Origin of the sequence: Antrihabitans auranticaus (assembly GCF_016481275.1) — a bacterium.
In the GTDB taxonomy this organism is placed as follows: Bacteria; Actinomycetota; Actinomycetes; order Mycobacteriales; family Mycobacteriaceae; genus Antrihabitans.
Window position 1 is genome coordinate 1,547,450 of the sequence record NZ_JAEMNW010000001.1, and the last position, 57,671, is coordinate 1,605,120.

General features: G+C 62.0%; 48 protein-coding genes and 13 pseudogenes (2 of these 61 running past the window's edge). 32 read left to right on the plus strand and 29 right to left on the minus strand.

Annotated features, from left to right (window positions below; all coding sequences use genetic code 11):
• From JGU72_RS07190 to JGU72_RS07205, 4 genes are all read left to right on the plus strand, one after another.
• Positions 1-1,005, plus strand: the 3' portion of a protein-coding gene (locus tag JGU72_RS07190; RefSeq protein WP_199682971.1) for a flavin-containing monooxygenase. Its footprint begins 573 nt before the window's first position; only the last 1,005 of its 1,578 coding nucleotides appear in the window; its start codon lies off the left edge, out of view; the stop codon is at positions 1,003-1,005.
• Complete coding sequence (locus JGU72_RS07195) at positions 1,002-1,862, plus strand: SDR family NAD(P)-dependent oxidoreductase (RefSeq protein ID WP_199682972.1); 861 nt, start codon at positions 1,002-1,004, stop codon at positions 1,860-1,862. The genes JGU72_RS07190 and JGU72_RS07195 overlap by 4 nt, the downstream gene beginning before the upstream one ends.
• A gap of 61 nt (positions 1,863-1,923) precedes the next feature.
• On the plus strand, positions 1,924-2,964 hold the full coding sequence (locus JGU72_RS07200) for a ferredoxin--NADP reductase (RefSeq protein WP_233530274.1): 1,041 nt from the start codon (positions 1,924-1,926) through the stop codon (positions 2,962-2,964).
• A 150-nt stretch (positions 2,965-3,114) separates the two neighbouring features.
• Positions 3,115-3,849 carry a TetR/AcrR family transcriptional regulator gene (locus tag JGU72_RS07205; RefSeq protein WP_307828333.1) on the plus strand — a complete coding sequence of 245 codons (735 nt, stop codon included), beginning with the start codon at positions 3,115-3,117 and terminating at the stop codon, positions 3,847-3,849.
• A gap of 463 nt (positions 3,850-4,312) precedes the next feature.
• Here the strand turns inward: JGU72_RS07205 and JGU72_RS07210 are convergent.
• A pseudogene (locus tag JGU72_RS07210) lies at positions 4,313-4,561 on the minus strand (transposase); the annotation flags it as partial.
• A 126-nt stretch (positions 4,562-4,687) separates the two neighbouring features.
• On the opposite strand from JGU72_RS07210, the pseudogene JGU72_RS07215 reads away from it, so the two are divergent.
• Together JGU72_RS07215 and JGU72_RS07220 are read left to right on the plus strand one after the other, a co-directional pair.
• Positions 4,688-6,002 (plus strand): annotated as a pseudogene (locus JGU72_RS07215) (IS256 family transposase).
• A gap of 693 nt (positions 6,003-6,695) precedes the next feature.
• A complete protein-coding gene (locus JGU72_RS07220; protein ID WP_169590521.1) occupies positions 6,696-7,562 on the plus strand; it encodes a metal-dependent hydrolase in 867 nt (288 codons plus the stop codon).
• Between the two features lie 101 nt (positions 7,563-7,663).
• On the opposite strand, the pseudogene JGU72_RS30605 reads toward JGU72_RS07220, so the two are convergent.
• From JGU72_RS30605 to JGU72_RS07240, 5 genes and pseudogenes are all read right to left on the minus strand, one after another.
• A pseudogene (locus JGU72_RS30605) lies at positions 7,664-7,858 on the minus strand (universal stress protein); the annotation flags it as partial.
• Between the two features lie 110 nt (positions 7,859-7,968).
• On the minus strand, positions 7,969-9,015 hold the full coding sequence (locus JGU72_RS07230) for an IS3 family transposase (protein ID WP_307828353.1): 1,047 nt from the start codon (positions 9,013-9,015) through the stop codon (positions 7,969-7,971).
• Positions 8,967-9,101, minus strand: coding sequence for a hypothetical protein (locus JGU72_RS31005; protein ID WP_267908496.1), 135 nt, complete (start codon positions 9,099-9,101; stop codon positions 8,967-8,969). Before JGU72_RS31005 ends, JGU72_RS07230 begins: the two co-directional genes overlap by 49 nt.
• 49 nt (positions 9,102-9,150) lie before the next feature.
• Positions 9,151-9,342 carry a hypothetical protein gene (locus JGU72_RS07235; RefSeq protein ID WP_199682974.1) on the minus strand — a complete coding sequence of 64 codons (192 nt, stop codon included), beginning with the start codon at positions 9,340-9,342 and terminating at the stop codon, positions 9,151-9,153.
• Positions 9,343-9,424: 82 nt separating this feature from the next.
• Positions 9,425-10,095 (minus strand): annotated as a pseudogene (locus JGU72_RS07240) (transposase); the annotation flags it as partial.
• A 131-nt stretch (positions 10,096-10,226) separates the two neighbouring features.
• Here JGU72_RS07240 and istA (JGU72_RS07245) point away from each other — a divergent pair.
• The 5 genes and pseudogenes from istA (JGU72_RS07245) to JGU72_RS07265 all read left to right on the plus strand — a co-directional run bounded on the left by istA (JGU72_RS07245) (position 10,227) and on the right by JGU72_RS07265 (position 13,753).
• Entirely contained in the window at positions 10,227-11,468 is a 1,242-nt protein-coding gene (istA, locus tag JGU72_RS07245) for an IS21 family transposase (protein WP_199682975.1), read from the plus strand.
• Complete coding sequence (gene istB, locus JGU72_RS07250) at positions 11,468-12,253, plus strand: IS21-like element helper ATPase IstB (RefSeq protein WP_199682976.1); 786 nt, start codon at positions 11,468-11,470, stop codon at positions 12,251-12,253. The genes istA (JGU72_RS07245) and istB (JGU72_RS07250) overlap by 1 nt, the downstream gene beginning before the upstream one ends.
• Before the next feature lie 198 nt (positions 12,254-12,451).
• On the plus strand, positions 12,452-12,763 hold the full coding sequence (locus JGU72_RS07255; RefSeq protein WP_199682977.1) for a transposase family protein: 312 nt from the start codon (positions 12,452-12,454) through the stop codon (positions 12,761-12,763).
• Positions 12,667-13,320, plus strand: a pseudogene (locus JGU72_RS31405) (transposase); the annotation flags it as partial. The gene JGU72_RS07255 and the pseudogene JGU72_RS31405, both read left to right, overlap by 97 nt.
• A gap of 46 nt (positions 13,321-13,366) precedes the next feature.
• Entirely contained in the window at positions 13,367-13,753 is a 387-nt protein-coding gene (locus JGU72_RS07265) for a transposase (RefSeq protein ID WP_169594514.1), read from the plus strand.
• A gap of 331 nt (positions 13,754-14,084) precedes the next feature.
• Here the strand turns inward: JGU72_RS07265 and JGU72_RS07270 are convergent, their stop codons facing one another.
• Both JGU72_RS07270 and JGU72_RS30615 read right to left on the minus strand, forming a co-directional pair.
• A complete protein-coding gene (locus tag JGU72_RS07270) occupies positions 14,085-15,224 on the minus strand; it encodes an alpha/beta hydrolase (protein WP_307828334.1) in 1,140 nt (379 codons plus the stop codon).
• A gap of 265 nt (positions 15,225-15,489) precedes the next feature.
• Positions 15,490-16,005 (minus strand): transposase, encoded by a 516-nt coding sequence (locus JGU72_RS30615; RefSeq protein ID WP_374101094.1) that lies wholly within the window; start codon positions 16,003-16,005, stop codon positions 15,490-15,492.
• Between the two features lie 481 nt (positions 16,006-16,486).
• Here JGU72_RS30615 and JGU72_RS07280 point away from each other — a divergent pair, with 481 nt between their 5' ends.
• On the plus strand, positions 16,487-16,657 hold the full coding sequence (locus JGU72_RS07280) for a hypothetical protein (protein ID WP_169594508.1): 171 nt from the start codon (positions 16,487-16,489) through the stop codon (positions 16,655-16,657).
• A gap of 330 nt (positions 16,658-16,987) precedes the next feature.
• Here the strand turns inward: JGU72_RS07280 and JGU72_RS07285 are convergent, their stop codons facing one another.
• Positions 16,988-17,620, minus strand: a complete 633-nt coding sequence (locus tag JGU72_RS07285) for a TetR/AcrR family transcriptional regulator (protein WP_199682979.1) — start codon at positions 17,618-17,620, stop codon at positions 16,988-16,990.
• Positions 17,621-17,681: 61 nt separating this feature from the next.
• On the minus strand, positions 17,682-17,906 hold the full coding sequence (locus JGU72_RS07290) for a hypothetical protein (RefSeq protein ID WP_199682980.1): 225 nt from the start codon (positions 17,904-17,906) through the stop codon (positions 17,682-17,684).
• Between the two features lie 118 nt (positions 17,907-18,024).
• Between JGU72_RS07290 and JGU72_RS07295 the strand changes: the two genes are divergently transcribed.
• From JGU72_RS07295 to JGU72_RS07325, 7 genes and pseudogenes are all read left to right on the plus strand, one after another.
• Entirely contained in the window at positions 18,025-18,861 is an 837-nt protein-coding gene (locus JGU72_RS07295) for an SDR family NAD(P)-dependent oxidoreductase (RefSeq protein WP_199682981.1), read from the plus strand.
• 22 nt (positions 18,862-18,883) lie between these two features.
• The gene (locus JGU72_RS07300) at positions 18,884-19,807 is read left to right on the plus strand and encodes a ferritin family protein (protein WP_169594499.1); all 924 of its coding nucleotides are present in this window, start codon (positions 18,884-18,886) and stop codon (positions 19,805-19,807) included.
• Positions 19,804-21,357, plus strand: a complete 1,554-nt coding sequence (locus JGU72_RS07305) for a flavin-containing monooxygenase (RefSeq protein ID WP_199683270.1) — start codon at positions 19,804-19,806, stop codon at positions 21,355-21,357. The genes JGU72_RS07300 and JGU72_RS07305 overlap by 4 nt, the downstream gene beginning before the upstream one ends.
• Positions 21,358-21,847: 490 nt before the next feature.
• Complete coding sequence (locus tag JGU72_RS07310; protein ID WP_199682982.1) at positions 21,848-23,401, plus strand: acyl-CoA synthetase; 1,554 nt, start codon at positions 21,848-21,850, stop codon at positions 23,399-23,401.
• A gap of 161 nt (positions 23,402-23,562) precedes the next feature.
• Positions 23,563-24,915, plus strand: a complete 1,353-nt coding sequence (locus JGU72_RS07315; protein WP_199682983.1) for a Mu transposase domain-containing protein — start codon at positions 23,563-23,565, stop codon at positions 24,913-24,915.
• A pseudogene (locus JGU72_RS07320) lies at positions 24,912-25,313 on the plus strand (ATP-binding protein); the annotation flags it as partial. The gene JGU72_RS07315 and the pseudogene JGU72_RS07320, both read left to right, overlap by 4 nt.
• A gap of 108 nt (positions 25,314-25,421) precedes the next feature.
• A pseudogene (locus tag JGU72_RS07325) lies at positions 25,422-25,607 on the plus strand (tyrosine-type recombinase/integrase); the annotation flags it as partial.
• 148 nt (positions 25,608-25,755) lie between these two features.
• Here the strand turns inward: JGU72_RS07325 and JGU72_RS07330 are convergent.
• The 4 genes and pseudogenes from JGU72_RS07330 to JGU72_RS07345 all read right to left on the minus strand — a co-directional run bounded on the left by JGU72_RS07330 (position 25,756) and on the right by JGU72_RS07345 (position 28,527).
• Positions 25,756-26,484 carry a DDE-type integrase/transposase/recombinase gene (locus tag JGU72_RS07330; RefSeq protein WP_199682984.1) on the minus strand — a complete coding sequence of 243 codons (729 nt, stop codon included), beginning with the start codon at positions 26,482-26,484 and terminating at the stop codon, positions 25,756-25,758.
• Positions 26,485-26,521: 37 nt separating this feature from the next.
• Positions 26,522-27,796, minus strand: a pseudogene (locus JGU72_RS07335) (IS3 family transposase).
• Between the two features lie 33 nt (positions 27,797-27,829).
• Complete coding sequence (locus JGU72_RS07340; protein ID WP_199682985.1) at positions 27,830-28,096, minus strand: hypothetical protein; 267 nt, start codon at positions 28,094-28,096, stop codon at positions 27,830-27,832.
• A gap of 17 nt (positions 28,097-28,113) precedes the next feature.
• A complete protein-coding gene (locus JGU72_RS07345) occupies positions 28,114-28,527 on the minus strand; it encodes a transposase (protein ID WP_199682986.1) in 414 nt (137 codons plus the stop codon).
• A 187-nt stretch (positions 28,528-28,714) separates the two neighbouring features.
• On the opposite strand from JGU72_RS07345, the gene istA (JGU72_RS07350) reads away from it, so the two are divergent.
• Positions 28,715-30,217, plus strand: coding sequence for an IS21 family transposase (gene istA / locus JGU72_RS07350; protein ID WP_374101095.1), 1,503 nt, complete (start codon positions 28,715-28,717; stop codon positions 30,215-30,217).
• Positions 30,214-30,988: pseudogene (istB, locus tag JGU72_RS07355) on the plus strand (IS21-like element helper ATPase IstB). Before istA (JGU72_RS07350) ends, istB (JGU72_RS07355) begins: the two are co-directional and overlap by 4 nt.
• Positions 30,989-31,051: 63 nt before the next feature.
• On the opposite strand, the gene JGU72_RS07360 reads toward istB (JGU72_RS07355), so the two are convergent.
• Positions 31,052-31,558 (minus strand): alpha/beta fold hydrolase, encoded by a 507-nt coding sequence (locus JGU72_RS07360; RefSeq protein ID WP_199682988.1) that lies wholly within the window; start codon positions 31,556-31,558, stop codon positions 31,052-31,054.
• A gap of 97 nt (positions 31,559-31,655) precedes the next feature.
• Here JGU72_RS07360 and JGU72_RS31220 point away from each other — a divergent pair, with 97 nt between their 5' ends.
• Positions 31,656-31,976, plus strand: a complete 321-nt coding sequence (locus tag JGU72_RS31220) for a hypothetical protein (RefSeq protein ID WP_307828335.1) — start codon at positions 31,656-31,658, stop codon at positions 31,974-31,976.
• Complete coding sequence (locus JGU72_RS07365; RefSeq protein WP_199682989.1) at positions 31,964-32,209, plus strand: hypothetical protein; 246 nt, start codon at positions 31,964-31,966, stop codon at positions 32,207-32,209. The genes JGU72_RS31220 and JGU72_RS07365 overlap by 13 nt, the downstream gene beginning before the upstream one ends.
• 103 nt (positions 32,210-32,312) lie before the next feature.
• On the opposite strand, the gene JGU72_RS07370 is transcribed toward JGU72_RS07365, so the two are convergent.
• Both JGU72_RS07370 and JGU72_RS07375 read right to left on the minus strand, forming a co-directional pair.
• On the minus strand, positions 32,313-32,546 hold the full coding sequence (locus JGU72_RS07370; protein ID WP_307828354.1) for an STAS domain-containing protein: 234 nt from the start codon (positions 32,544-32,546) through the stop codon (positions 32,313-32,315).
• Positions 32,547-32,767: 221 nt separating this feature from the next.
• Positions 32,768-33,265 (minus strand): ATP-binding protein, encoded by a 498-nt coding sequence (locus JGU72_RS07375; RefSeq protein WP_233530281.1) that lies wholly within the window; start codon positions 33,263-33,265, stop codon positions 32,768-32,770.
• Between the two features lie 179 nt (positions 33,266-33,444).
• Between JGU72_RS07375 and JGU72_RS07380 the strand changes: the two genes are divergently transcribed.
• Positions 33,445-33,585 carry a hypothetical protein gene (locus tag JGU72_RS07380; RefSeq protein WP_199682992.1) on the plus strand — a complete coding sequence of 47 codons (141 nt, stop codon included), beginning with the start codon at positions 33,445-33,447 and terminating at the stop codon, positions 33,583-33,585.
• A gap of 132 nt (positions 33,586-33,717) precedes the next feature.
• Here the strand turns inward: JGU72_RS07380 and JGU72_RS07385 are convergent.
• The 6 genes and pseudogenes from JGU72_RS07385 to JGU72_RS07410 all read right to left on the minus strand — a co-directional run.
• Positions 33,718-33,984: pseudogene (locus tag JGU72_RS07385) on the minus strand (IS256 family transposase); the annotation flags it as partial.
• 401 nt (positions 33,985-34,385) lie between these two features.
• Positions 34,386-35,111 (minus strand): transglutaminase-like domain-containing protein, encoded by a 726-nt coding sequence (locus JGU72_RS07390; RefSeq protein WP_199682993.1) that lies wholly within the window; start codon positions 35,109-35,111, stop codon positions 34,386-34,388.
• Positions 35,108-36,568 (minus strand): cytochrome P450, encoded by a 1,461-nt coding sequence (locus JGU72_RS07395; RefSeq protein ID WP_199682994.1) that lies wholly within the window; start codon positions 36,566-36,568, stop codon positions 35,108-35,110. Before JGU72_RS07395 ends, JGU72_RS07390 begins: the two co-directional genes overlap by 4 nt.
• Before the next feature lie 65 nt (positions 36,569-36,633).
• Entirely contained in the window at positions 36,634-37,836 is a 1,203-nt protein-coding gene (locus JGU72_RS07400; protein WP_169594485.1) for an NAD(P)/FAD-dependent oxidoreductase, read from the minus strand.
• Positions 37,833-39,221 (minus strand): cytochrome P450, encoded by a 1,389-nt coding sequence (locus JGU72_RS07405; RefSeq protein WP_199683271.1) that lies wholly within the window; start codon positions 39,219-39,221, stop codon positions 37,833-37,835. Before JGU72_RS07405 ends, JGU72_RS07400 begins: the two co-directional genes overlap by 4 nt.
• Before the next feature lie 25 nt (positions 39,222-39,246).
• Positions 39,247-39,567: a 2Fe-2S iron-sulfur cluster-binding protein gene (locus JGU72_RS07410; protein WP_169594483.1), complete on the minus strand. Its 321-nt coding sequence runs from the start codon at positions 39,565-39,567 to the stop codon at positions 39,247-39,249.
• A gap of 125 nt (positions 39,568-39,692) precedes the next feature.
• Between JGU72_RS07410 and JGU72_RS07415 the strand changes: the two genes are divergently transcribed.
• A complete protein-coding gene (locus JGU72_RS07415; RefSeq protein WP_199683272.1) occupies positions 39,693-40,709 on the plus strand; it encodes a helix-turn-helix transcriptional regulator in 1,017 nt (338 codons plus the stop codon).
• A 243-nt stretch (positions 40,710-40,952) separates the two neighbouring features.
• Here the strand turns inward: JGU72_RS07415 and JGU72_RS07420 are convergent.
• A pseudogene (locus tag JGU72_RS07420) lies at positions 40,953-41,586 on the minus strand (TetR/AcrR family transcriptional regulator).
• 122 nt (positions 41,587-41,708) lie between these two features.
• Here JGU72_RS07420 and JGU72_RS07425 point away from each other — a divergent pair.
• The 4 genes and pseudogenes from JGU72_RS07425 to JGU72_RS30630 all read left to right on the plus strand — a co-directional run bounded on the left by JGU72_RS07425 (position 41,709) and on the right by JGU72_RS30630 (position 44,666).
• Complete coding sequence (locus JGU72_RS07425; protein ID WP_199682995.1) at positions 41,709-43,292, plus strand: MFS transporter; 1,584 nt, start codon at positions 41,709-41,711, stop codon at positions 43,290-43,292.
• Between the two features lie 263 nt (positions 43,293-43,555).
• Positions 43,556-43,792, plus strand: a pseudogene (gene nrdH / locus JGU72_RS07430) (glutaredoxin-like protein NrdH).
• A gap of 108 nt (positions 43,793-43,900) precedes the next feature.
• A pseudogene (locus JGU72_RS31410) lies at positions 43,901-44,251 on the plus strand (DnaB-like helicase N-terminal domain-containing protein); the annotation flags it as partial.
• Positions 44,252-44,477: 226 nt separating this feature from the next.
• On the plus strand, positions 44,478-44,666 hold the full coding sequence (locus tag JGU72_RS30630) for a hypothetical protein (RefSeq protein ID WP_199708670.1): 189 nt from the start codon (positions 44,478-44,480) through the stop codon (positions 44,664-44,666).
• A gap of 27 nt (positions 44,667-44,693) precedes the next feature.
• Here the strand turns inward: JGU72_RS30630 and JGU72_RS07440 are convergent, their stop codons facing one another.
• Positions 44,694-45,194: a hypothetical protein gene (locus JGU72_RS07440; RefSeq protein ID WP_199682997.1), complete on the minus strand. Its 501-nt coding sequence runs from the start codon at positions 45,192-45,194 to the stop codon at positions 44,694-44,696.
• 584 nt (positions 45,195-45,778) lie between these two features.
• On the opposite strand from JGU72_RS07440, the gene mobF reads away from it, so the two are divergent.
• From mobF to JGU72_RS07460, 3 genes are all read left to right on the plus strand, one after another.
• Positions 45,779-51,706, plus strand: coding sequence for a MobF family relaxase (mobF, locus tag JGU72_RS07445; protein ID WP_199682998.1), 5,928 nt, complete (start codon positions 45,779-45,781; stop codon positions 51,704-51,706).
• Between the two features lie 845 nt (positions 51,707-52,551).
• A complete protein-coding gene (locus JGU72_RS07455) occupies positions 52,552-54,603 on the plus strand; it encodes a DEAD/DEAH box helicase (protein ID WP_199683000.1) in 2,052 nt (683 codons plus the stop codon).
• A gap of 39 nt (positions 54,604-54,642) precedes the next feature.
• Complete coding sequence (locus tag JGU72_RS07460; protein ID WP_199683001.1) at positions 54,643-54,897, plus strand: hypothetical protein; 255 nt, start codon at positions 54,643-54,645, stop codon at positions 54,895-54,897.
• Positions 54,898-55,014: 117 nt separating this feature from the next.
• Here JGU72_RS07460 and JGU72_RS07465 read toward each other — a convergent pair whose 3' ends face one another.
• The 4 genes from JGU72_RS07465 to JGU72_RS07480 form a co-directional block, all read right to left on the minus strand.
• On the minus strand, positions 55,015-55,812 hold the full coding sequence (locus tag JGU72_RS07465) for an RES domain-containing protein (RefSeq protein WP_199683002.1): 798 nt from the start codon (positions 55,810-55,812) through the stop codon (positions 55,015-55,017).
• Between the two features lie 72 nt (positions 55,813-55,884).
• Positions 55,885-56,271 (minus strand): antitoxin Xre/MbcA/ParS toxin-binding domain-containing protein, encoded by a 387-nt coding sequence (locus JGU72_RS07470; RefSeq protein WP_199683003.1) that lies wholly within the window; start codon positions 56,269-56,271, stop codon positions 55,885-55,887.
• A gap of 197 nt (positions 56,272-56,468) precedes the next feature.
• Positions 56,469-56,927, minus strand: a complete 459-nt coding sequence (locus JGU72_RS07475; protein ID WP_199683004.1) for a hypothetical protein — start codon at positions 56,925-56,927, stop codon at positions 56,469-56,471.
• 289 nt (positions 56,928-57,216) lie between these two features.
• A protein-coding gene (locus JGU72_RS07480; RefSeq protein ID WP_199683005.1) for a helicase-related protein crosses the window boundary here: on the minus strand, positions 57,217-57,671 show its final stretch. Its footprint extends 5,263 nt past the window's final position; the window shows 455 of its 5,718 coding nt (coding positions 5,264-5,718); its start codon lies off the right edge, out of view; the stop codon is at positions 57,217-57,219.

Consider the following 57,671-nt stretch of genomic DNA (forward strand, 5'->3'; position numbering starts at 1 on the left):
ATCGGCACCGGCGCAAGTGCCATTCAATTTGTGCCCAAGATAGCGCCGCTAGTCGCCGAATTGCAGCTATATCAGCGGACACCAGCATGGGTGCTTCCGCGCAGGAACTTCTCCGTCCCGGGTTCCCTCCAAAAGATGTTCGCCCGCACACCCCTGCTGCCGAGAATCCTGCGCTCCGCGATCTACTGGTCCGCGGAATCTCTGGCGATCGGGCTCAACGGGCACTCCAACCTGATGCGGCCAATCGAATATATAGCGAGGCGGAACATCGCCCGTTCCATCGATGATCCTGCGCTACGAGAGCGTCTGACTCCCGACTATCGAATTGGCTGCAAACGAATCCTCGGATCGAACGACTACTATCCGGCTCTGAACTTGCCGTCGACAACCGTGATCACCGATGGAATCGCAGAAATCAACGAAGATCGTATCGTTTCTACGGACGGCCAGGAGCGCAAGGTCGACGTAATCATCTATGCAACCGGATTCCACGTCACCGACGGATTCGACAGCCTTAAGTTGAAAGGTTCTACCGGTCTCGAGTTGGCAGCACATTGGAATAACAGCGGAATTAACACCCATCTGGGAATTACGGCAGCCGGATTTCCGAACCTCTTCTTCCTACTCGGGCCGAATACGGGGCTGGGTCACAACTCAGTAGTTTTCATGATTGAATGCCAAATCAAATATGTGCTCCAAGCGATTCGGTTGACTTCCGAACGCCAAGCAGACGCACTCACCGTGCGAGAGTCTGTTCAAAATGCCTTCAACAGCACAATCCAGCGCAAACTGGCCAACGGAGTCTGGACCAACGGCGGCTGTACAAGTTGGTACCTCGATTCGAACGGTGTCAACCGGACAGTGTGGCCCGGCTTCACCTGGCAGTACTGGTTACAGACTCGCAAGGTGTCCGAGTCCGACTTCGAATTTACCGGACGTCCAGAATCGAATACGACAAAGCGGGATACAGCAGGCGCCGACATGGCAGAAAAGGCGAAGTCATGAGGACATTTTCGAATAAAGTCGTTGCGATCACGGGAGCGGGATCAGGAATTGGGCGCGCACTCGCGCTGCAGCTTGCCGCAGAGGGCTCCCGATTGGCGTTGTCCGACGTCAACATCGACGGGGTTTCCGAAACGGCCGCGCAGTGCCAATCACTGGGCTCTCTTGCTCGAGCCTATAAGCTCGACGTCGCCGACAGAGAAGCGTTCAAGGACCATTGCTCGGCGGTAATCGAGGACTTCGGCTCCGTCAACATGTTGGTCAACAACGCCGGCGTGGCTCTGGGCGCCGACGTCCTCGACATGAATTGGGAAGACTTCGACTGGTTGATGGGAGTCAACTTCTGGGGTGTCGCGAACGGGACGAAACTGTTCCTCCCCAAACTCATCGAGTCGGGCGACGGGCACGTTGTGAATGTTTCCAGTGTATTCGGGCTGATGGCGATTCCTAGTCAAAGTGCCTATAACGCCGCCAAGTTTGCGGTCCGAGGGTTCACCGAAGCCCTTCGACAAGAAATGAAAATTGAACGCCACCCGGTTGGCGTGACATGTGTGCATCCAGGTGGCATAAAAACAAACATAGCGCGTAATGCTCGCGGCGTTGAGGCCATTGGCGACCTTGGGAAGATGGTCGAGCACTTCGACCGAATAGCCTTGACAACACCGGAGCGAGCAGCGAGCGCGATCCTGAAGGGAGTGCGTCACAATAAGCCTCGCGTGCTGATTGGACCAGACGCTCGGGGATTCGATGTGATCACTCGGGTGGTTGGGCCACGCTATCAGGATATAAATGCGCCTTTGGCCCGCCTGGGCTACGCGATCGGGCGGAAGTCGGGTTTGCTGCGTAGCGAGACGCCGTAGCTTTTTCGCTCGCAGCCTGAGTTATTGAACTATTTGTCATAAATCACGAAGGATCTGTACCTTGACTTCATTGAGCCCTGGGCTGGAACTCCGCGTTGCTGAAGTTTTCCAGGAGAGCCCACAGGCGATATCCATCGTCTTCGACGTCCCGGATTCGGGCGTCGAGCATTTCCAGTATCTACCTGGCCAGTTTCTAACGCTCCGTGTTCCGAGCGAGAGGGATGGATCTGTTGCACGTTGCTATTCGTTGTCGAGTTCTCCGCACACCGAAGATACCCTTGCGGTCACGGTTAAACGGACCGAAGGAGGATACGCCTCCAACTGGTTGTGCGACAACATCGAATCGGGAATGATTTTAGCAGTACTTCCCCCTGCCGGCCACTTCACTCCAAGGGACCTCGATCGAGACATGGTGTTGTTCGCTGCCGGCAGCGGTATCACTCCTATCATGTCCATTATCAAATCCGCACTGGCCGAGGGCTCGGGCCATATCACGCTGTTCTATGCGAATCAGGACTCCGAGAATGTGATCTTCGGTCCAGACCTAGCCCACTACGCAAAGCAATATTCGGAACGCCTCGACATTCAGAGCTGGCTTGAGAGCGAGCAAGGTTTGCCGACCGCAGATGTCGTGAAATACCTGTGTTCGGCGCACCGAAATTCTGAATTCTTCGTCTGTGGCCCTCCGCCATTCATGGATCTAGTCGTTAGATCTGCGGAAAGCGTGAACGTCACCCACGACAGAATACACCGCGAGGTTTTTCAATCGCTGCATGGTAATCCCTTCGAGGTGAAGGAACGCGCCAAATCCGCCTCGGCCGAAGACAGCGCACAAGCGATCGTCTATCTGAACGGCGAGAAGATCGAGATCGCGTGGCCGAGAGATCTCGGGCTGCTGGACGCGCTATTGAACGAGGACTACTCACCACCGTACTCATGCAAAGAGGGGAGTTGCGGCGCGTGCGTGTGCAGACTGCTGCAGGGGGATGTGGCCATGTTGGCGAACGATATCCTCGTCGCTGCCGACATCGCGGAAGGCGAGCGCCTAGCATGTCAGGCACTCCCTTTGACCGATGAGGTTACCGTCACCTTCGACATCTGACCACAACCTCGAAATCGCTTCGCTCGTGGTCGCTGTCCCTTTTCGACAACTAGCGGGGGGAGACATCCGTGCGCGCCTCCGCGAGAAATCGGAGTGTCATGTAGTCTCGGCACGTTAGACGCGGGCGTAGCATCAACAGTCGGAGACGGTGTGGTCAAAAGGGTTGACGCACGTTCATCTCGTTGGTTCGATCACCGCGCGGCGGTACGTGCGGACATAGTCGAGGCGGCTTTTCGCGCTTTCGACAAGAATGGCCCAGACGCACACATGGATGACATCGCCAAAGAAGCTGGTGCTACAAAAACCAAGTTATACAGACACTTCAACGATAAGCGCGATCTGCATGATGCTGTCGCTCGCCGTGTCAAGGCCTTGCTCTGGGAGGGCGTTCTTGGAAGCATCAATTTCGAGTCGGACTCTATCGACGACATTATTCACACGGCGGTTAGTCAGTACGCGCATTTGGTAGATCTCCATCCGAACGTATTTCGCTACCTGATGCGTAGCCATTTCTCCGACCGTTCTGGAGGTCCCGACCCTGCTCTGGATGACACCCAGCAACTTGCGACGCTCATCTCCGATCACTTCGCATCGGCACTGCAAAGTTCGGGAGTGAGCACCAAAGGGATCGACATGACTGTTCGTTCGATTGTCGGCGCCGGTCTCTCGGCCACCGACTGGTGGATCGAGTCTCAGTTCAGTCGCAGCCGAGCCTTGTCTTTAGACGATTTCATCGGTCAGCTCAGCGTAATTATTTGGGGTATCATCGACGCCACCAGCCGTTCGCGAAACGTCGAGTTCAGGCGCCATTTGCCCCTAGATTCGTCTAATGTTCGCGTCATAGACGAAACTCGATCCAGTGCGGAACAGCCGGTGATCAAATGATTGCATCAAATGCTTTCCCTCGGGCACCGGCAAGGTCATTAGGTTCGTTCTATGTCGAGACGGCGCCCTTAGTCGGTGCGGCGTCGTAACTATTGCCTCCGGCGTTTTCACCAGTTGCATGGTGCACCAGTTGCCTGCGGCGTTGCACCCGTGCGGTTCGTCGCGGTCCGGCACCGACGAGCACGTCTCCGCTTCCGGACCGGGCGCAGAATTGTTCTTCACAAGAGGTTTTCGGGTACGAACCGGTTACCAACGTGGCAGGTCGCAGTAGAGGTGTTGTTCGGCTTCGACCCTTTCGAAGGCTCCCCGAGGGTGGTCAACTCGCGTCACTAGCCAGGTATCGGAAGTTCGGCACGCGGTTCAGTTTCTATCTGAGTCTGCGGCGCGTTGCGCAGCCTCTCCCCCGTCCACGCCTATGTCGATCCACGCCAAAACAGACCGGCCGCAAACTGGCTCTTCAGATTTAGCAGGGGCGTAAGTGCCTGGCCCTGGATGGCGCTCGCCGTGATAGGCGGGTGCAGGCCCACCGTACCCGGCGACGTTGATTGTCCGGTGTTCTGAACCCGAACGCGATTCGACCGACGTGTTTGACGATGCGGTTGTAGCCCTCGCTGCGTGCGTTGGACAGTCCAGTCTCGATCGCGAGGATCATCGGTTCCTGCCACGTTTCGATGGTTTCGGCGAGTTTGTGAATCTCGGGCACCGAGCAGGCGGGAGCAATGATCAATACCTGTGGATGAGGGTTTTGGGAGTGGCGCACCTTCCCGGAGGATGATCTTCACGGAATCAGGTATTCGATCAAGACCAGCGTTGGCGCGCTGGTTGGGAAGGTACGCCCTTGCTCAAGGTAGTTCACGACACCGATTCGTCCAATGGGGACGGCGATGTGCCCGTGCGGTCGTTGCTCGACGAGATCGTTCGCGACGGCACCCGGCAGATGCTCGCGGCGGCGTTGCAGGCCGAGGTCGCCGCTTACATCGACCAGTTCGCTGATCAGGTCGACGAGAACGGCCACCGTCTGGTGGTTCGAAACGGCTCCCACCACCAACGCGACGTACTGACCGCGGCCGGTGCCGTGACGGTGCAGGCGCCGCGAGTCAACGACAAGCGTGTCGATCCGGATTCCGGTGCGCGGCAACGCTTTGCGTCGGCGATCCTGCCGGCGTGGACACGGAAGTCACCGCAGATGAACGAGGTGCTCCCATTGCTGTACTTGCATGGGCTGTCCACCAGCGATTTCGGGCCCGCGTTGGAGCAGTTCCTCGGCTCGGGTGCCGGGCTGTCGGCAGCCTCGATTACCCGGCTGACCGCCCAGTGGCAGGACGAAGCGAAGGCATTCGGGGAGCGCGACCTGTCCGGCACCGACTTCGTGTACCTGTGGGTCGACGGCGTCCACCTCAAGGTTCGGCTCGAGCAAGAAAAGCTCTGCCTGCTGGTGATGATCGGCGTCCGGGCGGACGGTCGCAAAGAGTTGGTCGCGTTGACCGACGGGTACCGGGAGTCGACCGAGTCGTGGGCGGATCTGCTGCGCAGCTGCCGGCGCCGCGGCATGGCTGCGCCGGTGTTGGCGGCCGGTGACGGTGCTCTCGGGTTCTGGAAGGCTGTGCGGGAGGTGTTCTCGACGACCCGGGAGCAGCGGTGCTGGTTCCACAAACAAGCCAATGTACTTGCAGCGCTGCCGAAGTCGGCGCATCCCGGTGCGTTGGCGGCGATGAAGGAGATCTACAACGCCGAGGACATCAACAAGGCCCCAGCTTGCGGTCAAGGCGTTCGCCCTCGACTACGGCGCGAAGTATCCGAAGGCGGTCGCGAAAATCGTCGACGACGCCGATGTGCTGGAGTTCTATCGGTATCCGGCCGAGCATTGGGTGCATTTGCGCACGACGAACCCGATCGAATCGACTTTTGCGACCGTACGATTGCGGACCAAGGTCACCAAGAGTCCCGGGTCTCGTGCGGCGGGAATTGCCATGTCTTACAAGCTGATCGATGCCGCGCAACTTCGCTGGCGGGCGGTCAACGCACCCCACCTGGTTGCGCTGGTCCGTACCGGCGCGGTGTTCCACAAGGGCAAGCTGCTCGAACGCCCTTCCGATATCACGCCCGAAGCGTCAACAACCGAGCCGGTAGCGGCCGGATCGGAGGTTGCTTGAAAGTTCCCGATCCACAGGTATTGACAATATCTCGCGGGGCTTGGGCGTATTCGTCGATGATCTTGTTTCGGTACTCGTTGGTGAACGTCCGGCGGGTCGGTTTCGCGGCGGGATCAACCGCCTGGACAGACGAGGTCGTTGTGGTCGGGCTGCTCATGGGATGTCGCTCCAGTCATGCCCTCAAAGACAGGTTCTCGGGAAGGTCCGAGTGTCTCACCTAAGCCTGCCAGAGAGGGCACCGAGATGGGCCGAGTGCTTCCCTGGGCTGTGCCACGTCGTTATTAGGTCCTATCGGTACTGTTACTGCATCCGTTCTGGATCCGGTTCGTATCGCGGTCAGCACGCGATCAGTTAAGTCGAATAGTGTTGTTCTACACTTTATTTCGCATGAATTTGGTCAGAATAAAGAGGCGAGAAGGGCGGCTCGTGGGGTTGTGCACGCTCAGGTTTACCGAGATGTGATCGCGCAAATTGCGATACATGTAGTAGCGTATACTGGCAGGCTATACCTGCATGAATCGCAGAGGGTGACCTGCCCTCTGCTGCGCAAAGTACAAGCACGGAGCATGGGTGCTCGAAGGGCGGATTCCAGCGATCGTTGCAACACCTGCCCCATTTGGGTCGGATGTTCGATCTCCGCAAGGTCCGTACTCAGAGGGTCCAGCGCATTAACACCACCCAAAGGAGGACGGCATGACCGCAAATCAGGAACAGGTACGGACCGCGCCGATCGACCGTGTCAAGCCGCGACGGATCAAGTTCGAATTCGGTGAACCGACGCCGATGGTGCGGCACTTCGCGAACAACGACCTGGTGTTCAGTCATCTCATCGCCACGCTGTCGATGTCGTTTCCTGTCGGTGAAGAGTTGTTCATCCGGTCGGTTCGCCGGTACAGCGACCAGATCGCTGATCCCGTGCTGCGGCAGCAGATTCGAGGCTTCATCGGTCAGGAAATGTCGCACGGGCAAGAACACCGTCGACTCAACGACAAGCTCGTGGAAATCGGGTACAGCACCAGGACGGTGGACACAATCCTCAAGGGCGTAGAGCGCTTAGAAGGATGGTTGCCAAAGCGTGGACCGTTGGCGATGACCGCGGCGGCGGAGCACTTCACGGCAGTCCTCGCGGAGCGAATCCTGTCCAGTCAGGAGGTGCAGGACATGGCCCACGATCCGGAGGTCAAGAACCTGCTGATGTGGCATGCGCTCGAGGAGGTCGAGCACAAGGCTGTGGCGTTCGACGTGTACAAAGCCGTCGGCGGCCGCGAATGGTCGCGAATCATGACGATGGTGACGATGTTCGGCGTCGCGTTCCCGCTCATCGCTGCAGCAACGCTGGTTTCGGTGGTTCAGGATCCGAAGGGGCGCAATCCGGTGCGAATTGCTCGTGGAACTGTGGCGACGCTGCGGGGGCCGCTCTTCAAGGGGATGACGCCACTCCTGTTGCGCTATATGAAGCCGGGCTTCCACCCCTCCGACATCGACAACGAGGCGCTTCTCGAGTACTGGCGCGCTGAATTGTTCGGTACCGAGGGCACCCTCGTCGACCATCTCACATAGAGGGGATGGGCTTTGGATTCGATTAGCCGCCTGCGGAATGGAATCGGCCTAAAGTCGAAATGATCGGTTCGGCCGCATGGCAGACGCGCGTCAACGCCCTCTCCGCGAACTTGGTACACTTCGTCTTTCAAAACGTTCTCCGCCGCTGCAGCGACCGTGGCATCGTTCGGGAAATAGGCGCACGCCACAACCAGCTCGGCGTCGGCATCACCTGCAATCGCACCAGCCTTGTCCACGGCCTTCAGCGATGATTCAGATCCGTCGGTCCCGACGATAATCGTGCGATAGGCAGTCATGCTTCCTTCATAGGGTGTTGGTCGCAGGTTCGGTACACCCAACGGGTCGGGTGGGGCGAGCCGCCGTAGTCCGAGGCCGGAATTAGTCAAGTCAAGTGAGACAGTGAAGGTCAGTTCATCTGTGGTTGGGTAACGGGTTCGTTGATGAAGAAGACGGCTGGCATTTTCGGTGGTGTCGGTCGGCGAGAGAACCGTGCCGGGTTCGCCTGGTAGGCGGCGGTCAAAGTGATCTGACGGGCCTCGTCGACCGCGTCCGAGGTGCCGAAGTGGACCGAAGCTGGTGTGTGCCAGCCAATGCCGGAATGACGGTGAATGTGGTTGTATTCGTTGAAGAATCCTTCCAAGAATTGGCGCGCATCAGCCAGTGAGGCAAAGGCTTTCGGGAAATCGTGCAGATACTTGAGAGTCTTGAATTGCGACTCCGAGAAGGGATTATCATTCGAAACTCGTGGTCGCGAGTGCGACCTCGTGATCCCGAGGTTGTTCAGCAACGCCGACACCGGACCCGAGGTCATGGACGTGCCGCGATCGGCGTGCACCGTATGCGGGACAGCACCATTGCAGGTGATCGCTTCGTCGATGAAATCCTTTGCCAGATCAGCGCTTTCGTGAGCTGCCACGATCCACGCCGGGTTGTAACGGGAGTAGATGTCGATCAACGCGTACAGGTGAAACCAGACGCCTTTGCTGGGGCCGCGGAGTTTGGTGATGTCCCACGTCCAAACCTGCGAGGGCCCGTCGGCGAGAAGTTCGGGTTTGACCTTCGCCGGATGAGTTGCCAACCGGCGCCGTTCCCGGCTCTGACCTGCGGCGGACGCGATGCGGTACATGCTCGACATCGAGCACCAGTAGTTCCCTTCATCGAGTTCGCGGGCCCAGATCTGGCAGATCGCCAGGTCCGCGTACGCAGCGGTGTTGATGACGGTGAGCACGTGCGCTCGTTCGGCGGCGGTGAGTGCCTGACCGTTGTCCGGGACGGTCCTGGGCCTCTTCGGGCCGAGAACGGGTGGCTGCTGGTGGCGGTAGTGGGTGGCTCGTGATCGCCCGATCAGCTGACACGACCGGCGGATCGGGATCGATGCCTCCTGCAACTCGGCGAACGTGCTGCTCAGGGCTTCTTCGGTGACGTCGATGTGCCCGTGCTCTCGGAGACCGATTCCAAGAGCACGTGCAGTTTTCCCATGATCTCGAGCACCAGACGAACCGCCTTCTCACGAACCTCGGCTGAATAAATCTTCGACATGAGCAGTCACCTTTCCAATTGGGAAGGTGTGCATCAAAGCCGGGATGGTTCACTCCATCACATCCGTCGTCGATACCCGTGCCGGCTCCTTGCCGACGACCGAGAAGAACACCTTCAGGTCGTACGCCGTCGCCAGCACCGTGTTCGGTCGCGAGCGTGCCGCGACAAACCGCAGGTAGTCGTCGAGCAGCGGGTCACCCAGGCTGGCCCGGACCTGACCGTCCGGACCAGACGAACGCACCAAGCACGGTGTCCACAACATCGGCGCTTCCCGTCGCGGGTTGCGCCTATTCTCACGCCGTCTCGGCTCAAACCGTGGTATCGACACCCACATAACCACCGAAGAATTCCCATGCCGCCTCGCAGCCGGCGATCACCGCCGCCAACGTCTGCGAATAGGACAGCCAGACGAACATGTGCCGGCTGTAGACGGCGGTGAAGATCAACGCGTGCACCTTCCGAGCCCGCCCATCCTCCGGGTCGGTGAGCATCCCAAGTACCCGAAGTCGATCTGGCATTCGATGCCCGGGTCACCGTCGGCGACCCGCACGGTGAGGTTCCTGCTGCCGAAACCGCAACGCTCCGTGGCGAATCGGTGCAACGTCCGATACGGCACGACACATCCCTGCCGGGTGAGGAGCACCTCGATCTTGGTGATCGTCAACGGTGGGTGCTCCCCGTTACCGGCGACCCAGTCGGTGATCTGCTGCTCATGAGCCAGCAGTTGATCCCACGCCGCACCGTGCCCGTGCGGACGATCCGGCCGGACCGCTTCGACCACCGCCCCGACCAGGTCGTCGTCGATCGCCGAGGCATCTGCCGTTCGTTCCAATCCGGCAGTTTGGGCTGCCTCGACATACCGCCGGGCTGTGTTGCGGTCCACCCCGGCATGCTCGGCGATCGTGCGCAGACCGGGCGCCGGCAAACCGGCCGTGCCGAGCCACAACCGCAGTACTTCTCTGATCTCGTTCACACTGACCTCCCGAAAAGCCATGCCCGCCGCCCTCCATGATCACTGACCTGTCACGAACGATCGAACGAGCAAACGGGCTCTTGCTGACGACGGTCCAAAAGTAGACCAATAACGACGGTCGAAAAGCAGACCACCCAACCACGATCGGATGGGTGATCTCTTTGGAAGACTGGGCGTTGATCCGGCACTTGCATCACGGCGAGAAGTTGTCGCAGCGGGCTATCGCAACGAAGCTCGGGGTCGCGCGTGTCACGGTGGCTGCCGCGTTGGCGAGTGAGTCGCCGCCGAAGTATCACCGGCCGCCGGTCGATTCGGCGATCAATGCAGCGGAGCCGAAGATCCGTGCCTTGCTTGCGGCGTATCCGACGATGCCTGCGACGGTGATCGCGGAGCGTATCGGTTGGGTCGGGTCGATCACGTGGCTGCGGGAACGGGTCCGCGCTTTGCGACCGGAGTATGCGCCGGCCGATCCCGCCGACCGGCTCGATCATCAGCCGGGTCGGGCGGTGCAGTGCGATCTGTGGTTCCCGCCCGCCAAGATTCCGCTTGGACTCGGGCAGGTCGGTTGCCCTCCGGTACTGGTGATGGTGGCCGCGTTCTCGAGGTTCATCACCGCGACGATGCTGCCCTCACGCGTCACGATGGACCTCGTCGCCGGGATGTGGCAGCTGCTGTCGAACCAGCTCGGTGCTGTTCCTCACGAGTTGTGGTGGGACAACGAGACCGGCATCGGTCGCCGTGGCCGGTTGACCGATCCGGTCACCGCGTTCACGGGCACGCTGGCGACGAAGATCGTGCAACTCAAACCGTATGACCCGGAATCGAAGGGTGTGGTCGAGCGGGCGAATCAATATCTCGAGACGTCGTTCATGCCCGGCCGGGCCTTCACCTCACCGACCGACTTCAACACCCAACTCGCGGAGTGGTTGCCGATCGCGAACAACCGCACCGTACGCCGGATCGGCGGACGCCCAACCGATTTGGTTAGCACCGACACGAGAGCGATGTTGGCGTTGCCGCCCATGCCACCTCAAACCACGACCGTGACCCAGCAACGGCTGCCACGCGACTACTACGTGCGCGCGGCCGGCAACGACTACTCGGTCGACCCGTCGGCGATCGGGCAGATGGTCGACGTTCATGTCGGCCTGGCCGACATCACCGTGACTCGCGCCGGACACCGGGTTGCCCGCCATGACCGGTTGTGGGCGACCGGGCTGACCCTGACCGACCCGGCGCATGTCGACACCGCAGCCCGATTGCGACGCCAATTCCAGCAAACCCGAACAGACACCGACACCGCCCATCCGGTCCGCGACCTCGGTGACTACGACCGCGCCTTCGGCGTCGATTTCGATAGTGCCGGTACTGGTTTCGAGGGTGAGGTTGCCTGATGAGCACCGAAGAGCCGACCAAGCTGATCGAACACTACGCACATGCGTTGAAAGCGCCGCGGATTCGAGAGTCCGCTGCTCGGCTGGCAGACCAAGCCCGCGAAGGCAATTGGACCCACGAGGAATACCTCGCTGCGGTCCTCTCACGCGAGGTCGCCGCCCGCGAATCCTCCGGTGCCCAGATACGGATCCGCTCGGCTGGATTCCCGAACCGGAAATCGTTGGAGGAATTCAACTTCGACCATCAACCCACACTCGGTCGGGACGTGATCGCGCACCTCGGAACCGGGGCGTTTCTGACCACGGCCCGTAACGTCGTCTTGCTCGGCCCGCCCGGAACCGGCAAAACACACCTCGCGATCGGCCTCGCGATCAAAGCGGCTCAAACCGGACATCGCGTCGCATTCGCCACCGCAGTCGACTGGGTCGCAAGACTCAAAGCGGCCCACACCGCCGGGAAACTACCGGCCGAACTGGTCAAACTCCGTCGCATCGGGCTGATCGTTGTCGATGAAGTTGGATACATCCCTTTCGAACAAGACGCCGCGAACCTGTTCTTCCAACTGGTGTCCAGCCGCTACGAACATGCCTCGCTCATCCTGACCTCCAACCTTCCCTTTGCCCGCTGGGGCGACGTATTCGGCGACCAGGTCGTCGCCGCCGCAATGATCGACCGCATCGTCCACCACGCCGAAGTACTCACCCTCAAAGGTTCGAGCTATCGCCTCAAAGACACCGGAATCGACACATTGCCCTCAGCCCGCGCCGACAACGCGGCACAATAACTACACCACCGTGGTCTGCTTTTCGACCATCGAAACTGGTCTACTTTTGGACCGTCGTTGGCAGCTCTTCTCCATGAACCTGGGATTGGTGGGGAAACTTCCTGGGCGACTTGCCGGGTGAAATGACCTGATCGGGGGCCTGGGGCTCGCACGATCCGTGATTACGACCAAGTGATCACGATCGTGAAGGAGCCCCAGGTGGAACGTGATTTTAGCGGTTCTGTTGCTGTGCTGTTCGGGTTGGACGGGTTTCGTCTACTCGCTGCCGTAGAGATCGGCGGCGAGGTCGAAATACTCACGGACACTACCGCCGATGTCACGGGCTGCCCCGAATGCGGGGCCGTGGCACGGGCCAAGGACCGGCGCCCGGTATGGGTGCGCGACCTGCCGATCGCCGGTCGCCCGGTCGTGTTGTGCTGGCACAACGGATCTGGTGCTGTCCACATGCGTTGTGCCCCAGAAAGACTTGGACCGAACAGCATCCGGCGATCGCACCGCGTGCGTGTCTGACCGAACGCGCCCGGGCGTGGGCATTCGAGCAGGTCGGCATCCGTGATGCCGCGATATCGCACGTTGCAGACTTGTTGGGCGTGGGGTGGACGACGGTCATGCGGCTCGTCACCACCCGCGGAAACCCGATTATCGACGACCCGACACGACTGGACACGGTGACGGCCGTCGGGGTGGATGAAACCGCGTTCATGCGCGCGTGCGCGTCCCATTCCACGATGTACGCCACCGGGATCGCCGACCTGACTGCCGGCCGTCCTGCGCGGCTGCTCGACGTTGTCGCCGGCCGATCCGGCACCGTCCTGACTTCGTGGCTCGACCAGCGGGAGGACGCCTGGAAAGCGCGGGTCACGACCGCGTCGTTGGATCCGTTCCGCGGCTACGCCACCGCTCTGTCGCGCGAATTATCCACGGCGGTAAGCGTTTTGGACCCGTTCCATGTCGTCAAACTCGGGTTGACCGCCGTCGACGACGTGCGCCGCCGGGTGCAGACCGACACCTGCGGGCATCGTGGTCGGGTCGGTGACCCGCTCTACCGGATCCGCCGCGTCCTGCGCCGCCGGTGCGACCGGCTCACCGAAAAGGCCTGGCAACGTCTGCAGGATGGGCTCGATGCAGGACCCGGACGGCGAACTCTCCGCCGCTTGGTCGATCGCGCAAGATCTGATGTCCTGCTACAGGATTCGCGACAAAGACGCGGCCGAAGCGCTCATCGGCGCCGCCCGCGACTGCCCCGTTCCGGAAGTCGCCCGACTCGGCCGCACTCTCACGGCGTGGCGAACCGAATTCCTCGCCCATTTCGATCATCCGACCGTCTCCAACGGGCCGACCGAGGCATTGAATCTGCAGGTGAAGAACACCAAGCGAGTCGCTCGCGGATACCGCAACTTTCAGAATTACCGACTACGCCTCTTGCTCAACCACGGACGAATCAGAAATGATCACTTGACATCACGGATCCGAACCCGTCATCCCAGCTTGGTGGCGTAGAGCCAGCAAACGACGGGACCACCGGCGCGACGCGCCGGTGGTCCCATAACTGGCAAAACAGGTGGTCCCATCCCAGTGGCTAAATCAGCTCAACCTGGTCCCATGCTCATGGCGGGCGACATCCTCCAATTGACACCTGCTCAAACCTGGCGGATGTGGGCAGGACGCGGCGCGTACACGCCGATCCCGCCAGTCGAACTCGACGCGGCCTACGACAGTCGCAACAAAGCCCAGCAGCGTGCCGGCTCTCCACCACTGAGTCTCCGGACTCACCTGGTGATTCACGTTTCAAGTTGATTGTCCAGCATATCCGTGAAGTATCCCCCAGCAGTCATCCGGCCTCGGCTTGCGTCGAACCAGCCGTGGCCGTAGCAACGACAGATCTGACGAACTCACCGATGTCTGTAATAGCTCGGCGCGCGTCCGGGTTGAAATCTGCGCCAACCTGGAATACGTGCGGTGCCCGATCCCACACTTGAAGCCAATTGGACACGCCGTCTTCATTAAGTCGGCGTGCAAGCTCGGCCGCATCATGACGCAGAGCCTCGCGCGACCCCACCTGTTGCAGGAAGGGGCCGAGACCGGACAAATCGCAATGCACCGGGCACTGCAACACTGCTTCGGTTCCGTTCTTGGTGACAAATACGTCGTTAATGAACTTCAACGTTGCCGACGGAAACATGGCGTCCGGAAATGGCCGCATCGGGGGGAGTTTGGTGCGCATGTCGCAATCCGTAAGTCCGGAAAGCAAAACCTGAGCGGCGGGGAGGGGCAAACCCGCCTCCTTTATGCTGAGGGCGGTCATCGTAGCGAGAAAACCCCCGGCTGAATCTCCAGCGATAACAATGGAATTCGCGCTCGTTCCCGACGCGAGAAGCATTCGATATGCATCGAGTCCGTCAGCGATCGCATCGGCGATAGGACTGATCGGAAGCATCCTGTAGTCGACGCTCAACACCCGCGCGCACGCAGCACGCGAAATGTGACTGATCATTCGTCGGTGGCTTCCGAGCCCGCAGGTGATGAATGCGCCACCGTGTAAGTAGAGGATCGTAGGTGCGTCGGGTCCGACTGCTTCGGGTGCACTCACCCACTCCGCCTTGCAATGCGGGAGCTGAACGTTCTCGAGAAGTGTGTTCTTGATCGGCCGAGTCAAGACAGACGGTTTGTCGGCCAAAGCAAACGACATGCGCTGCAGAGTTTCGGGATTCCGGCTATTGCATGCGCGGCCCAGCAAAGTGAGTGCGAACAGCAGCGGCTTCAGCGTTCGGGCCATAACCGCCGCGTTGACACGCGTCTGCCACGCAGCGGGGCCGATCATTTCAACGTGAGGTCGATTCCATTTCTCTGAGTCTGGCTCGTAAATGCGATTCACGCCGAGTGGCACGGTCGTTCTCCTCATCAGTGCGGCACCATTACCGGCAACAAATGCCAGATTCGCTACTGGGAGTAGCGAAGTTGAACCTATCATGACAGTTTCGAATCGACCAGGTCAATAGTTCGCGTCGTCGATACATCAATGTTCGCGTGTTGCGCTCTTCATCGCATCGTTGCGCATTTGAGGTGACTGCCCGGTCGTTGATGCAATGCTGGCTCGCTTGGTTGTCGGTTGGTGAGTAGTCCGGCCGAGTGATCGACCGCGTGCGGAGTCTCACCGGCCATCACAAGGCGTCTCCCACAAGCACACCGATAAGCCGGACTGGCCAGGTCTCGTTAACCGAGTATGAGGGGTTGCATTAGAAGCAGCCACCTCCGATTCGCCGACAACGGTAGTTGGAGGTGTACGCGTCGAGCGTCCGGCTGTATTGGGCACCAACCGACTTGGGGTCGGCTTGATCGAACACCGAATGCGGCAGGCTCCGCACCGACTGCCATGACGTTTTCGGGGTAATCGACATCATAATCACCGCGCAGGAGGTGTGGCAGTGTTGCCAGCTCCCGCCGGGCACAATCGCCCCGACAGCGGCGATCAAGGCCGTCGTGGGCTTCGGAGGTGACCAGCGCGACGCCGGAGAGACCGCGTGCGACGCGGCCGCGGAAGAACGCCAATCCGGGCCGTCCTCGCTGCTGGTGACCTCGATTCCGAGAATCTCGCGGAACCCATTGGTCTTGACGCCGGTCGCGACCAGGGTTGTGCACGTTGACCACGCGCCCGTTCGCGGACCTTCAACACCATCCGTAGCGTTCTCGGAAACGCTCGTGCTGGAAGGGATTGCAGCATCCAGCAGGGCGTCGAGGGCGTCGAGGGCAATACTCTTGCGGAGACGACGATCGGGCTATTCAAACCGAGGCGGTCTCAAAGCGGAGTCCGTTCCTGAAGCGGCGGATAAAGACGATCGACGACTTCGAGTTCGCCACGATTGGAATGGGTCGGCTGGGTCAACCGGCGCCAGCGTCATATCACGCTCGACTACATCAGTCCCGATTTCGAGCCGGCGGATCACGCTCAAGGACCGACTCCCCGACCAGTGATGTTGCCGGCCAGAACGCGCGCTTGAGATCCCTGCGCACCGGCAGCCGCCTCGGTGAACGCATCATTCCCGTCATATCTGCCGCCCACGCGGGTTCTCGTCCCATTTCGCACGCTTACTCAACGAAGTCCAAGAACGGAATCTCGGCGGCCAACCTCCCGAAGCGTCCCTCGGATTCGGCTCCTATGAGACCCCCTGGGCATGGCTGCGTAAACTGCGGCGCGCGATCGTGCGTCCGGATCGCGACCAACTTGGCGGCATCGTGGAGGTCAACGATAGCTTCGTCGGCGGCAGAACCTGCGGAACTGCTGGCGGCGGTACCGACAAGCCGACCCTCGTCATCGCCGTCGAGAAGATCACCGCCATCAACTACGCCGCGTCCGGTTGCAATCAATCCCGCATTCCGACGACGAATTCCTGCTACCGGTCTTGAGGAACTTCATCGAACCCGGAACTCTAGTCCGCGCCGACGGTCGGGTCTGCTGCCAGTGCCTATTCGACGAGTACATCCACCAACTGGTCAACCTGAGCGCGTCACCAGACCTGCCCGGACGTCGAACTCCCTGGCGCACGTCAGCTCTCTGCTTAACGATGGGTCGCCGGCACCCGCACCACGGACTAAATTCGTAGCACCACGGCTATTGCCTCGACCAATTCACGATCCGATCCAACCGCCGAAACTGCATCCATCGCGACTTGTTGTTCTTTCGGCTACTCCAGCAAGCGCTCGCGAAAACCCGCACCCACCGCCTGCACGGATCCGCTAAGAATCTTGCCGGAGATACCGTTCCGACAGCGTCGCTGCCAGTCGACTCGTATGGTCGACGATATGCTGGGCATCCACGTCGAGCAGGCCAGATTGCCATGCGCTGATCAGCTCGACGAATCCACCGACGGCGACAAGGGTGTCCATGCGAAGACCGGTTTCATCGGCCCCCGGTCGCAAATGTGGTTGCGCGGCGAGAAGTACAAGTTCAGTCGCCTGTTGGAGCGCGGCCGCCCGGTGATCCTGAAGTGCGCTACCGACATGATGCATCAGGAGGATTTGAGCACGGCCGGTGTCACTCGCCGTGCGTTCTACGACGGCAGAAATCGCAGCGCGAAGGGTAACCAGCATCGGCTGATGCAGATTGCTAACGAATACGCCAGAAACTTCGCCGAACACTTCATCACGAGCGTTCTCCCACGCCGCGACGAGCAAAGCGTCGCGGTCTTTGAAGTCCTCGTAAAAATACCGATCGTTCAACGAGGTCCGGGAACAGACACCGCGCATCGTGACTGCGGCCCAGCCGCTTTCACCCCAAATCTCGGTCGCTGCGTCGATTAGCCGCTTCCTACGCTCGGCACGACGTTCCTCCGTGGTACGCCCACCCCACGTTCCAGCTGCTACACGCACACCCCCATCTTGACAAGGCGGACGGCGAACCGCAAACTGGTGGCATGTGCAGGCAATGGTGTCACGCGACACCAAAATGGTTCCGCGCGTCGCCGCCGCTGAAGTCCAGCCGCGGCAGCGAGAGTCGTCTTTGCGCGTGTGGCGTCCAGCGAACTGCTTTGGCTAGACGAACGCCGATGCTGGCCGAACTGTCGATGATCGACGCGGCCAGGGCAGCACCGAGCATCCCTTGTACCGGCGCGATCTGATCATTCTTTCGGACTCGCGCAAAAACCACGCGCGCCATCGGCGCACCGGCCGCACCTTTTCCAGGTGCTCTCAGGTTCCTTGCCGGAATCGGCTTGGCGCTAGGACTAACTGCCGTACCAGTCGGGCCGCCCAGGCTCACCATAAAGAGGAGACTCGTGAAAATTCTGTCGTTCGGTGGGTCCGACCGCCGTACTCAACAGGCCGATGCGGTGGTCACAGGCGCGGGCAGCGGAATCGGCCGCGCGTTTGCTTCTGAGCTTTCTCGCCGGGGCGGCCGGGTGGTGTGTGCGGACATTGATCCGATCCGGGCGAAAGAGACTGTCACGCTGATTACGGAAGCTGGTGGACGGGCCGTCGACTTCTGTTGCGACGTCTCTAACGAGCAACAGGTTCTCGAACTTGCCGACGCCTCGGAGCGTTGGTTGGGAAACGCGGTCGGCCTAGTGATTAACAACGCTGGAATCGGCGTCGGCGGAAATCTGATTGGCGAAACGGCGATGCGCGATTGGCGTCGGACTCTTGACGTCAATCTATGGGGCGTAATTCATGGATGCGAGGTATTCGTGCCGCGCTTGCGCGCGCGAGGTAACGGCGGAGTCATCAACGTGGCCTCGGCAGCCAGTTTCGGTGCGGCACCTCGGATGGGTGCCTACAACGTGAGCAAAGCCGGTGTCCTGGCGCTGTCGGAAACACTGGCGGCAGAACTCAGCGGGACCGGCGTCGCGGTCACGGTGCTGTGCCCGACTTTCGTCAAGACCAACATCATAGACAGTAAGGAGATCGAGCAGTCTGCCGCCAAGCTGGCGGCCACGCTTATGAAGTGGACCGGTGTGTCCGCGGAGTCGGTTGCGCGAAGCACCCTCGACGCACACGACCGCGGGCAACTTCATGTTCTTCCGCAATTCGACGCAAAGATTGCGTGGCAAATTAAACGGGCGGCGCCTGCCACGTACACGCGGGCACTCGGCCTGATCGAGAGAATCGCGCGATAACCAACAAGGAAGTAGGAGAACAATGACGTTCGAATACAGCGAAATGCTGAAAACGATCAAGGATCGACAGTGGGCTCTGGCCGATATCGACTGGGACGCACCAGGTGCGGAGCTGATTACCGACGAGCAGCGTCCCACCCTCAAACAATTCATGTCCGATGTGGTGTGGATCGAACATGTTGGCGCCCGAGCCTTCGCAGCAATGGCACCCAAGGCGCCCTTCGAGGATCTCAAGAATATCTACACCTACTTCCACGCCGAGGAACAGCGTCATGCCAACGCCGAGTTGGCGTTGATGCACCGCTGGGGAATGCTCGAAGAAGGCGAAACGCCCGTGCCGAACAAAAACATTCGCCTCGTGATCGAGTGGTTGGACCGCTACGCTGACGATCTCCCTCTCACGGTGATCGGATCAGCGATCCCAGCACTGGAATGCGCCCTCGACGGCGCGCTGCTGAAGTTTTTGCTCGATGAAGTTCACGACCCTGTATGTGGTGAAGTCTTCAAGAATATCAACAACGACGAGTCACGGCATTTGGCAGTCGGCTTCCAGGTACTCGACCAACTCGGTGCGAGCCCCATCCGCCGACACGTGATCGAAATGGCGGGAACATTGCTACGGCCGGACTTTGCTCTCGGCTTCGTGCTGTACGCCCCTCTGCTGGCCAGGATGATGGCAAACATTGCCGCGATGGGACTGTCCGAGGAGAAGTTGTACAACGCGGTCAACCGGTACTCGAATGTGGGAGACCGAAGCGAAAACACTCGGCGGTTGCCGACTTATCACCTCATGAAGTACCACATGGCGATTGCCATCAAACAGACACAGCCCTTCCAGTATGTCGCCGAGAAAATGGGTATTGCGATCGACCACTTCCCAACTCGGGTGCTCGGCAAAGTCCCCTCGTGGACGAAGGAACTCACATACGAACCGGTGTCGAGATGACAGAGACATCGACGGTTCTGATCATCGGAGCTGGGTTCGCCGGCCTTGGCACCGCTATCCGGCTGTTGCAAAAGGGGATCGACGACTTTGTCATCCTCGAACGTGGCCACGAGGTAGGCGGCACCTGGCGTGATAACACATACCCCGGCGCCGCATGCGATATTCCGTCGCTGCTCTACTCGTACTCTTTCGAGCCGAACCCGGAGTGGTCGCGCACGTACTCCAGTAGCGACGAGATCCTCGGTTACATAAAGCACATCGTGGGCAAGTATCAGCTCGAGCAGCATATCCGTTTCGGAGCGAATGTCACAGGAATCGGCTTCGATGACGAAACCGGGACGTGGACGGCGGAAACGGAGGGTGGTACTGCCTATCGCGGACGGACGGCAGTTGTAGCGTCGGGACCGCTAGCAAATGCGAGCCTGCCCGATATACGTGGGCTCGATTCTTTTGCGGGCCACAAAATCCACAGCGCTCGCTGGGATCATAGTTATGACATTTCCGACAAGCGGATAGCGGTGATCGGTACGGGCGCCAGTGCCGTGCAGATTATTCCGGAAGTGGTCAAAGCTGCGCATAGCGTCAAAGTGTTTCAGCGCACTGCGGGTTGGGTCCTGCCCCGCGTGGACTTGCCTCATCCCGAATGGACGAAGTCGATGTTCCGTCGACTGCCGATTACGGAGAGTTCTGCGCGACAGGCGTGGTTCTGGCTTCACGAGATGATGGCGCTCGGCATGGTGTGGGACACGCCCGTCACCACCGCGATCCAATGGGTCGCGCGGGCGAATCTGCGCCGACAAGTGAACGATTCATGGACCAGATACCAGCTCATGCCCGATTTCCGCCCTGGGTGCAAGCGAATGCTGATGAGCAACGACTACTACCCGGCTCTTCAGCAGGACAATTGCAAGCTGATCACATGGCCAATTGCGACGTTAGCGCCAAACGGGATTCGCACCGCGGACGGGATCGAACACGAGGTGGATTGCATTGTTTTCGCGACAGGATTCGACGTATGCAAAACCGGCACCCCCTTTCGTGTGACCGGCCTGGGCGGGCGGCAACTCGCTGAGGAATGGTCTCGTGGCTCCTATGCATACAAGAGCGTCAGCGTGTCTGGATACCCAAACCTGTTCTTCACCTTCGGTCCAAACTCCGGTCCGGGGCATAACTCAGCTCTGGTCTACATGGAGTCCGCGATCGATTACATCGTCAAGGCCGTTAAATTCATCGTCGAAGATGATTTGCTCAGCTTCGACGTGCGCGCGGATCGCCAGCAAGAGTTTCACCACCAGGTGCAGCGTCGACTTGCGCGGACCACCTGGAACTCGGGCTGCAAGAGTTGGTACCTCACTGCAGACGGTTACAACGGCACGATGTTTCCCGGCTTCGCGACGCAGTTCGCGCGGCAGTTAGCTTCCATCGAACCGCGAGACCATGTGACGTCCAATCTGGTGACACGCGAAGAAAAGGACGGACAGGGGCCGTCGCCGGCCAACTTGAGTCCGCGGGGGGATTGGCCTGCCTTGCTGGCACCGTCGTCGGATTAGGAATGATTTCCCGATACCGGATCCCAGTCCGGCTGCGCTTGTGCAGTGCCGAACCGAAAGTCGAGTGGAGGACACCGCTGAAGTGAATAACCGGATTTTCCGAGAGGCTCCCGCGGGTGTCACCGGCAATTCCTTGGCAAATTGCCATCCCACGCCAATGCCAGTACTTCGACAGTCACCACGACTTCCATCTCGACCTACTAAGACGAATCGAACGTCCTGGCGCCGTACTGGATTCGGTTTGACGGGCTACACGTTCGAAGCAATAGCGCCGCTAGGTGGCTATCGCCGCGTTGAACTCTCTGAAACCGCCTAGTAACTTTGGCTGGAGCGGTTTTAGGGAATCAAGTGGGTGTTAAGCGTCGCGATCGACGGTGCGGAATGTGCGGAGCGCACGGATAACCCCGAAGACTTTTGATGACGCCGCTCAATACAGCAACAAAATTCCCCGATCTTAATCGATACCAACTTTGCAGACGAGGAGCACAGGATGGACAACGGAATCGGCGGTTGGGTTACCAAGCGCGCCTTTCTGAACGGGGACAAGACAGCCTTCGTGGCCGGCGAACGCACATTGAGTTATAGGGACGTCGAGCGTCGCACAAACAAACTCGGGTCCGCGCTATTTGACCTGGGTGTGCGCAAGGGTGACCGGGTCGCTGCGTTGCTGTTCAATTCGGTGGAGTTCATGGAGGTGCTGATCGCCACCGCCAAGATCGGAGCCATCCTAGTGCCAATCAATGTGCGGCTGGGTGCAGGCGAGATCGGCTATATTCTTGCCGATTCCGGTGCGGACACGTTCGTGGTCCACCAACCCCTCGCCGCGACTGGACGGGCGGCTGTGGCGGAGCCCGAAGTGCGGGTCCGCAATATGATTACGGTGGGTGGTGAGCCGAGCAACGCCGAGTTCCGCTACACCGAGCTGCTGGACGGCGGTTCTCCTGAGCCGCTCCGCGCCTATGTCGAGGGTCGTGACGTCGCGTTCATCATGTACACGTCGGGCACCACGGGGCGTCCGAAGGGCGCAATGCTGACCCACGACAATCTACTATGGAACGCGATCAACGTGCTGGCCACCGAGCAAGGCCTGAGACAGAGCGACATCACAGTCACTGTGGCGCCCATGTTCCATATCGGCGGGCTTGGCGTGCATACTCTACCGCTGCTCTACGTCGGCGGGACCAACGTGATACTGCCGTCTTTCGACCCGGCCGCGACATTGAAGGTGATGGCGCTGTGTCGAGCGACCGTGCAGTTCATGGTGCCCGCTATGTGGGCGGCGATCACCCAGGTGCCGGACTTCGACAAGTACGATCTGTCGGCCCTGAGATTGGCCATGGTCGGTGGTGCCCCGTGCCCGTTGCCGGTGATCGAGTTCATGCAGCAGCGCGGCGTCCCCTTTACCGAGGGTTTCGGGATGACCGAGACGGCACCTCTGGTGTCTATCCTCGATGCTGCGCACGTTGTCGAGAAGGCAGGTTCGATCGGTCGCGTGGCTATGCATGTCGAGAGCCTCATCGTCGACGGTGACGATCGCGGCGTCGCGGCCGGTGCCGTAGGAGAGCTAATTGTGCGCGGCCCCAACGTGTTCAGCGGATACTGGATGCGTCCCGAGGCCACCGCTGACGCGTTTCGTGGTGGCTGGTTTCACACCGGGGACCTCGGCCGGATCGACGAGCAAGGTTTCATAACTCTGGTCGACCGCAAGAAGGACATGATTATCTCCGGTGGCGAAAACGTCTATCCCATCGAAGTCGAGCAGACCCTTTACCACCATCCTGGTGTGCGCGACGCCGCAGTTGTTGGCGGTCCCGACGAAAGGTGGGGTGAACGCGTGGTCGCGGTGGTCGTCGCGGCCCCCGAAGCACAGCAGCCAAACGCTGAAGAGTTGATCGCATGGTGCCGGGAGCGATTGGCCCATTTCAAGTGCCCGCGCGAGGTGCACTTCGTGACCGAACTCCCCCGCAACGCCACCGGCAAACTACTAAAGACTGATTTGCGCTCGCGGTTCACGGGCGTCGCAGGAGGCGTGGTTCAACGCTGACGGAAATTGTGTGATCGCGCCGTTGACGGCGCTCGTTGAAACTGCCCAGTTCTGCTCACCGAAAGTGCTCACCCGTGTGGCTCCGCCGATGAGGGCGGGCCTCCTTCGATGCTGGTGGTCTCTGACCACACACCAGCCATTCGAGGGAGACCCGCTTTCTCATGCTCACATGGGAGGACGACTTGGAAATACACGCCCTACACAAACGAGGATGGTCGATCTCGGCCATCGCCCGACACACCGGTAGAAACCGCAGAACAGTCCGCAATTACCTCAACGGCGTCACCACCCCCGGCGCCCGCAAACCCGCCACACCCGATTCGTTCGAACTGTTCATCGACTACGTCACCCACCGACTACGCGAAGATCCGCACCTGTGGGCCCGCACGCTGTGCGACGAACTCGAAGACCTCGGCTACCCCCTGTCCTATCCGACACTGACGCGGCAGATCCGCCAGCGCAAACTCCGCCCGATCTGCGCAGACTGTGCCAGTGTCCTGGACCGTCCGAGTGCGGTGATCGAACACCCGCCCGGTGGCGAAACCCAATGGGACTGGGTCGATCTGCCGAACCCGCCCGCCTCATGGGAATGGGGATCGACAGCGCATCTGCTGGTCGGATCACTCGCGCACTCCGGGCGATGGCGCGGCGTCCTGGCACCGGCCACGACGCAACCGCACTTGGTCGACGGACTCGACCGGGTCTCCCGCAAGCTGGGCGGGCTCACCCGTAGTTGGCGTTTCGACCGGATGGCCACAGTCTGTCACCCTGAATCAGGCAGGGTGACAGCCAGTTTCGCTGGTGTCGCGAAGCACTACGCGGTCGCGGTATCGATCTGCCCGCCCCGCTCCGGCAATCGCAAAGGTGTGGTCGAGAAGGCCAATCACACTGCCGCCCAACGATGGTGGCGCACCATGGCCGACGATGTCACCGTCGAACAAGCCCAACGAAGTCTCGACAAGTTCTGCTCCCTGCGTGGCGACACCCGGCTGCGACCCACCGCCGACGGTAAATCCTCGGTGGCGACGGTCGCTGCGGCCGAACCGGTGGCGGCACTACCTGTTGCGGCTTATCCCGCGATTCTGACGGAAACACGCACGGTGTCCCGCCAGGCGTTGGTGTCTTACCGCGGCAATCGGTACTCGGTGCCTCCGGAACTTGCCTCGGCACAGGTCACTGTCACACGAGTGTTGGGGTCGGACGTGATCGACATCGTCACCACCTCCCAGATCACCATCGCCCGCCACCAACTCGCTGCCGACGGTGCCGGGGTGATGGTCCGCGACCATGGCCACGTCTACGCCCTCGACCACGCCGCAATGGCCGGTGCCACCGGCGGTGGTCGACCGCATCGCCGCAAGGAACGGATCCCACCCGGACCTGACTCGTTGGCGGCGGCGGAAACATTGCGCCGCAACAATTCCCAACCCGATACCGTCTCGACGCCCGTACCGACGGTGATCGATCTATCCGCCTACGAGCGTGCTGCGCACGGAAGGAACACCCTGTCATGACCGCCACCGGACCCGTCACCGCGACCTCAGACGCGGTGCCCGCGCCGAACACCGCCGCAGCAGCGAGTCTCTACCAACGCTTGCGTGGACATCTGGCGGTACTGAAATTGCACGACGCGGCCGAAGCATTGCCGTCGGTCCTGGACCGAGCGGCCAAGGACGGCACGACGATGACCGCCACCCTCGAAGAACTGCTGTCCATCGAAGTGGCGGCGACCGAGGCTCGGCGCCTGACCGGTCGGCTGCGGTTCGCGTGCCTACCGACACCGGCATCCCTCGACGATTTCGACTACGATGCCGCCCCGGGATTGGACCGCAAGCTGATCGCCGAGCTCGGGACCTGTCGATACCTCGAGACTGCGACGAACATCTTGCTGATCGGGCCACCGGTTACAGGGGTGAAAACACGCTCTCATCAACGTCTATGACGAAAGGTGTCAGAGTCTCCTGCCATCGTTGATTCACCGTTATCAGCAGGTGTTCTTCGACGAGAAGGAACGGCAACGATGGCGTATCCCGTTGCGGTGGCTCCGACAGGTGAGGCACGGACCTGGACGGTGCTCGACGAGGGCTACCGAAGTGTCGGACCGGTCGAGGAATGGCTCGAAGCGCATCGGCATCTGTGGTCGCCGAACACGGTCCGCGGATATGCGACCTCACTGGCCCAGTGGTGGAGCTTCCTCGAGCAACGTGCCAGCGGACACGTCAGACTCCGGATGGGCGGACAGTTAGCTCCGGGCTGACGGACACGAGTTCTCCGGATCGGTGGACACGAGATTTCCGGCTCAGCGGACGGCGGGGTCGCGACGGAATTAGTCAAGTCAAGTGAGACAGTGAAGGTCAGTTCATCTGTGGTTGGGTAACGGGTTCGTTGATGAAGAAGACGGCTGGCATTTTCGGTGGTGCCGGTCGGCGAGAGAACCGTGCCGGGTTCGCCTGGTAGGCGGCGGTCAAAGTGATCTGACGGGCCTCGTCGACCGCGTCCGAGGTGCCGAAGTGGACCGAAGCTGGTGTGTGCCAGCCAATGCCGGAATGACGGTGAATGTGGTTGTATTCGTTGAAGAATCCTTCCAAGAATTGGCGCGCATCAGCCAGTGAGGCAAAGGCTTTCGGGAAATCGTGCAGATACTTGAGAGTCTTGAATTGCGACTCCGAGAAGGGATTATCATTCGAAACTCGTGGTCGCGAGTGCGACCTCGTGATCCCGAGGTTGTTCAGCAACGCCGACACCGGACCCGAGGTCATGGACGTGCCGCGATCGGCGTGCACCGTATGCGGGACAGCACCATTGCAGGTGATCGCTTCGTCGATGAAATCCTTTGCCAGATCAGCGCTTTCGTGAGCTGCCACGATCCACGCCGGGTTGCAACGGGAGTAGATGTCGATCAACGCGTACAGGTGAAACCAGACGCCTTTGCTGGGGCCGCGGAGTTTGGTGATGTCCCACGTCCAAACCTGCGAGGGCCCGTCGGCGAGAAGTTCGGGTTTGACCTTCGCCGGATGAGTTGCCAACCGGCGCCGTTCCCGGCTCTGACCTGCGGCGGACGCGATGCGGTACATGCTCGACATCGAGCACTGAACCGTCCCGCGTTTGATGCACACATTTTTATTTGTGTGTTATCGGTTGATTGCCGTGGTGTGCAGCGTAGTACGCCGTTTCGTACTCGATCGGCGGTATCCGGCCCAGGCGGTGCATGAGCTTTTGCGCGTTGTACCACGCCACCCATGCGGAGGTGGCTTCCTCGACGTCGCCGACGGTCCGCAACGGCCCGGTGCGAAACGGTGAGTCCGCCGCGATGCATTCGGCCTTGTAGAGCCCTATGGTGGTCTCGGCCAGGGCATTATCGAAGGCATCGCCCACCGATCCGATCGACGGCAGCAAACCCTGGAGGAACAAGGTCTCCCCGAACCGGACCGCGGTATACTGAGAACCGGCATCCGAGTGGTGAATAGTGTTGCTCTGCAACGGGTTGCCTTGCATGGACCGCAACGCGACCGCCTGGTTGACGGCCCGTTGCACGAACGCGGTTTCCTTCGACGTCGAGCATTCCCAGCCGAGGATCGTGCCCGCGAACGCGTCGATAACGAACGCCGTGTATGCGAAGCAGGGCACCATCCTGACATATGTGAAATCGGCGACGTAGAGCTTGTCGGGGCGCTGCACCCGGAAGTTGCGGTCGACCAGATCCAGTGGCCGCGGCGCCGACGGATCGGGCACCGTGGTGCGCACCGTGCGGGCTCTGGTCGCACCCTGCCAGCCGTTGGCGCGCATCAGCCGCTCCACGGTGCAGCGGGCCACCTCGACGCCCTGACGCTGCAGGTGAGCCCACATCTTCAACGACCCGTACAGCGACTCGGGCTTTCGCCGTCCGCGCTCGTCATGCTCGACGTAGTACGACGCCAGCACCGAGGTGATGGTGGCGTCCCAGAGTGCTCGTTTCGACAACGGGCGCTTGGACCAGGCGTAGAACGTTCTCGGGGCGATGTTGGCGCCGTGCTCGGTGAGCACCCGGCAAATCGGTACGACCCCGAACCGAGCGCGATGCTCGGCGATGAACCGGCAGATCACTTGTGTGGCGGGCCGCACTCCCGCACGAAGAAAGACGTTGCGGCCTTGAGGATTTCGATGGTTTGCTCCAGCTCCCGCGTTTTGCGGCGCAACGCCTTCAGCTCGGCCTCAGCCTCGGCGGGCAACGTGGCCGGCGCAGGGTCCTCGGTTCGATTCGGCTTTGCGGACCCACACTCGTACCGTCTCGGCCTTCAACGACATCCGCTCGGCGATGGTGCGGATCGCCTCGGACTCCGACGGGTAGTCACCGCGATGCTCGAGCACCAGACGAACCGCCTTCTCACGAACCTCGGCTGAATAAATCTTCGACATGAGCAGTCACCTTTCCAATTGGGAAGGTGTGCATCAAAGCCGGGATGGTTCACACCAGTAGTTCCCTTCATCGAGTTCGCGGGCCCAGATCTGGCAGATCGCCAGGTCCGCGTACGCAGCGGTGTTGATGACGGTGAGCACGTGCGCTCGTTCGGCGGCGGTGAGTGCCTGACCGTTGTCCGGGACGGTCCTGGGCCTCTTCGGGCCGAGAACGGGTGGCTGCTGGTGGCGGTAGTGGGTGGCTCGTGATCGCCCGATCAGCTGACACGACCGGCGGATCGGGATCGATGCCTCCTGCAACTCGGCGAACGTGCTGCTCAGGGCTTCTTCGGTGACGTCGATGTGCCCGTGCTCTCGGAGACCGATTCCAAGAGCACGTGCAGTTTTCCCATGATCTCGAGCGCGGCCTCCGTCTGTGTCAGCTGCTTGGCCAGGCGTGCGTTCTCGCGGGTGAGGCGTTCGTTCTCCCTGCGTGCCGCGTCACCGCCGGACTCGCGCGAGCGGGACGACCTACCGCCGGGATCCTTCCCCTTGCGGGCCTGGACCCATTCGCGCAGCTGGGACTGATACAGCCCCTCACGCCGCAGGACCGCAGACTTCTCCCCGTGCGGGGCTTGGGCGTATTCGTCGATGATCTTGTTTCGGTACTCGTTGGTGAACGTCCGGCGGGTCGGTTTCGCGGCGGGATCAACCGCCTGGACAGACGAGGTCGTTGTGGTCGGGCTGCTCATGGGATGTCGCTCCAGTCATGCCCTCAAAGACAGGTTCTCGGGAAGGTCCGAGTGTCTCACCTAAGCCTGCCAGAGAGGGCGACACGCCCGATTTAAAATGACGGAAAGGGTCCCTTCCGACCAGTTGGCTTGCTTTTGGCCCAGCAAGTCAACTGAAGATCGGACGAGACCCGTGACCAAGTCTGGCATGGATGTAATGGAAATTCTTGAGGCATACGACCTTACGAGGTGCGCACACTCGGCTGCGGTGTTGGTCGGCTGTGACGAGAAGACCGTGGCACGGTATGTCGCGCTGCGCGATTCCGGCCGCGACGTCGGCGAGCGGGAGCGGCGGGCACGTGCGATCGATCCGTTCCTGGCGAAGATCGAGGAGCTGGTGGACAAGTCCAACGGCAAGATCCGCGCCGATGTCGTGCACGAACGCGTGCAGGCGATGGGGTTTGCCGGCACCGAGCGGACCACCCGCCGCGCGGTGGCCGAGGCGAAGCAGGCCTACCGTGACGGGCACCGGCGGCGCTATCGTCCGTGGATTCCGGATCCGGGCTATTGGCTGCAGTTCGACTGGGGCGAGGGACCACGCGTCGCCGGTCGTCGCACGCAGTTGTTCTGCGCCTGGTTGTCGTGGTCGCGGTATCGGGTGGTGTTGCCGGCGTGGGATCAGCAGCTGCCCACGTTGATTGCCTGCGTGGATACCATGTTGCGCCGGATCGGTGGTGCCCCAACGTATCTGCTGACCGACAACCCGCGCACGGTGACGATCGACCGGATCGCCGGACTGCCGGTCCGGCACCCCGACATCGTCTCCGCGGCTAGGCATTACGGCTGCGCGGTGCGCACGTGTGAGCCGTTCGACCCGGAATCGAAGGGTGGTGCTGAGCACACCGTGAAGATCGCCAAGGCGGATCTGGTGCCGACCGAGGCGAACCTGCTGCCCGACTTCGCGTCGTTCGCCGAGCTGGAGGCCGCGTGCGCGCGCTGGTGCGAGCAGGTCAACGCCCGTCCGCACCGCGCCACGGGCGTGCCGCGGGTCGATCGCCTCGTCGAGGAGCTGCCGAATTTGCATGTGCTGCCGGACAACCCACACATCCTCGCGCTCGGCGACGAACGGCTCGTCAATTCCGATCAGACGATCAGCTGGCACAACGTGCGCTACTCCACCCCGGACGGCCATCAAGGGAAACGGGTGTGGTGCCGGGTCTCCGGCGAGGAACTCGCTGTCGTCGCCCGCATCGGCACCGGCTTGTCGGAGATCGCGCGGCACCGGTTGTCGACACCGGGCAACCCGCTCATCCTCGACGAGCACTACCCGCATCATCCGGACGGTTCGGTGCTGCGGACACCGAAACCCAAGCCGCGCACCGAGGCCGAGATCGACTTCCTCATGCTCGGTGACGGCGCCATGCAATGGTTGACCGAGGCCGCGGCCACCGGCGTCGTCCGGATCCGCCGCAAGATGGGCCAGGCCGTCGAGCTCGCTCGCGTCCTGGGCCTGGGCCTGGGCCTGGGCCTGGAGCGGGTCGACCACGCGCTGGCGGTCGCCGCGACCGCCGGCCGGTTCGACGACGGCGATCTGGTGTCGATCCTCGACCACCTCGGTCACGAGGACTCCGCGCCGTCGAATGTGGTGGCAATCGACGAAGCACACTCGGCGCAGCCGGGCACCGGTCCGTGGCGGAGGTTGGGCGCATGAGCCGCAACGACGCCCCGCCGCTGCCGGACGAGCTGGCCAAGATCTGCACCCGGATGCGGCTGCCGTATCTGCGTAAGGCAGCGCCCGACGTCCTCGCCACGGCGCGGGCGCAACGCTGGGATCCGGCCGAGGTCGTGCGTGTCTTGTTGCAGGAGGAGGTCGTCGGCCGCGATGCGGCGACTCGGCGGATGCGCCGTAAGTCGGCGAATTTCCCGACCGGCAAGACGTTTTCGTCGTGGCGGACCGAGGACTCGTCGATCCCGGTCGCGACGCAGAACGCGTTGATGACCCTGGAATGGGTCCACCGCCGCAAGAACTTGGCGGTGAGTGGAGCGAGCGGGACCGGCAAGACGCACTTCGTGGAGGCGTTGGCGCACGCCGCGATCGAGGTCGATCTGCGGGTGTCGTGGTTCACCCTCGAAACCCTCACCGCCACAATCGGAAAGGCGAAGGCAGACGGATCGGTGGCGCGCGCTGTCGCGAAGATTTGCAGCTGCGATCTCGTGGTCGTCGATGACATAGGTATGCTCCCGGCAGGGCAGGATGCCGCCGAGGCGTTCTATCGCGTGGTGGATGCCGCATACGAAAGACGCAGCGTGGCAGTGACGTCCAATTTGCATCCGTCTGGTTTCGATTCGATCATGCCCAAGACATTGGCCACCGCCACAGTGGATCGTTTATTGCATCACGCACATCTGGTTGCTACCCAAGGGGATTCGCACCGCCTCGCTGAAGCCCCTTGCAGGAAAAGGAGTCCAACCCCTCCTCTGATCAACGGCAGCAGTTGCTCCATCACGTCGCGGGCATCGAGATGCGGGCGATCGAGGTCCGCGCTCACACTCGGTCGACGCTCTGGACGAACTCGAGGATATGGTTGTTCACCTCGTCGGGACGCTCGGCAGCGACGGCGTGCGTGGCGGTCGGCCACAGTTCGACCTGACCGGCCGGCACCAGTTGACGCGCCCGAGCCTCGGCGGCGACCGCGTCGTGGTAGACGCTACGCCCGCAAGAACAGGACAAGCGTCGGGATATGCAAGGCAGCCAGCACCGCGTCGTTCGGGTAGCCCGGCGCGGGACTGGTGCCGAGCGTGCGGAAGTCATGCGGCGCCGGCGACGATGAGATCGACGATCGGATACATCGGATCGCCCCCCGGCTGGGTTGCCGAACGCCCAAGCCATCATCGCGCGGCGAGTCAGCTTCCATCGTGCGCCGGGCAGCAGCGCCAGCACGGTGAGCTTGAACTTGACGTTAGATCGCGCGAAGACGTTCGCCGGCTCGATGAGCGTGATCGCCGCCAGCACAACTCCGCACAGCCCGACCCAATCCCCCCGTGCTGTCACGTCCGTCGACCGGAGTATCCATGGCCGCGTATCCGGAGAACTCGTGTCCGTCAGTCCGGAGCTCTGGTGTCCGCCTACCCGGATTTTCGAATGACCCTTGACACAACGCGGCCAGGCCGACAGCTGGCGTGATGTCGGTGTCCCGGCCGTCACCGCCTTCCTGTCGTGGCTGCGAAACGGCCGCACGGTCGAGCACAGCATCACCGCATCCGGTGTGCCGCCGACCGCCGCCACGATGGAAGCTCGATTGGCCGCACTGATTTCGTTCTACCGCTGGCATGAGGCGGTGCCACTTCAGCCTGGTTGGGGGCGGCTTTGGCTTCGAGAGTGGGGCATTGATGTGACGCAGTGCAGCTTGCGTCGGTGGTGCACGCCGTTCGCCGGTCCGTGCACAGGGTGCGGCAGATGGGCAGGCTGAATCTTGCGCGGGTGCCCGCCCGGGATTTGCCGAACTATGCAGGCCGTCGGCTTCTGGTCACCGACGGCAACGACAACATTCTCGCCTGCGCGTGGCGGGACTATCGCCTCGATGAAGCCGCATCGCGGGTGACCGTGCACATCATCGACTGGCAGCGATGGTTTCCAGTGTCGGACTATCACTTCGCTGCCGATGAATTGGTGGACGTGCTGCTCGACGGACCGGCCCGGTGACCTGACCCCGCGGTCTACCGGGAAACGGCAGCGAGGGCCTCATCGAGGCTGGACACTACGGCGAGCGTGCCGGTCAGCTCCATCAGTGTGAGGGGCCGGGCGGTCACCGGCCCGGCAGCAGCAACCGCGAATCCGACACCGCGCGACCGCACGCGAACACCAACGCGGACATGCCAGCCGAGGCCAAGAACGTCACCGGCGTGAGGTCGACGACCAACGCCCGGTCTGCGTTCTCGGCAGCCTCGCGCAGTGCCTCGATCAGGCGGGGCGCGGCGCCCATGTCGATATCACCGGTCGCGGTGATGACAGTGACGGCCTCGACGACATGACTGTTCACACTCAAGTGCGGTGGCGTCGGAATGTCGATTGTGTTGTCCTTCGGTCTATTGGCGAGTCGAGAAGAAAGAAGGTCGCGAGCCAGCCCGGACCTGCTGCGGCCGCCCGGCAGCTGCTTGTGTGTGAATCTAACCGATCCGGCGCACCGGAGAGACCGCATCCGGTGTGGATCACACTGAGCACGCTGGCCAGGGGCATCTGCAAGTGCGCCGCCGGATCGGGCTACCGACCTACCGAGTAGATGCGAAGGCAGTGCCACTGTCGCCGCACCTGGGTGCCGGTGCTACCGGATTCGATGTGGGTGTCGGCGAGTGCGTGCATGAGCGGTATGCCGCGGTCGCGGCGCTGCCGCGGATCCTCGACAGGTGCATCCCACTGCCCGTGGTCACAGACGCTGACTTGGAGGACATCGGTGGTGGCGTCGTAGTCGACATGCAGGTCCATCGTGGCGGTCGACACTTCGGATGTGTCCGGATAGGCGTGCTCGGCTGCGTTGGCCAACGCTTCGTATACCGCCTGGAGCATGTCATGCCTACGTTGGAGATCGAGCGTGAAGTGGCGAGACAACCACTGCTGAAATGAATTCGTGCAAGTGCCGCACTGGCTGCATCGGCGCGCAGACGGCGGCAACACAGCTTGGTCCGGTCGCCGATGTGGCCGCAAGAGCTCGAAGGCGCGTCGAAGCCCGACATGGTTGCTGGCTACCCAGCAGAGTCGCATCCACGCCGTCCTCAACGAAGTGGCCGAACAAGAGCCTATTCGAGACGTCCGAGGTGGGTCGGTGCCAAGACTTGCCCCTGAAGCTCACAACCATCTGCATCCTCAATGAGTTCGACGAAGCCGTTGAGAGAACTTGGCTGAGGGAGCTGATTGGTGATCTAGTCGGGCAAACTGTCTAGATGACGCAGCTGATGACTGGAGTGTTGGTAGTGATCGCATCGCCAGGCTATACTGCCGAAGAACGCGCAGCGGTGTGCGACCAAAGCAATGACTGGAACATCAACAACGGCCAGCGCGCGCGAATTGCGCTTCTGCCCTGACTGTAAGAGCGCAGCGCTGTAACACCCTCGTGGGCGCCCGCAGTCCATTATCAATGCGCAAGCCGTTGATCGATCGGACATAGTCGTCGCGTTTTTCGAAGAGATATTGTCAATACCTGTGGATCGGGGATTTCATGCGACCTCCGATCCGGCTGTTTCCGGCTCGGTTGTTGACGCTTCGGGCGTGATATCGATGGGGCGTTCGAGCAGCTTGCCCTTGTGGAACACCGCGCCGGCACGGACCAGCGCAACCAGGTGGGGTGCGTTGACCGCCCGCCAACGAAGTTGCGCGGCATCGATCAGCTTGTAAGACATGGCAATTCCCGCCGCACGAGACCCGGGACCCTTGGTGACCTTCGTCCGCAATCGTACGGTCGCAAAAGTCGATTCGATCGGGTTGAGATATTGTCAATACCTGTGGATCGGGGATCCACAGGTATTGACAATATCTCTCACCACGCACGGTCGGACACCCTCCGAAGAGCAACGACCGGAACCCGCCAACCACTACAGTGAACACAGCTCACAGGTGGGCTCTTTCGCCGAGCAAGTCTGAGCATTTTCGCTGAGCGTCATCAGCAGTCGCACCCGGTCGAACCTGCCGCCCTATCCTGGGCCAGGGACCTCACCCGCTCCGTCAGCCAGGCTCCAAACTCGTCGTAGATCTCGGCAAGCAGGTTCACCCGCTCCACTGAGAGGTAGACATGCCCGGCGTTGAACAGACCGCCTTGGACGGTTCCGACCAGTTGGCCGCTGGCAAGGTTGCGCACATCCAAGGCGTTCCGCTGCGGGCGCCGTGCTCATCGCTCCTCCCCGGGTGAGTGGGAACCGGCGGAGATCCCGTCGGGCCGGTTGTGTCCACTGGGTGTGTCGGTGAAAGCGTCAGCGATCACGGGAGCGGACTTGAACATCAGCGGTCCGTACGTATGCCGAAGCGCGGTCAGGATCGCGTTCAGAGGCAGGTCGTCGAAGATGCCGCGCTCGCGGACGTACTCCATATGCTGGGCTCCGTCTGCCGTGAATGCGTGCAGGAGGGCGTCGTTATCGCCATCGAAATCCACCGGTGGCACACCGAAGCGCGCGCACAATTCGCTGTTGAACGCGGGCGTGGCCTTCATCCACCGGCCGTCGATGTAGAGATGGCTGTAGCCGTGATAGACGAACAGGTCCGTGCCGCCCATGAGCGCTCGTAGTGTTTCGGTCTGCAAATGATTACGGACGTCAGCGAAGCCCAGCATCGCCGGAATCCCTGCCGCGCGGCAAACCGCGGTCAAGAGCACCGCCTTCGGGACGCAGTAGGCGCGCCCGGTCTCGAGGACGAAGCTCGCTCGATAGTGGGCCGGATCGTCCGACACCGTGTAGGGATCATACCAGATCTGGTCGCGGACCGCGGCGAAGAGGCGCGTTGCCTTGTCCCGGTCGGTGCGCGCATTCCCAATGGCGTTTGCGGTGAACGCCCGGACTGACTCGTGCTCGATGTCGAGGAAGTCGGTCGCCCGCAACTGCGCCGCCGGTGCCGGATTCATCTAGGCTCCATGGTGATCGGCAACCCGTCGACAGGGACGGGGAGCGAGGTGTTGTCCCATCTAGCTTCGTACTGATCGGGGACCGTCCAGCTGTAGGTGCGCAGCATGTGGTGCAGGATCGCCTTGACCTCGAGAGTGCCGAAGTGCAGACCGATGCACTTGTGCACCCCTCCTCCGAAGGGAATCCACCCGAGGCGGTGATTCTGGTCCTCACGCCGCGGCTCGCTGAAGCGGTCAGGGTCAAAGGTGTCGGGGTCGGTCCAGCACGACTCGTCGAAGTGGTTCACCGCCGGAGCTACAGCCGCCAGGGTGTCCGCGGGGATGTGGCGTCCGGCAATCGCGACATTCTCGACCGTCTTGCGCATCACGATCGGCACGGGCGCCACCAGACGCAGCGTTTCCTTGATCACCAGGTCGAGAGTCCTCAGCGAGTCCAGGTCGTCGATGTCCGGGCGGCGTTCACCGAGGTGGTCGGACTCCGCCCGACCCCGTTCCTGCCAGACGGGGTGCTTGGCGAGGAAGTAGACGGCAGCGGTGGTGGTGATGGTCGACGTGTCGTGGGCAGCCATCATCAAGAAGATCATGTGGTTGACGACGTCCTCATCGGTGAACGCCTCACCGTCGGCCGTGCTCGCATGGCACAGCCCCGAAAGCAGGTCGCTTCCCTGGCCGCTTCGCGCCGCCGGCACGTGCCGGCTGAAGTAGTCCTCCAGGAGCGCGCGCCCACGGACTCCGGCTCGCCACCGAGTCCCAGGCAGCGGGAAACGGATGATCGAGCTGGCCGCACGAACGGTGGCCACGAAGGCGTCGTTGATTGCGTCGGTGTCCTCGCTCCCTCCCCGACCCGCCATGAAGACGTTCGTTGCGACGTCGAGAGTCAAGGCCTTCAGCAATGGGTAGATTCGCGTGGACTGTCCCGGTGTCCACCTGGGGATGCTCGTCTCCAGCGTCGGGCCGAGCTGGTCGACGTAGGCGGCGAGCCGGTCGCGGGTAAAAGCCTCCTGCATGATCCGACGATGCATCTTGTGCTCGTCGAAGCTCATCAGCATCAGGCCCCGGTGAAAGAAGGCATCGATGAGATAGGTCCACCCGTCCTGGGAGAACGACTTCGCCTTGGTTGTTAGTGCCTCCTGCGTGGCATCCGGGCCGGCCACGATCACTATTTTCGTGCCGAAGGCGCCCATCCACGAGACCGGTCCTAACCGCTGGTATCTGAGCCGGGTGAAGTCAGAGCCGAACCGGATGTAGTCCAGCGTGTGACCGAGCAGAGGCAGTCCGGCGGTCCCTCGGACCGGCTCCAGGCCCGACCCCGCCGGGGGCGGGGCGAGGTCACGGACAGGCCACCGGTCACTGGCCCCCAGCAGGGCCGCGTCGACCCGACTCGGCAGTGGCACCATGAGGACCGACGAGAGCCGCTCACGACCCTTCGCCAGCGGGAGATGGATGACGTTCGTCATTGAAGTCCTTCCGAATCGGTCCCGCGTTCGCTGCTTATGCCTGTCGCCCCAACGGACCCAACGCTTCAGGCCGAGTCGGCAAGCACGAGTTCGGCCCGGCCGACAGGGAGTTGCTGCGTGATGACCCGCTTGCTGAACATGAAGTCGCGGGGGCGTTTGATGCAGTCGGCGGCGATGAGCTCGCCCGCGTGGAGATAGAAGCAGCTGAAGTCGCGGTCCCGGGTCGGATCGCCGCTGAGGACAACTTCGTCGTAGCCGGTGTTGAGACCAGCGATCTGGAGCTTGAGATCGTATTGATCCGACCAGAACCATGGAAGCGCCGCTATCTTCTTGGACTTCCCGCAGATGGTCGCAGCGGCGACCTTGGCCTGCTCGCCCGCGCTCGGCACGGACTCCAGGCGAATGCGACGGCCGTAACGGGCCATGACGTGGCTGGCGCAATCCCCGGCGGCCACGATGTCGGGGGCGCTGGTCCGCGCGTGGTCGTTTATCTCGATACCGTTGTCGACGACCAGACCCGCGGCGGCGGCGAGCTCGGTGTTCGGTTCCACGCCGATGCCGACAATGACGAGGTCGGTGGGAATCGATTCGCCACTAGCGAGGACTACCTCGCGGACCCTACCGTCACCGGACAGGGCCTCGACCAGTGCGCCCGTCCGGATGTTGACACCCTCCTCCCGGTGGATCCGGTCGAAGAACGCTGATACTTCGGGGGCGGTGACCCGCTCGAGGACGCGCCCGGTCGCCTCGAGCACGGTGACTTCCAGACCGAGCGCACGCAACGAGGCGGCCGTCTCCAGACCGATATAGCCGCCGCCGACGATAACGGCCCGAAGCCCGGGCCTGGCGGCCTCGCGGATACTCTCGACGTCCGCGGCAGTACGTAGGTAGTACACCCCGGCCAGGTCCGCGCCAGGTGTGGAGAGCCGCCGAGGACGAGCGCCGGTGCACAGCGCGAGCTTGTCGTAGGGCAGTGCGTCGCCGGTGTTCAGTACGACGTGACCAGCCGAGCGGTCGATCGCCGTGACCGTCGCGTCCAGGAGTCGGATTCCCTGTTTGCGGTAGAACTCGGCGCTGCGGATCGCGAGCTCGTCGAGTGTGCTCGTCCCGGCTAGATAGGACTTCGACAGCGGAGGGCGTTGGTATGGCAACGCAGACTCTTCGCCGATGAGGACGATCTCCCCGACCCACCCTTCCTGGCGCAGGCTGGCCGCGAGTTGGGCCCCGGCATGGCTGGCCCCGACGATGAGGGCCCGCTGCAATGTCATGCGTCGGACTTCGGGGTGAGGCGGACCATCATCTTGCTGATACCGCGCACGAAGTTGGACTGCACGTATTCGGGCTCGCCGACGACTTCGATGTTTTCGAAGCGAGGAAGCAACTCCTCCCAGAGAATCCGCAGCTGCAGCTCGGCCAGCCGGTTTCCCATGCAGCGGTGGACACCAAAGCCGAAGGAGATGTGGTTGCGGGCGTTGGCCCGGTCGATGATGAAGTCGTCGGGGCGTTCGAACACACGCTCGTCGCGGTTGCCCGAGGCATACCACATCACGACTTTGTCGCCTTTGCGGATGAACTGCCCGTTGAGCAGGGTGTCGGCCTTGGCGATCCTGCGCATATAGGCAAGCGGTGTCTGCCAGCGGATGATCTCCGAGCTCATGTTGGGAATCAGGTCCGGGTTCGCCTTCAACTTCTCGAACTGGTCAGGAAACCGGTTGAGCGCAAGAACACCTCCGCTCATCGAGTTCCGGGTCGTGTCGTTGCCTCCGACGATCAGCAACACCAGGTTGCCTAGGAACTCCATCGGGCGTTTGATCAGATCCTTGGTGTCCTCGTTGCTCTGCAGCATGGTGATCAGATCGAAGCCGGGTTGCTCGCCGGCAGCTGTCCGAGCCGCCTTATCGTGCCAGAGCGCACTGAGCCCTCGCGCCATGTCGCGCATGCCGCGGAACACCTCGTCGTTGTCAGAGGGACCTCCGTTTGCTTGCTCCATCGACGATGCGAGATCTGACCAATAGACGAGCTTGCGGCGCTGTTCGTAGGGAAAGTCCAGGAGGGTGGCAAGCATCCGAGCCGTCAACTCAACAGAGACACTCTGAACCCAGTCGAATGGCTGATCAACTGGCAGTTTGTCCAGCACTTCCCGGACTCGCGATCGAATCAGACCCTCCATCTCGCGCAAGTTCTTCGGCGCGACCACACCTTGTACAGCGGCCCGCTGCACGTCGTGACGTGGCGGATCCATCGCGATGAACATCTCGATATCAAGAAAGCGAGGTGGGACCCCGATTACGATGACCGGCTCGGCCGAGAACGATTCGTGGTTCTTGTCGACGGCCATTATGTCGGCATGCCGCGTAATGGACCAGAACGGGCCGAACGGACTGTTGGGCTGATAGTGGACCGGAGCTTCGTTGCGCACGCGCTCGAAGTAGGACTTCCAGCGGCCCTGGCGGTAGAGGAATGGGTTGCTGAGGTCGATGTCGGCCAGTTCGACGTCCTCCACCGGCGGGATGGGGCGCTCGACGAAGAGCTTCTCCCCGTTCGTCCCGGTCATCCATCGCCGGGTGTAGTCGTACATCTGAGCGCCCTGGATCTGCAAGTCCATCGGGATGGTCGACTGAATCTTGGCGGTGATCCCCTCTGGAATCTTCATCACGTCTTGCCCCTCTCTGTCGTCGTCACATCTGGAACTCAGGCAGTTGGACGATCAAGCCGTCCCATACCGCGCAGGCCACCATCTGGCAGGACAGCCGGGAGGTCGGCTGACGCTCGGGATTCATTGCGAGCATCTCCTCCTCAACGGTGCCCGACAGTCCGACCTGCTCGGACCATTGCGGATCGACGATCACATGGCACGTACCGCACGCGGCTTCGCCTCCGCAGTCTCCGTCGATGCCGGGCACCGCGTTGTTGATTGCGACCTGCATCAGCGAGTGCCCCTCCTCGAGGGGCGCCTCGTGTTTGTCGCCGTCGTGGGAGACAAATGTGATAACTGACATAGCCAACTCCTAATGCGGCGTCCTCGACACGGGAACTAAGTGAAAGTGTTGTCGACGAGGACCGCCGAGGCTATGTTCGGCGGAGTCATATATTTGTGAGTTCGGTTCAGAGGATGCGCAACAAATTGAGCCTCTACGAAGTCGGTGTCCCCCCCTTCGCGTTCGTGCAACTGCTCGAGAGTCAAGCACTCGACCCAGACGCCGTCGCGCGGTTTCGAAACGTCATGACTCGCGAGGGAACGAATGAAGGCCTTCTAATCCAGCGTGAGGTTCAGGCCCCTCTACGGTGGTTTCGGGAGGTCTATCCCGAGCTGGATGTCGACCAGGCAATACTGCTCGGCTTCGCGTTCGCCGAACAGGCCCAGTTGACATCGTTCGGCCCCTTGAGTTTTCCGCTGGTCAGCGCAGGCTCCGTAGCCGAGATCGTGGAACTGCTCACCTATCTGCCATTGATCTCGACAGCCCTGAGTCCACAGTTTTATCCAAGTGAACACGGCCTTACCATCGCACTCACCGGACACACAAGCGATCCCGCACTGGACTGCTTGGTCGTCACCTACGGCGGGCTGGCAGTGCTGCGACTACTCGACATGCTCGCCGGAGACGTTGCAACCGTCAGACTCCACCTGACTTGGCCGGTGCCGACCTTCATGACCAACCATGAAGAAATTATTGGCGGGCGACTGCTCTTCAACGCCCCAATGTCTTTCCTCCATGTCCCCGCTGAAACGCTCAGCGAGGTCTGCCGGTTCTCCGATCCCCTCGCGTATCGACTCGCCATAGTCGACCTGAAGCAAACTCTCGAACAGCGGAGCGGGACCACATCGTTTTCGGAGAAGGTGAGACGGTTCCTGGAGAAGGATCGTCCCGGGCAAAGCAGCCGACAATCGGTAGCTGACGAGCTGTCAATCTCCACCAGCACACTCAAGCGGCGCCTCTCCGAAGAGGGGACCACCTTTCGCGAGCTGCGCGAGTCATGCCTGCGCGAGCGTGCGATGCTACGACTCCTCGACCGATCAATCTCGGTGAGTGAGATAGCGACGGATCTCGGATACAGCGACCTATCCAACTTCTCACACGCCTTCAAGCGATGGACCGGCCGATCTCCTAGAGAGTTCTCTCACGACCAGCATGAAAGGTGAATCTGTAGCCCGAACCGCCCGATAGCGCACCCAGCTGACCGCACAACCTAGCGTTCGAAGCAGTTCCCCTTCGAAACGTGAGCTATTCCAGCGATCTTCGCATTGTCGTCGATTGGAGTCGGCGTGCCGATATTTCCATCGGACATCGGCGAGGCTGCGTTCTTTCAGCCTGCCAGGCTCTTGTGTTGCTCAATGCAACCAGAAGTCGCCTCTTTTGAGCGGCTGCTGGGTCCCCGGATGCTTCTACAGGAGAAACATCCTGCGCGCAGCGAGGAAGTCATCGACCAGGCGAACACAGTCGGACTGACCGAAGGCGTGAATACCGGTCAGGCGTGCGAACACTATCGGCCCGACCAGTTGCGACAAGGCAACTGTGGTGTCGAATTCGCCGAGTTCGGCGGCTGTCGAGTATCTGATCGAACGGCCCACGGTACTGATCGGCGACCCGGGCGCGCAGCGCACCCATCGATCGTGACCCATCTTCGTGCGGGCCGCCAGACTTGCTGCCGGAAGCGGTGGACCCGAGCGCGAGCCAGGCCAGCGTCGTGAGTTGTATCGGCGTTTCCTCGATCAGAACCGCTTGCCGACTCAGTAACTCGATCAAACGCTGGCGTAATGTCCCGCTCTCTGGCGGCGGCGTGACCTGAGGCAACAGTCGCTCGAAGGTTGCAGCGAGCAGATGCGTCGAGCTGCTGAAATGCCGGTACAAAGTAGTGCGGGCAACCTTGGGCGCCTTTGTCACTGCGTCGATGGTGACCGCCTCGATACCGCCGGTGCTGAGCAACCCAGTCGCCGCGTCCAGCAACCGCGCACGGGAGCGCATCCGCCGCGGATCGATGTCGTCATCATCGGCGCACGATCCAGAATCAGCGTTCATCCCTGTATGCACCTCTCGTTCGCTAACCGAACCGAAACACCGATGGCACTGTCGTCCCGATAACATTTATGATACCGATAGTAGCGGACAGCTACTGGCGATATCTGCACAGAGGAGGCGCGATGCAATCGACCAAATCTTCGACTTTACGCTTGTCGCGGGCCCAGCAATGGACGCTGGTGGTGTCGTGCCTGTCCGTCGCGTTGGTCATCGGGTCGATGGCAGCGCTCTACGCCGCCCTCACCGACATCGCGACCGCGACTGGTGCGACCCAGGTCCAACTCACCTGGATAGTCGACGGTTACACCCTCGCATTGGCGTGTCTGGTGCTCCCTGCTGGCGCGCTGGGTGACCGCTACGGTCGACGGGCCGTACTGATCGCTGGACTGACGGTATTCTCGGCCGCATCGGCAATACCGCTGCTGTGGCAGGACCCGGTTTCACTGATCGCCGCACGCGCAATCGCTGGTGCCGGCGCCGCACTCGTGATGCCGTCGACTCTGTCGATTATGACCACAGGTCTCCCGGAGCACCAGCGCGGACGGGCGGTCGGGATCTGGGCAGGTGTGGCCGGATCCGGTGCAGTGCTGGGCATTCTCGGATCCGGCGTTCTGCTTGAGGTGTGGTCGTGGCAGTCGATCTTCGCTGGATTGACCGCCATTGGGTTGGTGCTGCTGATCTTGGCTTTCACAATTCCCGAATCCGTCGACCGACTACGTCCAGCAATGGATCCAGTGGGTTCGGTGAGCATCGCGGTCACGATCGGGGCCATCGTCGTCGCCTTGACAGAGGCGCCGCTACGCGGCTGGGACGACCCGGTCGTGCTCGGTCTCCTTGGGACCGGACTGGTCGCCGCGACGATCTTTGTTGCCGTCGAACTACGAGTCGAGCATCCGCTATTGCCGTTGCACTTGTTCATCCATCGCGGGTTCGGTAGCGCGACCGTCTCGATCACGCTCCAGTTCGTCGTGATGTTCGGGGTGTTCCTGGTTCTCGTGCAATTCTTACAGCTGATTCTCGGCTACCGCCCCCTGCACTCCGCGTTGGCGATCGCTCCGATGATCATTCCGCTGGTATTGATTTCTGTGATCGCGCCGTGGTTCGCCGAGCGGGTCGGCCTACGCATGGTGACCGTTACTGGGCTGTTGCTCATCTCGATGGGGTTGTTCCTGATCAGCCGGCTGAGCGTCGATGCCGTCTATGTCGACATGTTGTGGCCACTGCTCATCTTGAGTGCTGGGTTGGGTTTGTGCACCGCACCCGCCACTGCTGCCATCGTGGCGGATACACCCCCCGAGAAGCAGGGGGTCGCCGCGGCCGTCAACGACGCCGCCAGAGAAATCGGCGCAGCAATCGGGATCGCCATCGCCGGAAGCGTGCTCGCCGCGGGGTACAGCAACCGCATCCAACCCGCACTGCCCCGACTGCCCGAACAAGCACGCGAGCCCGTATCCGACTCACTCGCAGCAGCCCTGCAGGTCACCGACCGGACAGGTCCTGCCGCGCAGGAGTTGGCCGACTTCGCCAAGGCCGCATTCGTGCACGGCGCCGAACAAGCGTCGCTGGTCCTGGCCATCATCGTCGGCGTTGGGGCAGTCGTACTCGCCCCCTGGACGCCCGGCCGACGACACGTCCCTGACCACGATCGCGAGCGCCATAGCGACCGCGACCAAGAGCCCGCGCTTCGCGCGTTGCGAACCCAGTAACCGAGATAAGCTCGCTACGACTCTCACCACGTAGCCGGAGAACGTGGTGCCGCTGCAGCCGCGCGCAAGAACTCCCTGCGGCGTCAATTCCCCCGCCGACGCAGCCTCACGCTCGAACTTATCTCGAAGAGCCTCGCGAGCCTTTGCGTCCGCGCGGCACGATCCGTCGTTCGAGCCCACGATTGATGCGCCGCGATCCGTGCCTGGAGGACCCGTCGTTCTCGGTCGCCATGTCCCACCATTCTCTCGGCGGGGGTTCCACTTTGACCGTCACCATTTACACCAAGCCTGCATGCGTGCAGTGCAACGCGACGTACCGTTGCTCTCGACAAGGCCGGAATCGACTACACGTTGGTCGACATCTCGCAAAACGACGCCGCGCGGGTTTACGTGTTGAGCCTGGGCCACCTACAGGCACCGGTGATTGTCATGGACGGCGGAACTCATTTCGGCGGTTTCGTCCCAACCGCATTTCCGCGCTCGCTGCCGCAGCGGCTTGACTGAGAAGGACCCTCGCGAGCTCGCGCAACCGTCGCCACTCGATAGCCACCTGAATGCAACCGCCGCACATCCGGCATCCCACACCGAGCTCGGAGCTGGCGCGGCGGATGACCTCACACTCGATACCGCGACACGGAAGAATCGGAACCGATGAGCGCTACCCCCATGCCCGACATGGCCGGCGAGTTCCATGCCGCTCTCGACTCCGACGACCTGAATTACACCTAGCTCGACGTCGAAGCACAAACGTTGCGCGCACTACTGTGGCGAGCCCTGAGGCTGCCCGCACCGTCATCAACCTACTCAAACCGGCTGACTTCTACCGTCCGGTCTGCGCCGCGCTGCTGTTCACTGTGATCACACGCCTGGTGACCGAGTCCCGGCCGCACCGTTCGGCGCTGGTGTTGGCCGAGCTGCCGCGCGCCGGCAAAGTCAGCGGCCTGCTCAGTCGCGCACTCACCGACGTCGCCTTGGCTGATGCCCGCGAACACGAGATATCGCACTACGCACGTGCTGTACTCGCGCAGTCCTACCGCCGCGGATACGCCACCGCAGCCGTCACGTTGGCGCAGCTCGCTGCCGAGGCGAGCGAAGACGAACTCTTCGAGCAGATGTGTGTCCTCGGCCGGGCACGTCGCGATGCGAAGGCTCGGCTCGACGCCGGAGCCGACAGCCACTCACGCAATGAGTACCCTCGCAGAGGAGGATTTCGAGGTCGGTGCACATGCGCAGCGGCTACACGAATCCGGCACGCCGTGGAGCGCAATCCGGACCGAGCTGGTGTGCACCAGCGACACCGCTCGACGACTGGCTAACGCCTACGTAACCCTCGCCGACGAACGAGCCCGCAAAGATCAACTGTCCCTGTTCTAATGCGCCAGCGCCCGGCGCGACGACGTTCTACAGAAGTGGGCTGAGCGGATCGCTGGTCAGGAAGTAGTCGATGCTACGAAGCTGCAGCGTCGCGTACACGCAGAATTGTGGTGCGGCGTAACCCCGCAACCGCAGAGGGCTGGCCTCGCCGTCGAACTGGAATGTCACAGTCCATCGCGTCGGTTCCGGATGGAACGCGGTGACGCGCTCCCAATCGAAGCGAAGAACATCTCCGTCGCGCAGCGTGACGATCAGACCGTCGGTCGTGACCAGCACGTCGACACTCTGCTGCACATTCCAGGCGGGCGGATACCCGTCTTCGATTGCTGTATACCGCGCATACCTTGTCGGCAGGTGCAGGTACACATGTTCGTCACGACGGAGCACGATCGGACCTGGGTCGAGCGTCTCCATAGCGGGACCGTCGCAGCGCAAGGTGCGGTACAGAGCGCGAGCAACTTGCCAGTAGTGCTCGGCGATGGGATCACTTGCCGCCACCGCTTGTCGAGTCTCCTTGTTCACCTCCATGAATTTGGACGATAGCTGCTCGTACTGACACAGGCGACGGCGATCGTAGAAGGGCCGCTGCCGGCTGGGAGGCGGAGCGAGTGCACCAGAGCCGACGTGTCGGCAACGCGAGGCGACCGAGCTCGGATCGCTAGTCACACTTGCCCAACTGCTCGGCTGGGTCCGCCGACTTGTATTCGGCAAAGTCTGATCGTCGGGCGAGCTTGTCGTACCTGACTAGCGTGAGTTGCGGCACCAGCGGTGAGGCGCGAATGCTCCCACAGAGTCACCAGCCCGATTCCATCGAATATCAACGTCCTTCCGGTTCACAATTGCGATTTTGGACCATTCGGACCTATTGTTCCAATTGGAATAATAAGAATTTGACGACAGCGGAAAGCGTGCGAACGACACGTGCCAAAAGCTCCAATCAAGCAACCCGTTAGACATACAAGTCCATGTCGATAAACATTCGCCATAACCTCGCTCCGTACCGACCGAACCAGTCGCAATCTGACTCACCGATAAGCATCCACACCAAAATTTCACCTTCACACCTCTTGCATTAAGGATAACAAGAAGATAACGTCCGCTATTCTGAGAATGTGACAGCGACGCTTCACAAACTCACTGCTGGCGATGGCTACACGTATTACGTGAAGTCGGTTGCCGCGATGGACAGCACCGAGAAGGGCCGAACGTCGCTGTCCGACTACTACTCCGCGAAGGGAGAGTCGCCAGGGCGGTGGCTCGGCAAGGGACTCGCTGCGTTCGACTCGATCGACAGCGGCGATCCAGTCACAGAAGCACAGATGAAGGCGCTCTATGGCGAGGGCCTACATCCGGACGCAGACAAGATCGGGCGTCAGACTCTTGCCGACCAAATCGCCAAGGGCGCCGACCGCAAGGCCGCCACACGCGCAGCGCACACATCCACTCGGATTGGCGCCCGGTATCGGATCTACAACGGCGCCAGCAAATTTCGACAAACCGTTGCTGAGCGCTTTGTTGACTTCAACGTCTCCAACGGGGAGAAAGGCGTCGCGCCGATACCAGACGAGGAACGCGCACGAATCCGTACCGAGGTAGCGACAGAGATGTTCATCGCCGAATACGACCGCGCCCCTTCGGACGAGCGCGAGCTGTCTGGATGGACTGCTCGAAACTCACGGAACCGGACGACCGCTGTCGCAGGATTCGACGGTTGCTGCTCGCCAGTCAAGTCCGTATCCGCACTGTGGGCAATTGCGCCACGATCGATTGCCAAAGAAATCGAGACGTGTCACAGCGCCGCCGTGGCCGACTATTTGACCTTTCTCGAGAAAGTCGCCGGATACACACGGCTTGGCACCGACGGAGTGCAACAGGTCGAGACGGACGGACTGGTAGCGACAGCATTCACGCACCGCGATTCACGAGCGGGCGACCCCGATTTACACACCCATGTGGTAATCACCAACAAAGTCCGCGCCCGAACCGCAGATGGCAGCTGGCGGTGGCTGGCGCTGGATGCACGAATGCTCTACAGATGGGCCGTCTGCGCATCGGAGCACTACAACACTCGACTCGAAGCACACCTCCGAAACAGACTCGGCTTGCACTTTGCCGAACGGTCGTCGGTCGAAAACGAAAAGCGCCCAATTCGAGAAATTGTCGGGGTTGACTATCGCCTCATCGAGCGCTGGTCGGCTCGAAGCGCCGCCATAACCGAGCGGACCGGCGCGCTCGCCAACAGCTTCCAGGCCGACCACGGACGTGAGCCGACACCGCACGAAATGTTTGCTCTCGCCGAACGCGCCACCTTGGAGACCCGCCAAACGAAGCATCAGCCACGGGCCGAAGCAGAGCAGCGCGCCACCTGGCGCCACGAAGCCATCGCAGTCGTCGGTGGCGCACAGGCTCTATCCGAAATGGTGCATCGAGCGCGCCACCCCAATCCCGGCGTTCGCGCCGATCTCGACGGTCGATGGATATCCACCTCGGCACAGGCGCTCGTCTCGCGAGTGGCGACCAGCCGCGCCACATGGCAGGAAGCGCACGTCAGAGCTGAAGCGGAGCGGATCGTCCGGGCAGCAAACGCAGACCCCGAACAGGGCACACGATTAGTGAACCAACTGGTGCTCGAAGCGCTGAGCGGTCGTCGCTCGATCCCCCGTCGTCTGCCGGATCAGTTCGACGAGCCAGCAGCATTGCGCCGCCTGGACGGCACCAGCGTCTACACCACCGCGCGGAGTCAGCTCTACACATCCGCCGCTGTGGTCGCCGCCGAACGTCGACTCATCGCAGCGGCTCATCAGACCGGCGGGCATCAGATCCCCGCCTCCACTGTCGCGGTGGCGTTGCTCGAATACGCCGCCAACAACGACGGCCGTACTCTCAACGCCGGCCAGGCCGAGCTGGTCCGGCGCATGGCGACCTCCGGTGCTCGCCTGCAAGTGGCGATCGCCCCGGCAGGCACCGGCAAGACCACGGCGATGAAGGTTCTATCCCGCGCGTGGCAGAGCGAAGGCGGCACCATCATCGGCCTCGCGCCGACCGGCGCCGCCGCTGGCGTCCTGCGCGAAGAGATCGACACCACCACCGACACCATCGACAAAATGACCCACGTCCTGGCCACGATGGAAAAGGCCGGACGCACCGGACAGCCCGTACACATTCCGCGGTGGATACGCGAGATCGACGACAAGACGCTCGTCATCATCGACGAAGCCGCGATGGCCGGCACCGAAAACCTCGACGCTGCCATGCGTTTCGTGTTGTCGCGTGGCGGCAGTGTCCGCATGATCGGCGACGACAAACAGAAGTCTTCGATCGCCGCCGGCGGTGTCATCCGCGACATCGCCGAATCGGCGGGCACCATCACCCTCACCCAGGTCATGCGGTTCACCGACCCCGCCGAAGGCAACGCCAGCCTCGCCCTGCGCGACGGCGATCCCGCCGCGATCGCCTTCTACATCGACAACCAACGCGTCCACGTCGGGGACACCGAAACGGTCAAACACACGCTCTACAGCGCCTGGTCGCGTGACCGCGCCACCGGTCTGGACTCGGTGATGATGGCCCCCACCCGCGAACTCGTCGCCGACCTGAACATGCGTGCCCGCGCCGATCGCATCGCAGGCCTGGCCGAAGGACGCATCGGAGCGGTGGTCGCGCTGTCCGACGGCCTCCCTGCCTCCGTCGGCGACGTCGTGTTGACCCGCAACAACGATCGACGACTGTCCATGTCGCGCACCGACTACGTCCGCAACGGCTACCGCTGGACGATCAACCACATCCATGACGACGGCTCCCTCGACGTCACCCATCTGCGTAGCCGACGCCGTGTTCGCTTGCCCGCGAGCTATGTGCGTGCGCACCTCGAACTCGGCTACGCCTGCACCGCCAACTCAGCCCAAGGCATCACCGCCGAAACCTCCCACACCTTGGAGGACGGCCGCAGCAGCCGCGAAGATCTCTATGTCCCGCTCACTCGCGGACGCCGCCGCAACGACGTCTACGTTGCGACCGCCACCGACGGCGACGTCCACAAAGCGCTGCATCCGGACGTGCTCAACCCCCTTACCGCCGTCGACTACCTGACCGACACACTCGCCCGATCCAGTGCGCAAGTGTCGGCGACCACAGCCCAGCGCGAACTCGACGATCCGCGTGGGCGACTCGCCCACGCCGCCTCGGCCTACACCGACGCCGTCGGTTCTGCTGCCGAAACAGCGATCGGAGCCGACGCGCTCGCCACCATCGATACCGGCGCCGAAGCCACCTGGCCCGGGCTGACCGACTCCGCCGCGTGGCCGACGCTGCGTAAGCACCTGGCCACGCTCGCTGTCGACGGGCGCGACGCCGTCGCCGACCTGCACGCGGCGGCGCATTCACCGAAACTGAACCGCATCTACGGTGCGCTCGACACCGCGGCCGACGTTTCCGCCGTCTTGGATTGGCGACTCGACGAGACCGGCGCACACTCCAGCGGGGCCGGCCCATTGCCGTGGCAACGCGGGATCCCGACAGCACTGCAACAGTCGCCGACGTGGAGCACGTATTTGTCGGCGCGCAGCGAACTCGTCTCCACTCTCGCCAAGCAGGTCCGCACCGCCGCTAGTGCATGGTCGGTGTCGGATGCACCGCTGTGGGCACGTCCGATCGTGGGCGAGCACCCCGCACTGTTGACCGATCTCGCGGTGTGGCGAGCGGCGATGCGGGTCGACGACACTGACCGCCGCCCCACCGGGCCCGACCGCTACGCCGTCGTCGAATCGCGCTACCAACGTCGACTCGACGGCCGCGCCACGAGGGCGATCGGCGACCCCAACAGTGCCGCCGCGCTGTGGGCACCACTGGTCGACAAGCTCGATCCGCGGATCCGGCTCGATCCGTTCTGGCCGGTGCTCGCCGACAAACTCAGCCTCGCCAAACACGCCGGAATCGACGTGCACGCCCTCGTCGGAACTTGCGTCGACGATCGGCCCCTGCCGGACGAACTCGCCGCTGCCGCCCTGTGGTGGCGTATGTCGCGCACCCTGCAACCCGAGGTCGTCTCCGACATCGAATCCGGTGATCTGGCCTCCCGTCACCCCGACTGGCTTCCGGCACTGCACATGGTGGTGCCGGAGTACTCCGACCGCGTGATCGCCGATCCTGCGTTCGCTCGGCTCGTCGCTGTCATCGACTCCGCCGACCCTGCCGAGTGGACTCCCACCCAGCTGCTGACCGTCGCGCACGAGGCGATCCTCGCCGCCCAGGACGATGACCCGATCCGCGCCGATCAGGTCGCCACCGCCATGACCTGGCGCATCGAGACACTGCTCACCGCGCCCAGACTCGGCCACGAGCCGCTGCCTGCCGAGCCGGTCGACGTCGAGTCCGCTCCCCCGGATCCCGCCGATGCGGAGTTCGACGTCGAGTTGCTCGACAACGGTGCCACTGCCGAGAATGGTGCTGTCGGCGACGACGACTACCTGGACTCGCTGCTGCGCCTTGCGCCGCCGGTCGAGGACCTCGATCCGGTCGACGACCTCGTCGAGCTGGACAGCGAACGGGCACTACCGAACCTGTTCGACGACCTCGGTGTCGACGTCGCGGAATGGGCACCGTTCCCCGATGTCGAACTTCTCTACCCGGACCTGGCTATCTGTGATCGGATCGAGCAACTCGGTGCCGATCTCGCCGCCGCCGAACACCATGTAGCCAGATTGTGGTCGGCGTTCCATGCCGGAACCAGTGAGCATGTCGCCGCGACCGAGCCGATGATTCTCGATCTTGCCTACCGTGCCGACGCGCAACGGCCGTACCGGATCGAGGCTCTCGACGCGCACGAACGGTGGGTCGACGCCGACCTCGCAGCCTCGGCAGCCGAGGATGCCGTCGCGACCATGCGACGCGACGCCACGATCGCACGCGCTGCCGGCGATGACACCACGGCAGCGTCGCTGGAACTCGACGCGAGCCTGCAAGAAATGGAAGCCCAGTACTACCGCTCGACCGCTGACGCCGCCCGTACCGACGCCGATGCCGCCCAGTCGGCTCTCGAAGCGTTCGCCGGCGCACGCGGTGTCGTCACTCGCGACGATGTCGAACAAGCCCGTGTCCTCGCGCAAGAACTCGACCTCGACATCGTGCACCAGGCCCGTATCGTCGCCGAACGTATTGCGACACAGTTGGACCGCGCCGAAATGGCCGGAGCTCGCGAGCTCGCCGCCGCCGGCACCCTCCGCGCATCCGATGCCACGTTCCGCGCCCTAGCCGTGCGCCACGAACGCCGTGACTACGCTGCCGCGTTCGCCGATGCTGTCGCGTCGGATCCGTTCCGGATACTCACCGACACCGAACTCGCCACCCGCGTCGACGGGATCCGGCGACGTCTGTCCCGCGACGATTACGACCTGATCGGGTGGAAACGGACAGAGACCGTCGTCGACGAGGACGAGAGGACCGCCGACACCCTCGACCGTCAGGTCGTGGCAATCGCAGCCGCTCGCACCGCTGCCAGCGTGGAAGATTCCGCCGAAACCGCACTACGCGATGCGTATGCACGAGCTGCCGAACTACGCAATCAAGTAGAACGACTTCTCTCTTTTCGAGTTAGCGCGCGCTCCAAACTCACCGCCGAACTCGCGGCTGCAGACCGAGTCCGCGAACAACGCCAACGCGAACACCACCAGGCTCAGACCGAGACCATCGCAGCATCCAACCGCGCGGCCGACGCCGGCGCACACCCGTCGGACTGGACCCGGATCGAGGCCCAAGTCCAGAACTCAGACGTCCAAGCCGCCGAGCGAGATGCGAGTCCAGCAGCAGAAGACGAGCGTGAACAGATGCGCGAGAAAATCAGCGCCGAACGCCGCACAGCAGCAACCAGACTCGACGCGCTTCTGGCCGAACAAGCTCGCCGCGAAGCACAAACGGCGACCGAATGTCTAATCGAAGACCGTCTACGTGAACGCGAAGGACGGGATCAAGTTCACCGCTCGACGGACGTAACGCCACCGGAGCTCGACCCCGCCCACGAACACGAGCTCGACCGGGACAACTAGTTCTTCGGCGGCTCCTACCTGAACTGCTTATCAGTAAGGACGGCAGCGCCGAATGACTATCTGTGCTGGTCGGGAGCGTTGTGTACATGTAACGCACCTGTCAGTGATGGAACAGGCGGAGTCCGGTGTTTACGAGGGTGATCGCGTGTTTGCGGCGGGCGGCGACGTTGTCACGGAAGGACAGGAACCCGTCGGACACGAGGGTCATACCGGTGAGGTTGATGCCCCAATCGCGGCGTTCCCGATCGCTGAGATGCTCGGTGATCGTCGACTCGGGGTCGTCGGCCGATTGGGCGTTCGCGGCTGCGCGGAACTGGCGGTTCAGCCGGTCCGGTCGCTGTTCGCCCTGCGGTGTCGGGAGTGCCCCGAAATGCGGGATGTTTTCGTAGCCACCAGATTCCGTGTCGCCGGCAAGGGCAGCGCAGTCGCGCGGATTGTTGACCGGCGCCGATCCCGACGGTCACGCCGTCGCGAACGTATGCGACCGAGATGGATTGGGTGTACCGCACGGTGATCATCCCCAGCAGCCCGTCCCGGATCGTCGCCTCGCCGAGCTAGTCGCCCGATGCGCCTCTCAGGTGGTCTTTGCTGATCGGGAGAACGTCGCGGTCCTGCTCGAAGCACGACAACGAACACATCTCGCCGTTCGCGCGCCGGCGGCCGGTAGTCGGGGTCGACCTCGAAGACGACGAACCGTCCGGACTTCTTGCGGCCCAACACTTCCGCGCAGGCTTGCACATAGCCGGGTCGCGATGATGCCGTCGGGAACGACACCGGCGAGGACGGCCGCCTCGCAAATCGGTGTGCAGATATGGAAGAGTTGACTAAGGTTGTATAGTAACAGCATGGTTGATGAAGAATTTATGCGTGTGTCGGAGGCGGCGACCTACTTGGGGATATCCGCGCAGACCCTCCGCCGGTGGGACAGGGACGGCACCTTGAAGGCCGTGCGACGGCCCGGCAGCGACTATCGCTTCTATCGGCGCGCCGACCTGGAGCCGTTCCGACTGGTCTACCGACGCGCCGAGGAGGCTGCCGCTGCGGACGGGAACACCAGCGTGTTCGCGACCGCCAACGCGGACATCGAAGCCAATGCTGCGCTGCGCGGCCCGCAACGCGCTGCACATCGCGCAGTGCGCGAGCACTTCGCTGCCGACGCTGGTCCGGCGATCGTGCAGATCCCCGTCGGTTGCGGGAAGACCGGCGTCATGGCCACGCTGCCCTTCGGAATCGCGAAGGGCAGGGTATTGGTGATCACTCCGAACCTCACGATTCGCAAAGGCGTCGCCGACGCCGTCGATATCACCAGCCCACAATGCTTCTGGACGAAATGCCGGGTGATCTCTGACTTCACCGCTGGCCCCTGGATGGCGGTGCTCGACGGAGTCAACGCGAACATCCACGACGCGATCGAGAGCGACTTCGTGGTCTGCAACATTCAGCAACTAGCCAGCCAAGCCGACCGTTGGCTGCCCCAGTTCCCGGAAGACTTCTTCGACATGATCCTTGTCGACGAGGGGCATCATGCCGCCGCCGAAAGCTGGCAAAAGGTGTTCCGCCGATTTCCCAACGCAAAGGTCGTCAGCCTGACAGCAACACCGTTTCGGTCCGACCAGCAGCAACTTCACGGCGAGATCGTCTACCGCTACCCCTTCACCCGAGCGATGATCAACGGCTACATCAAGCAGATCCACTCCCGCAACGTTGCTCCTTCGGAGCTCTACTTCACCTACCGCGACGATATCCGCCGCCATACTCTCGATGAAGTCCTCGAGCTTCGCGAACAGGCGTGGTTTCGCCGCGGTGTCGCCCTGAGCCCAGAGTGCAACCGCCACATCGTCGAAGCCAGCATCCAGCAGTGCGACCGCATGCGGGCAGAGACAGGCATCCAGCACCAGATCATCGCCGCGGCATGCTCGGTCGACCACGCGCGACAAGTCGCCAGCATCTACACCGAATGCGGTTACCGAGCCGCCGAAATCCACTCCGACATGGCAGACGACGACCAGGACGCCGTCATCGAGAGGCTGAGGCAGGGCCAGCTCGACTGCATAGTTCAGGTCCAGATGCTCGGCGAGGGCTTCGACCATCCCCGCCTGAGTGTCGCGGCAATCTTCAGGCCGTTCCGAAGTCTTGCGCCCTACGTCCAGTTCGTCGGCAGAGTCATGCGTGTCGTCCAGGAGTCCGCTCCGGATCACCCCGACAACCAGGGACACATCGTGTCTCACGTCGGACTCAACAACGACGCTCGCTGGACAGAATTCCGGGAACTCGATCTCGACGACCAAGCCTTGATCCGCACCTGGGTCGACGGGAACACCGACGACGACCCCAAGGGCAGAGAAAGCGAGCCACGCCCCCGCCGATTCGACGAGGGCATGCTCGTCGACAACGAAATACTCACCAGTTTTGTCGAACACACATACCTCGACCCGACGGACGACCGGGTACTCGACGAGTTGCTCTCCCGCGAGATCGCGCCTGGGATCACCGTTGGCGATCTCGTCGGACGCGAGCAGCTACGCGAGCGGCTACTCGCCAAGCAGGTAGCGGCACCAGTTCCGGCTTCGATACCGGTTTCCCCGCAGCGGCAACGCCAATCGACCAAGACACGGGTCAACGAGCGTGCGAAATCCGTCGCCAATCGTGTCCTGACGGAACTGAAGCTGCCGCATCGCGGGCATCAGCTCATGGCCGTGACTCCCGGCCAGCGCCAATACAACTCGGCGATCGTGATACGCCGCATCAACACCGCGATCAACCACGTGGCCGGCGAAGCGAAGGCGAGCCGTGGACAGTGGACACTCGAACAAATGACCACCATCTTCGAGCGCCTCGACGAGATCGGCGACTCCGTCCGCGACGCGTTGAGAGATCAACTCAGCAAGAAGAAGTGACGCGGATTATCCGAGTCCCCGGTTCGACAGGAGATCGACATGCCCACCAAAGCGGTTCTGCGCCACATCAGCATCGAAACCCCGCGCACCAACCATCAACGAAAATGCTCAGCCCACCAGAGAGGGAAGAAGGCTCACCACATCCTCAAGGGCGACACCCACCTGGTCATCGTCGAAGGCGCCGACAAAATCAGATACTGCCGCGAGGCGGCGACAGAAATCCTCGACCAAGCCCAGCGCGACCTCGACGCCCTGCGGCTGCAGCTTGATCGGACGGCACCCACTAGTGCGTGACACAGTTACAGATATCACTGTCTCCCACAAGGGCTATCCAGTAATGACAGCACATGACTCCGAGTGATTCACACCGTGCTTCCCCTACAGATAAAAGCGTTCGGCGCGACGTGAACTTCAGTAAGTCCGCATTCGACGGTTGGTCGCAACCTCGACGAATGGCTGCGTGTGGCGACCTATGTCCGACGCCTCGTGGATCCAAACCGCATCACTACCGGTGCCGTCATCCGCCCGGCGCAGCCACATTGCCCAATTCTGGACCGTAGTACCCCATTTCGACGGGTACACAACACCATGAGGGCGGGACCCGTCGCTGAGCACCACAGACTCGCGTAGCCACGTGGCGATTCCAGTTGTCAGCTGCTTCATGTCCTCCGACGAGCTCGTCAACTCGCTCAACGTCAACCGATCCACCCCGCATGTGGTCAACAACATCTGCAATTGCTCCTCGATGGCCGAGATGCTGCCGGCCCCGGTTACGTCGACAAACCAGCCGTTCCCAGGCAACACCAGCTCGTACAGGTTTCTAACCGCCCGCCATCCCTTCGAGATCGAACGCGGTGCCATCGCGCCGCACAATGGCAGCTCACGCTGAATCTGCGAGTCGAAGGTCAAATCGTCGGAGTCTTCGACGTCGTCGAACAGATCACTCATCGCAACGGCAGGCGGATCCGGGGTGATGTATTCGAGTACTTCGACAAATGCACCCTCCGCCGTCGAGCTGCCGTAGATGGTGCGTCCTGGAGTATCCCAACGCGACCACGTGACAGGATTCGCGGTCTTGACGCGGGGCGGCGGTTGAAGTGGACCGAACTGAGTTCGTGCGACACGGAACATTCGACGCCCGCTACTGGGTACCAAATTCAGACCTGTGGTGGCGCACACGGCATCGGCGCCGTAGGTCTGAGCAGTCACCTCGGGCCTCCCCCTTATACCGAACGATCAGTATAAGGAGCAGGCCCGACAGCGCTGTGCACTCACACGTGCTCAGGCGTAATACTCACCCGAGACGAATGCGGCCGCAGCGCGATAGACAGCGGGGATTTTGGAATCGCGAATGAACTCTGCTGGCGTGTGTCCATCGAGCCGCGGATTCGCTGCGATCAGCCACGACCGGGCAACCTGGTCGTTCTCGGCGTCCTCGATCGATACGAAAACTGAATGCGCTGCCTTCAACCGAGTGACCCGTTCGTCGGACGGTGTCGCATGTGTTGCCGAGCCCGGAGGCGCCGCCCACCGCGCAGGCATCGCTCGGCTTCGCGAGTTCGCGATGTAGGCCGTCAAGGTTCGCCCCAGTCGCTCCAGCAGGTACTCGGCAACTTTATGGGTCGGCATACGAGCCGTGTCATCACACGCTTTCGTCAAGACATCCATGACGAGTCACCTCCCTTCAAGGTCGACAAATAGGCAACACTGTTACCGCTGGGCATATGAGCGAGGTTACACAAATATCGTACTAATATCGCCAAATGTGACAAATACTGTACTCGAAAACGTCGAATACGGCATGCGCACACGAGGTGTCCAATGTTCGACGATCTACTGGTTGACGTTGTAGAACGTAGAAAATCTCAGTACACCTCGAGTCCGCCCGTACCTACGAAGAACCCGTGACCGGCGCTGTTGGTGCAACGCAGTCCGGATTTGCGCGATTCGCACACGATCGCCGCGGCGGGATCGTCGAAGCTGGTTCGAATGGTGATCCGCGAGTGCGCCGGGAGTGCGGCATCTTTGAACGTCCCGTCTGGACCGGGTCCGAGCGGCATGTTGAAGACCTTGTCGAGCGTCCGACACGTGGTCGGTGCTTCGGTTTGTAATTCAGATGCAGTGCGCCAGCCGACGGCCGTGTAGGGCATTGCAGTGTCACTACCAGCGCATACCGGCATCGTGCCGGGGGCACGATGTGGGGTTGCGGTCAGGACGCAGCCTCCCATGGCCGGGTTGAAGTTGCACGCGACCCTGCCGGTCCCGTCGACGAAATGCGTTCCGAACGCCTGCCCGGTGTAGAAGTTCGCGTCTACATCGGTCAATGGCGTCTCCTGCCCTGCCGGTGGCAACGGGGCGGTGGATACCGTCGCGGTAGCTGTGGTTGTGGGAGCGAGAGTGGCCGACGGAACCTGTGTGTTCGACGCCGCGGTCTCGGTGTCGCTCGACGAGCCGCACCCGGCCAACGTGATTGCTATGCAGCCGGCGACAATGCCTGCAGCGTATGACGGTGTGCGAAGTGCGCTAATTTTCACAGTTTTGTTCCTCCCCGAGTGGAAAACGTGTCGACCATGAGAATGGCATGGGCATTTCCGAGGGTCCTGCACCGTGATGTCACATCTGCCCCGGGTGTGCGCCGTAGTCAGTGTTCTTGGTAGGTCCGACATCATCGGTCGGAGCTGTCAGCGGGTGCGCTGTCGTGCTGTGCCGTTGCCGTGTCGATGCAGGCGGAGCGGTCATGGCAATCAGCTGAGCCGCAGACTGGTTTCCCCGCCTGGTCGGCGATTCGGCGACCGCCTGCGGGTGCAGGTCGCTCTGGGCCTCCATTTCGCGGGTGGCCATCATCTCCCGTACAGCGTCGGCGTCTTCGAAGCCGAGGTCTTCGACCAGCGCCGGTGTCGGGTTGAGCATCAAACTCCATCCGTCTTCGCGCCCTTTCGCTTCGAGTCGTTGGGTACGAGCGAGGTTGCGGGCCAACGCTTCCGGACTGTTTTCTGCATCGCGCAGCTCACGCCGAAGCACATGCAGTTCGGTGCTGAGGTCCTGCAACTGCACGGCGTCCGGGAAGT

What these genes read in the sequence shown, in the direction of transcription:
- JGU72_RS07265 (WP_169594514.1), top strand. Translation starts at nt 13,367, where the DNA reads ATGGGCTCGATGCAGGACCCGGACGGCGAACTCTCCGCCGCTTGGTCG.
- JGU72_RS07330 (WP_199682984.1), bottom strand. Translation starts at nt 26,484, where the DNA reads ATGTCGAGCATGTACCGCATCGCGTCCGCCGCAGGTCAGAGCCGGGAA.
- JGU72_RS07395 (WP_199682994.1), bottom strand. Translation starts at nt 36,568, where the DNA reads ATGACGAACGTCATCCATCTCCCGCTGGCGAAGGGTCGTGAGCGGCTC.
- JGU72_RS07380 (WP_199682992.1), top strand. Translation starts at nt 33,445, where the DNA reads ATGACGCAGCTGATGACTGGAGTGTTGGTAGTGATCGCATCGCCAGGC.
- JGU72_RS31005 (WP_267908496.1), bottom strand. Translation starts at nt 9,101, where the DNA reads ATGTCGAAGATTTATTCAGCCGAGGTTCGTGAGAAGGCGGTTCGTCTG.
- JGU72_RS07290 (WP_199682980.1), bottom strand. Translation starts at nt 17,906, where the DNA reads ATGGCGCGCGTGGTTTTTGCGCGAGTCCGAAAGAATGATCAGATCGCG.
- JGU72_RS07345 (WP_199682986.1), bottom strand. Translation starts at nt 28,527, where the DNA reads ATGAGCAGCCCGACCACAACGACCTCGTCTGTCCAGGCGGTTGATCCC.
- JGU72_RS07440 (WP_199682997.1), bottom strand. Translation starts at nt 45,194, where the DNA reads ATGGAGGTGAACAAGGAGACTCGACAAGCGGTGGCGGCAAGTGATCCC.
- JGU72_RS07425 (WP_199682995.1), top strand. Translation starts at nt 41,709, where the DNA reads ATGCAATCGACCAAATCTTCGACTTTACGCTTGTCGCGGGCCCAGCAA.
- JGU72_RS07195 (WP_199682972.1), top strand. Translation starts at nt 1,002, where the DNA reads ATGAGGACATTTTCGAATAAAGTCGTTGCGATCACGGGAGCGGGATCA.
- JGU72_RS07405 (WP_199683271.1), bottom strand. Translation starts at nt 39,221, where the DNA reads ATGAAGATTCCAGAGGGGATCACCGCCAAGATTCAGTCGACCATCCCG.
- JGU72_RS07365 (WP_199682989.1), top strand. Translation starts at nt 31,964, where the DNA reads ATGGGCAGGCTGAATCTTGCGCGGGTGCCCGCCCGGGATTTGCCGAAC.
- JGU72_RS07410 (WP_169594483.1), bottom strand. Translation starts at nt 39,567, where the DNA reads ATGTCAGTTATCACATTTGTCTCCCACGACGGCGACAAACACGAGGCG.
- JGU72_RS07305 (WP_199683270.1), top strand. Translation starts at nt 19,804, where the DNA reads ATGACAGAGACATCGACGGTTCTGATCATCGGAGCTGGGTTCGCCGGC.
- JGU72_RS07400 (WP_169594485.1), bottom strand. Translation starts at nt 37,836, where the DNA reads ATGACATTGCAGCGGGCCCTCATCGTCGGGGCCAGCCATGCCGGGGCC.
- JGU72_RS07460 (WP_199683001.1), top strand. Translation starts at nt 54,643, where the DNA reads ATGCCCACCAAAGCGGTTCTGCGCCACATCAGCATCGAAACCCCGCGC.
- istB (WP_199682976.1), top strand. Translation starts at nt 11,468, where the DNA reads ATGAGCACCGAAGAGCCGACCAAGCTGATCGAACACTACGCACATGCG.
- JGU72_RS07455 (WP_199683000.1), top strand. Translation starts at nt 52,552, where the DNA reads ATGGTTGATGAAGAATTTATGCGTGTGTCGGAGGCGGCGACCTACTTG.
- JGU72_RS07390 (WP_199682993.1), bottom strand. Translation starts at nt 35,111, where the DNA reads ATGAATCCGGCACCGGCGGCGCAGTTGCGGGCGACCGACTTCCTCGAC.
- istA (WP_374101095.1), top strand. Translation starts at nt 28,715, where the DNA reads ATGGATGTAATGGAAATTCTTGAGGCATACGACCTTACGAGGTGCGCA.
- JGU72_RS07220 (WP_169590521.1), top strand. Translation starts at nt 6,696, where the DNA reads ATGACCGCAAATCAGGAACAGGTACGGACCGCGCCGATCGACCGTGTC.
- JGU72_RS30630 (WP_199708670.1), top strand. Translation starts at nt 44,478, where the DNA reads ATGAGTACCCTCGCAGAGGAGGATTTCGAGGTCGGTGCACATGCGCAG.
- JGU72_RS07270 (WP_307828334.1), bottom strand. Translation starts at nt 15,224, where the DNA reads ATGATAGGTTCAACTTCGCTACTCCCAGTAGCGAATCTGGCATTTGTT.
- JGU72_RS07315 (WP_199682983.1), top strand. Translation starts at nt 23,563, where the DNA reads ATGCTCACATGGGAGGACGACTTGGAAATACACGCCCTACACAAACGA.
- JGU72_RS07310 (WP_199682982.1), top strand. Translation starts at nt 21,848, where the DNA reads ATGGACAACGGAATCGGCGGTTGGGTTACCAAGCGCGCCTTTCTGAAC.
- JGU72_RS07470 (WP_199683003.1), bottom strand. Translation starts at nt 56,271, where the DNA reads ATGGATGTCTTGACGAAAGCGTGTGATGACACGGCTCGTATGCCGACC.
- JGU72_RS07300 (WP_169594499.1), top strand. Translation starts at nt 18,884, where the DNA reads ATGACGTTCGAATACAGCGAAATGCTGAAAACGATCAAGGATCGACAG.
- JGU72_RS07375 (WP_233530281.1), bottom strand. Translation starts at nt 33,265, where the DNA reads ATGCGACTCTGCTGGGTAGCCAGCAACCATGTCGGGCTTCGACGCGCC.